Source organism: Arthrobacter sp. P4_F10 (assembly GCF_056401435.1).
The window spans coordinates 1-57,671 of the sequence record NZ_JBFUJJ010000021.1 but is presented as its reverse complement, the minus strand read 5'-3'; the positions used below and the strand labels follow the sequence as shown (position 1 = coordinate 57,671).

43 protein-coding genes (1 of these 43 running past the window's edge) are annotated in these 57,671 nt (G+C 66.5%); 15 read left to right on the top strand and 28 right to left on the bottom strand.

Annotation, left to right across the window (positions count from 1 at the left end):
* From sucB to AC1DR1_RS17410, 3 genes are all read right to left on the bottom strand, one after another.
* On the bottom strand, positions 1–499 hold the 5' end (the start) of the coding sequence (gene sucB, locus AC1DR1_RS17420) for a 2-oxoglutarate dehydrogenase, E2 component, dihydrolipoamide succinyltransferase (protein WP_476992978.1). It extends 1,226 nt beyond the left edge of the window; the window shows 499 of its 1,725 coding nt (coding positions 1–499); it begins with the start codon at positions 497–499; its stop codon lies off the left edge, out of view.
* A gap of 115 nt (positions 500–614) precedes the next feature.
* Positions 615–2,000 carry a dihydrolipoyl dehydrogenase gene (lpdA, locus tag AC1DR1_RS17415; protein WP_018772391.1) on the bottom strand — a complete coding sequence of 462 codons (1,386 nt, stop codon included), beginning with the start codon at positions 1,998–2,000 and terminating at the stop codon, positions 615–617.
* Between the two features lie 267 nt (positions 2,001–2,267).
* On the bottom strand, positions 2,268–3,794 hold the full coding sequence (locus AC1DR1_RS17410) for a leucyl aminopeptidase (protein WP_229996051.1): 1,527 nt from the start codon (positions 3,792–3,794) through the stop codon (positions 2,268–2,270).
* 377 nt (positions 3,795–4,171) lie between these two features.
* Between AC1DR1_RS17410 and AC1DR1_RS17405 the strand changes: the two genes are divergently transcribed.
* The 4 genes from AC1DR1_RS17405 to AC1DR1_RS17390 all read left to right on the top strand — a co-directional run bounded on the left by AC1DR1_RS17405 (position 4,172) and on the right by AC1DR1_RS17390 (position 9,827).
* Positions 4,172–5,110, top strand: coding sequence for a proteasome assembly chaperone family protein (locus AC1DR1_RS17405; protein ID WP_229996050.1), 939 nt, complete (start codon positions 4,172–4,174; stop codon positions 5,108–5,110).
* 34 nt (positions 5,111–5,144) lie between these two features.
* Entirely contained in the window at positions 5,145–6,476 is a 1,332-nt protein-coding gene (locus AC1DR1_RS17400; protein ID WP_229996049.1) for an MFS transporter, read from the top strand.
* A gap of 146 nt (positions 6,477–6,622) precedes the next feature.
* On the top strand, positions 6,623–8,206 hold the full coding sequence (locus AC1DR1_RS17395; RefSeq protein WP_476992977.1) for a DUF4192 family protein: 1,584 nt from the start codon (positions 6,623–6,625) through the stop codon (positions 8,204–8,206).
* A 283-nt stretch (positions 8,207–8,489) separates the two neighbouring features.
* The gene (locus AC1DR1_RS17390) at positions 8,490–9,827 is read left to right on the top strand and encodes an RNA polymerase sigma factor (protein ID WP_229993244.1); all 1,338 of its coding nucleotides are present in this window, start codon (positions 8,490–8,492) and stop codon (positions 9,825–9,827) included.
* A gap of 272 nt (positions 9,828–10,099) precedes the next feature.
* On the opposite strand, the gene AC1DR1_RS17385 is transcribed toward AC1DR1_RS17390, so the two are convergent.
* Entirely contained in the window at positions 10,100–10,321 is a 222-nt protein-coding gene (locus AC1DR1_RS17385; protein ID WP_026266251.1) for a DUF7455 domain-containing protein, read from the bottom strand.
* 251 nt (positions 10,322–10,572) lie between these two features.
* Between AC1DR1_RS17385 and AC1DR1_RS17380 the strand changes: the two genes are divergently transcribed.
* Positions 10,573–12,681 carry a DNA gyrase/topoisomerase IV subunit B gene (locus tag AC1DR1_RS17380; RefSeq protein WP_229993245.1) on the top strand — a complete coding sequence of 703 codons (2,109 nt, stop codon included), beginning with the start codon at positions 10,573–10,575 and terminating at the stop codon, positions 12,679–12,681.
* Positions 12,682–12,852: 171 nt separating this feature from the next.
* Positions 12,853–14,379: a M20/M25/M40 family metallo-hydrolase gene (locus tag AC1DR1_RS17375; RefSeq protein WP_229993246.1), complete on the top strand. Its 1,527-nt coding sequence runs from the start codon at positions 12,853–12,855 to the stop codon at positions 14,377–14,379.
* A 117-nt stretch (positions 14,380–14,496) separates the two neighbouring features.
* Here AC1DR1_RS17375 and AC1DR1_RS17370 read toward each other — a convergent pair whose 3' ends face one another.
* Both AC1DR1_RS17370 and AC1DR1_RS17365 read right to left on the bottom strand, forming a co-directional pair.
* On the bottom strand, positions 14,497–15,486 hold the full coding sequence (locus tag AC1DR1_RS17370; protein ID WP_229993247.1) for a M56 family metallopeptidase: 990 nt from the start codon (positions 15,484–15,486) through the stop codon (positions 14,497–14,499).
* A 6-nt stretch (positions 15,487–15,492) separates the two neighbouring features.
* On the bottom strand, positions 15,493–15,879 hold the full coding sequence (locus AC1DR1_RS17365) for a BlaI/MecI/CopY family transcriptional regulator (RefSeq protein ID WP_229993248.1): 387 nt from the start codon (positions 15,877–15,879) through the stop codon (positions 15,493–15,495).
* A gap of 320 nt (positions 15,880–16,199) precedes the next feature.
* Here AC1DR1_RS17365 and AC1DR1_RS17360 point away from each other — a divergent pair, with 320 nt between their 5' ends.
* The 4 genes from AC1DR1_RS17360 to AC1DR1_RS17345 all read left to right on the top strand — a co-directional run bounded on the left by AC1DR1_RS17360 (position 16,200) and on the right by AC1DR1_RS17345 (position 23,654).
* A complete protein-coding gene (locus tag AC1DR1_RS17360) occupies positions 16,200–17,795 on the top strand; it encodes a cytochrome ubiquinol oxidase subunit I (RefSeq protein ID WP_229993249.1) in 1,596 nt (531 codons plus the stop codon).
* 62 nt (positions 17,796–17,857) lie between these two features.
* Positions 17,858–18,907: a cytochrome d ubiquinol oxidase subunit II gene (gene cydB, locus AC1DR1_RS17355; protein ID WP_364744459.1), complete on the top strand. Its 1,050-nt coding sequence runs from the start codon at positions 17,858–17,860 to the stop codon at positions 18,905–18,907.
* A 7-nt stretch (positions 18,908–18,914) separates the two neighbouring features.
* Positions 18,915–22,583 (top strand): thiol reductant ABC exporter subunit CydD, encoded by a 3,669-nt coding sequence (gene cydD, locus AC1DR1_RS17350; protein WP_476992976.1) that lies wholly within the window; start codon positions 18,915–18,917, stop codon positions 22,581–22,583.
* A 21-nt stretch (positions 22,584–22,604) separates the two neighbouring features.
* Positions 22,605–23,654 carry a GNAT family N-acetyltransferase gene (locus AC1DR1_RS17345; RefSeq protein ID WP_476992975.1) on the top strand — a complete coding sequence of 350 codons (1,050 nt, stop codon included), beginning with the start codon at positions 22,605–22,607 and terminating at the stop codon, positions 23,652–23,654.
* 130 nt (positions 23,655–23,784) lie between these two features.
* On the opposite strand, the gene AC1DR1_RS17340 is transcribed toward AC1DR1_RS17345, so the two are convergent.
* Positions 23,785–24,303 carry a DinB family protein gene (locus AC1DR1_RS17340; RefSeq protein ID WP_476992974.1) on the bottom strand — a complete coding sequence of 173 codons (519 nt, stop codon included), beginning with the start codon at positions 24,301–24,303 and terminating at the stop codon, positions 23,785–23,787.
* A 312-nt stretch (positions 24,304–24,615) separates the two neighbouring features.
* Here AC1DR1_RS17340 and AC1DR1_RS17335 point away from each other — a divergent pair, with 312 nt between their 5' ends.
* Positions 24,616–26,544, top strand: coding sequence for an HNH endonuclease signature motif containing protein (locus tag AC1DR1_RS17335; RefSeq protein WP_476992973.1), 1,929 nt, complete (start codon positions 24,616–24,618; stop codon positions 26,542–26,544).
* A gap of 400 nt (positions 26,545–26,944) precedes the next feature.
* Here the strand turns inward: AC1DR1_RS17335 and AC1DR1_RS17330 are convergent, their stop codons facing one another.
* Both AC1DR1_RS17330 and AC1DR1_RS17325 read right to left on the bottom strand, forming a co-directional pair.
* Positions 26,945–27,640, bottom strand: coding sequence for an MAE_28990/MAE_18760 family HEPN-like nuclease (locus AC1DR1_RS17330; protein ID WP_476992972.1), 696 nt, complete (start codon positions 27,638–27,640; stop codon positions 26,945–26,947).
* 2 nt (positions 27,641–27,642) lie between these two features.
* Positions 27,643–28,791, bottom strand: a complete 1,149-nt coding sequence (locus AC1DR1_RS17325) for a DUF262 domain-containing protein (protein WP_476992971.1) — start codon at positions 28,789–28,791, stop codon at positions 27,643–27,645.
* A gap of 721 nt (positions 28,792–29,512) precedes the next feature.
* Between AC1DR1_RS17325 and AC1DR1_RS17320 the strand changes: the two genes are divergently transcribed.
* The gene (locus tag AC1DR1_RS17320; RefSeq protein WP_476992970.1) at positions 29,513–30,292 is read left to right on the top strand and encodes a rolling circle replication-associated protein; all 780 of its coding nucleotides are present in this window, start codon (positions 29,513–29,515) and stop codon (positions 30,290–30,292) included.
* Between the two features lie 164 nt (positions 30,293–30,456).
* Here AC1DR1_RS17320 and AC1DR1_RS17315 read toward each other — a convergent pair whose 3' ends face one another.
* On the bottom strand, positions 30,457–31,857 hold the full coding sequence (locus tag AC1DR1_RS17315) for a recombinase family protein (protein WP_476992969.1): 1,401 nt from the start codon (positions 31,855–31,857) through the stop codon (positions 30,457–30,459).
* A gap of 16 nt (positions 31,858–31,873) precedes the next feature.
* Between AC1DR1_RS17315 and AC1DR1_RS17310 the strand changes: the two genes are divergently transcribed.
* The gene (locus AC1DR1_RS17310) at positions 31,874–32,053 is read left to right on the top strand and encodes a hypothetical protein (RefSeq protein ID WP_476992981.1); all 180 of its coding nucleotides are present in this window, start codon (positions 31,874–31,876) and stop codon (positions 32,051–32,053) included.
* Between the two features lie 422 nt (positions 32,054–32,475).
* On the opposite strand, the gene AC1DR1_RS17305 is transcribed toward AC1DR1_RS17310, so the two are convergent.
* The 5 genes from AC1DR1_RS17305 to AC1DR1_RS17285 form a co-directional block, all read right to left on the bottom strand.
* Positions 32,476–34,230: a gamma-glutamyltransferase family protein gene (locus AC1DR1_RS17305; RefSeq protein WP_476992980.1), complete on the bottom strand. Its 1,755-nt coding sequence runs from the start codon at positions 34,228–34,230 to the stop codon at positions 32,476–32,478.
* Positions 34,231–34,336: 106 nt separating this feature from the next.
* Positions 34,337–34,465, bottom strand: a complete 129-nt coding sequence (locus AC1DR1_RS17300; RefSeq protein ID WP_476992968.1) for an MFS transporter small subunit — start codon at positions 34,463–34,465, stop codon at positions 34,337–34,339.
* A gap of 1 nt (position 34,466) precedes the next feature.
* Positions 34,467–35,861, bottom strand: coding sequence for an OFA family MFS transporter (locus AC1DR1_RS17295; protein ID WP_476992967.1), 1,395 nt, complete (start codon positions 35,859–35,861; stop codon positions 34,467–34,469).
* 228 nt (positions 35,862–36,089) lie between these two features.
* Positions 36,090–38,636, bottom strand: a complete 2,547-nt coding sequence (locus AC1DR1_RS17290; protein WP_476992966.1) for a Tex family protein — start codon at positions 38,634–38,636, stop codon at positions 36,090–36,092.
* A gap of 15 nt (positions 38,637–38,651) precedes the next feature.
* Positions 38,652–39,257, bottom strand: a complete 606-nt coding sequence (locus AC1DR1_RS17285; RefSeq protein WP_476992965.1) for an SOUL family heme-binding protein — start codon at positions 39,255–39,257, stop codon at positions 38,652–38,654.
* Between the two features lie 140 nt (positions 39,258–39,397).
* Here AC1DR1_RS17285 and AC1DR1_RS17280 point away from each other — a divergent pair, with 140 nt between their 5' ends.
* Both AC1DR1_RS17280 and AC1DR1_RS17275 read left to right on the top strand, forming a co-directional pair.
* Positions 39,398–43,027, top strand: coding sequence for a TM0106 family RecB-like putative nuclease (locus AC1DR1_RS17280; protein ID WP_476992964.1), 3,630 nt, complete (start codon positions 39,398–39,400; stop codon positions 43,025–43,027).
* Between the two features lie 307 nt (positions 43,028–43,334).
* Positions 43,335–43,775: a hypothetical protein gene (locus AC1DR1_RS17275; RefSeq protein WP_229994540.1), complete on the top strand. Its 441-nt coding sequence runs from the start codon at positions 43,335–43,337 to the stop codon at positions 43,773–43,775.
* 295 nt (positions 43,776–44,070) lie between these two features.
* On the opposite strand, the gene AC1DR1_RS17270 is transcribed toward AC1DR1_RS17275, so the two are convergent.
* The 13 genes from AC1DR1_RS17270 to AC1DR1_RS17210 form a co-directional block, all read right to left on the bottom strand.
* A complete protein-coding gene (locus AC1DR1_RS17270; RefSeq protein WP_476992963.1) occupies positions 44,071–44,904 on the bottom strand; it encodes a triose-phosphate isomerase family protein in 834 nt (277 codons plus the stop codon).
* Positions 44,905–44,964: 60 nt separating this feature from the next.
* The gene (locus tag AC1DR1_RS17265) at positions 44,965–46,314 is read right to left on the bottom strand and encodes an MFS transporter (protein WP_476992962.1); all 1,350 of its coding nucleotides are present in this window, start codon (positions 46,312–46,314) and stop codon (positions 44,965–44,967) included.
* 166 nt (positions 46,315–46,480) lie between these two features.
* The gene (locus AC1DR1_RS17260; RefSeq protein ID WP_290369378.1) at positions 46,481–46,609 is read right to left on the bottom strand and encodes a hypothetical protein; all 129 of its coding nucleotides are present in this window, start codon (positions 46,607–46,609) and stop codon (positions 46,481–46,483) included.
* A gap of 12 nt (positions 46,610–46,621) precedes the next feature.
* Complete coding sequence (locus tag AC1DR1_RS17255; protein ID WP_476992961.1) at positions 46,622–47,389, bottom strand: SDR family NAD(P)-dependent oxidoreductase; 768 nt, start codon at positions 47,387–47,389, stop codon at positions 46,622–46,624.
* A 36-nt stretch (positions 47,390–47,425) separates the two neighbouring features.
* Entirely contained in the window at positions 47,426–48,412 is a 987-nt protein-coding gene (locus tag AC1DR1_RS17250) for a 3-hydroxyacyl-CoA dehydrogenase family protein (RefSeq protein ID WP_476992960.1), read from the bottom strand.
* A gap of 2 nt (positions 48,413–48,414) precedes the next feature.
* Positions 48,415–48,897 carry a ribose-5-phosphate isomerase gene (locus tag AC1DR1_RS17245; RefSeq protein WP_229994545.1) on the bottom strand — a complete coding sequence of 161 codons (483 nt, stop codon included), beginning with the start codon at positions 48,895–48,897 and terminating at the stop codon, positions 48,415–48,417.
* Complete coding sequence (dhaL, locus tag AC1DR1_RS17240) at positions 48,894–50,666, bottom strand: dihydroxyacetone kinase subunit DhaL (protein WP_476992959.1); 1,773 nt, start codon at positions 50,664–50,666, stop codon at positions 48,894–48,896. The genes AC1DR1_RS17245 and dhaL overlap by 4 nt, the downstream gene beginning before the upstream one ends.
* 137 nt (positions 50,667–50,803) lie before the next feature.
* Positions 50,804–51,808, bottom strand: coding sequence for a sugar phosphate isomerase/epimerase family protein (locus AC1DR1_RS17235; protein ID WP_476992958.1), 1,005 nt, complete (start codon positions 51,806–51,808; stop codon positions 50,804–50,806).
* A gap of 79 nt (positions 51,809–51,887) precedes the next feature.
* Positions 51,888–53,012: a 2-hydroxyacid dehydrogenase gene (locus AC1DR1_RS17230; protein ID WP_476992957.1), complete on the bottom strand. Its 1,125-nt coding sequence runs from the start codon at positions 53,010–53,012 to the stop codon at positions 51,888–51,890.
* Entirely contained in the window at positions 53,009–54,349 is a 1,341-nt protein-coding gene (locus tag AC1DR1_RS17225; protein WP_476992956.1) for an MFS transporter, read from the bottom strand. Before AC1DR1_RS17225 ends, AC1DR1_RS17230 begins: the two co-directional genes overlap by 4 nt.
* Before the next feature lie 197 nt (positions 54,350–54,546).
* Positions 54,547–55,257 (bottom strand): GntR family transcriptional regulator, encoded by a 711-nt coding sequence (locus AC1DR1_RS17220; RefSeq protein ID WP_364747663.1) that lies wholly within the window; start codon positions 55,255–55,257, stop codon positions 54,547–54,549.
* 127 nt (positions 55,258–55,384) lie between these two features.
* Positions 55,385–56,455, bottom strand: coding sequence for an alkene reductase (locus tag AC1DR1_RS17215; RefSeq protein WP_476992955.1), 1,071 nt, complete (start codon positions 56,453–56,455; stop codon positions 55,385–55,387).
* Between the two features lie 78 nt (positions 56,456–56,533).
* A complete protein-coding gene (locus AC1DR1_RS17210) occupies positions 56,534–57,592 on the bottom strand; it encodes a 2,3-butanediol dehydrogenase (RefSeq protein WP_476992954.1) in 1,059 nt (352 codons plus the stop codon).
* Between the last annotated feature and the right edge of the window lie 79 nt (positions 57,593–57,671).

Genomic DNA, 57,671 nt, shown 5'->3' with positions numbered 1-57,671 from the left:
TGTCAACCTTGTCGGTGGAAACCTCGAGCAGCGGCTCGTCGACCTCTACGGTATCGCCGACGCTCTTCAGCCAGCGGGTAACAGTGCCTTCGGTGACGCTTTCACCCAGGGCCGGCAGCGTGACGTCGTGTCCTTCACCCGCGGGAGCAGAAACCGGAGCTGCAGCCGGTTCCTCTGCGGCGGGGGCTGCGGGAGCCTCAGCCGCGGGGGCCTCTTCGGCGGGTGCGGCGGCCGGAGCCTCTGCGGCGGCCGGGGCGGCGTCGCCCGAGCCGATGCGGACCAGCGGGGCGCCAACTTCAGCGGTCTCGTCTTCGGCGACGAGGATTTCCTCGATCACGCCGGCGATCGGAGAGGGGATCTCGGTGTCTACTTTGTCGGTGGAGACTTCGAGCAGCGGCTCGTCCACCTCTACCCGGTCACCGACCTGCTTGAGCCAGCGGGTGACGGTTCCTTCGGTGACGCTCTCACCGAGGGCGGGCAAGTTAACGGATTCAGACATGTCGTCCCCGTTCTCCTTATTGATCTTTAGTGCGGATGATTGCTGCCTTGTTCGAGCTTAGTGCACCCGGCATTTCCGGCCGGGTGCACCAAGCTCTGTTGTCTTGCGGAGATGCTTAGCCGTGGAGGGGCTTGCCCGCCAGCGCCAGGTGCGCCTCGCCCAGGGATTCGTTCTGGGTGGGGTGGGCGTGGACCAGCTGGGCCACGTCCTCCGGGTAGGCTTCCCAGTTCACGATCAGCTGGGCTTCACCGATCTGCTCGCCCATGCGGGCGCCGATCATGTGGACGCCCACCACGGGGCCGTCCTTCTGGCGGACCAGCTTGACCAGGCCGCTGGTGCCCAGAATGGAGCTCTTGCCGTTGCCGGCCAGGTTGTATTCCTGGGTCTGGATCTGGTCCTCGCCGAACTTCTCCTTGGCGGCCTTCTCGCTGTAGCCGACGGTGGCGATTTCGGGTTCGGAGTAGGTGACCTTGGGGATGTTGACGTCCTCGACGATGACCGGCTTCAGGCCGGCGATCTCTTCGGCGACGAAGATGCCCTGCTGGTAGCCGCGGTGCGCGAGCTGCACGCCGGGGACGATGTCGCCGACGGCGAAGATGTTGCCGACGCCGGTGTGGAGGCGCTCGTTGGTGATGACGAAGCCGCGGTCGATGGTGATTCCGGCCTCTTCGTAGCCGAGGTTCGCCGTGACAGGGCCGCGGCCCACAGCTACGAGCAGGAGGTCGGCTTCGAAGGTCTTGCCGTCTACGAGGGTGACCTTGACGCCGTCGTCGTTCTGCTCGACCCCCTGGAAGAAGACACCGGTGGAGAACTTGATGCCGCGCTTCTTGAAGGCGCGCTCAAAAGCCTTGACGATCGTGGCGTCCTCATTCGGAACCAGCGACGGGAGGCCCTCGACGATCGTGACGTCGACGCCGAAGGACTTCCAGACAGAAGCGAACTCGACGCCGATCACGCCGCCGCCCAGGATGATCGCGCTCTTGGGGATGTAATCCATGGTGAGGGCTTCGTCGGAAGTGATGACCTTGCCGCCGATTTCCAGGCCCGGCAGCGTGCGGGAGTAGGAGCCGGTCGCGAGGACAATGTTCTTGCCCTTGTACGCGGTGCCGTTCACGACGACGGTGTCGGTGCCCTGAAGCTTGCCTTCACCCTCAATGACGGTGATGCCCTTCTTGCCCTTGATCAGACCCTGCAGGCCCTTGAACTTGCCGGCAATGATGCCGTCTTTGTACGCATTGACAGCGGTGATGTCGATGCTGTCAAGAGTCACGTTGACGCCGTACTTGGCCGAGTCGCGGGCGTGGTCGGCCAGCTCTGCCGAGTGCAGCAGGGCCTTGGTGGGGATACAGCCGTTGTGGAGGCACGTACCGCCGAGCTTGCCCTTTTCGATGAGGCCGACGGTGAGGCCGAGCTGGACAGCACGCAGCGCGGTGGCGTAGCCGCCGCTGCCGCCGCCGAGTACCAGGATGTCGAATTCTTGCGCAGTTGCCTGATCGGCCACTAAAACGCTCCCTCGCGTGAACGATGACACGAGAGTACGCATCATCTGGTCTTGGAACCTGCCTGCTGTGATTGTGCCAGCTGGCAGGTTCCCTTTCATTTGTGACTACTACATTGGGGTCTGCTTCTGGGAAACAAGGTTTACCTTAGCGAACCACTAATACATGCTCCACCTTGCCATGGCGTTTGTGGAGCGCTTGTGTCCAGTGTCACGCGGCTTTGTGGCCGGGGAAGCACCGCCGCCCCGGCCACAAAGCCGCAATGCCGACTAGACGGCCTTGGCGAGGATGTCCTCGACGTAGGCCACCAGGGTCCGGACGGTGCAGCCCGTGCCCTGCTTGTGGTTGTAGCCGTAGGGGCTGCCGCTGTTGAACGACGGGCCGGCGATGTCGATGTGTGCCCACGGGATCTGTTCGCCGTCCTTGCCCTTGCCCACGAATTCGCGCAGGAAGACGGCCGCGGTCATCATGCCGCCGTGGCGTTCGCCGATGTTGGCGATGTCCGCGACCTGCGAGTCCAGGCTGGCCCGGAGCTCTTCCGGCAACGGCATGGGCCAGACGAGCTCGCCCGCCCGGTCGGCGGCGGTCTTGATGGCGCCGGTGAGTGAGTCGGCGCCCATCACGCCGGCGGTGCGGTCGCCCAGGGCGATCAGCTGGGCGCCGGTGAGCGTTGCGACGTCGATGATGGCGTCCGGGAATTCCTGGCTGGCGGCGACGATGCCGTCGGCCATGACCAGGCGGCCCTCGGCGTCGGTGTTGAGAACCTCGACGGTCTTGCCGCCGAACATCGTCAGGACGTCGGCCGGGCGCTGGGCAGCGCCGGAGGGCATGTTTTCGGCGATGCAGAGCCACGCGGTCGCCTTGACGGGCAGCCCGAGGCCCGCCAGGGCCAGGACCGTGTTGAGGACGACGGCGGCGCCCGCCATGTCGGACTTCATGTCACCCATGCCCAGGGCCGGCTTGATGGAGATGCCGCCCGTGTCAAAGGTGATGCCCTTGCCCACGAGGGCGATCTTGGCCGTGGCCTTCGCCGGGGCGTACTCGACCTTTACCAGGCGCGGCTGCCGGGTGGAGCCCTTGCCGACCCCGAGGATGCCGCCGAAGCCCTCCTTCTCAAGGCGCTTCTCGTCCCAGACCGTCACCTTGACCGGCAGGCCCTTGGCCAGTTCCTTGGCGGCGTCGGCGAAGGACTCGGGGTAGAGGTGGCTCGGCGGCTGGTTCACCAGGGTGCGGGTCGCGTTCACGGCCGTGCCGATCAGGGACGCCCGGTGCAGGACCGGCTGGAGCGCCTTGTCGGTAGCGAAGTCGGTGCGGATGACGACGTTCTTCACCGGATCCTTGAGCCCGTCCTTGGAGGTCCGGAACTCGGTGTAGGAATACGCGCCCATCGCGGCGCCCTCGGCGACCGCCGCGACCTCGGCCAGGGTCGTCGTCGGAAGTGCCAGGGTGACGGTGGTGACGCCGGCCAGCTGGCGGACGGCCGAGCCGGCGGCGCGGCGCAGCGCCTCCTCGGAGACCGGCTGCTTCGCGGACAGTTTGCCGACGCCGGCAAGGAGCAGAACGGTGGCCCCGGCCTCGGGCAGGCCGGGCAGCCGGTGAGCCTGGTCCGCCGCGCCGGTGATGCCAAGAACGCTCAGTGATTCCGCCAGGGCCTCCGCGGCCTTGGCCGTCAGCGGATTGTCGAGCAAAACGGGGCCGTCGGGACCCTGTCCGACGCCGATGACGAGGGCATCGCTGGGGGACTTCTTCAAATCCCCTGCGACTGCACTAAGTTTGACTTCACTATTCTTGACCACGAGGACAGTCCTCAATTCTCTGTGATGGTTCTCGGTGATATTCGGCAGGAACTGCATGTTTGGCGCCCTGCCACGGATCCCAGGGGCGCCGTCGGTCTGGGGCGCAACCCGGTGTCTGCAAAACAAGCCCTAGGGCCATGTCCGATCGTAGTCTCTCGGCAGTGCGGAAATTCAATCGAATGAGAGCTGGAGCACACCCCAGGCAGGAATTAGCCCGGGCCCTGGGGCGTTGTATTGATAGCGGCGCTGCCGTGCGGTGAGTGCCTCATGGGACTGGCCGACAGGATCTGCCTGACTGGCGGGTTCTGCCTGGCACCGTCCGGACGACGGACCGCACCCCGCTTCTCCCACCGCCGCCATCGTGAAAGGAACACGCCGTGATTGAACGGATTTCCGGCTCTTTGCTGGATCCCCAGTCGCTCTACATCCGTGATGACGCGCTGTTCTCCAGCACCGAACTGCGCGGACTCAACCTCGTCATGGGGTTCACCGGCTTCGCCGACGCCGGCCACGTGGTCCGGCAGATCACCGCTGAACTGCTGGACACGCTCGACGCCCAGATGATCGCCGAGTTCGACGCCGACCAGCTGATCGATTACCGGTCCCGGCGCCCGCAGATCAGCTTTGTCGAGGACCACCTGCAGGACTACCAGGCGCCGAGCCTGGCGCTCTACCGGCTGGTCGACGGGCTGGGCAGCCCGTTCCTGCTCCTTGCCGGGTTCGAGCCGGACCTGCAATGGGAACGCTTCGCGCGCGCCGTCGTCGGCCTCGTCGAAGAGCTCGACGTTAACCTCGTCACCTGGATCCATTCGATCCCGATGCCGGTGCCCCACACCCGGCCGGTCGGTGTGACCGTGCACGGCAACCGGCCGGAGCTGATCGAGGGGATCTCGGTATGGAAGCCCACAGTGGAGGTCCCGGCTGCGGTGGGACACATCCTGGAGCTGCGGCTGACAGAAGCCGGCCGGAACATCGCCGGTTATGTGATCCATGTGCCGCACTACCTGGCCGAAGCCGAGTACCCCACGGCCGCCGTGGCCGGGCTGGAGTACCTGGGCGCGGCCACGTCCCTCATGCTGCCGACCGACCGTCTGCGCGAGGCGGGACGCGAGGTGGGCCGGCAGATCGCCGAGCAGATCGAGGCGTCCGAGGAGGTCCAGCAGGTGGTCTCGCGGCTGGAGACCCGGTACGACGAAAAGGCGGAGGGGACGGTCCGGAGGTCGCTGCTGGCCGATGAGAACGACCAAATCCCCAACGCCGATGCCCTTGGTGCTGCCGTCGAGGCGTATCTGGCCCGTAAAGAACCCGGCGAATAAATACTATTTATCATGAACCGGGCATAATGGGGGAGTGACCTCTCCCCGCGCCTGGCTGATCTGGATCATCGGGATCTTTGCCTATCTCGTGGCGGTCAGCCAGCGCACCTCTTTCGGGGTGGTCGGCCTGGAAGCAACGGAACGCTTCCACGCCAGCGCGGCCGAGATCTCCTTTTTCACCGTGCTCCAGCTGCTGGTCTATGCCGCGCTGCAGATTCCCGTAGGCATCCTCGTGGACCGCTTCGGCTCCCGCGCCATGCTGGCCGGCGGCGGTGTCCTGATGGGGCTCGGCCAGCTTCAGCTGGCGTTTGCCGACAACATCCCCGGCGGAGTTCTGGGACGCGTCCTGGTGGGCGCCGGTGACGCCATGACGTTTATCTCCGTGATCCGGCTTATCCCGCTCTGGTTCGCGCCGGGGCGTGTGCCGCTGCTGACCCAGCTGACCGGCATGTCCGGGCAGCTGGGCCAGCTCTTCAGCGTGGTGCCGTTCGCGATGATCCTGCACTCTGCGGGGTGGACTCCTGCTTTCCTGACACTCGCCGCGATGTCGGGCCTCGCCGTCGTGCTGGTCCTGCTCCTGCTTCAGGACCTACCGCCGGGGCACCCCGCTCCGACGCCATCCCAGGGGCTGCGCGCTACCGGGATTTCGCTGGCGCACGCCTGGCGGCAACCGGGGACGCGGCTGGGGCTGTGGAGCCACTTCACTGTCCAGTTCAGCGGCACGGTTTTTGCCATGACGTGGGGTTACCCCTTCCTGATTTCCGCCCAGGGGCTGGACCGCGGTACCGTCTCGGCCCTCATGGCGCTGTACGTGGCCGGTGCCATTGCCGCCGGACCGCTGATGGGAAGATTCGTTGCCCGCCATCCGCTCCGGCGCTCCACCATGGTGCTCCTGATTTCCGGTTGCACCGCCGCCGCCTGGGCAGCGGTTCTGCTTCTGCCGGGGCGCGCACCGCTCTGGCTCCTGGCTGCCCTCGTGGTGACCCTGGCCGTCGGCGGTCCCGGCTCCATGATTGGCTTCGACTTCGCCCGGACTTTCAATCCGGCCCACCGGCTGGGCACCGCCACCGGCATTGTCAACGTGGGCGGCTTCATTGCTGCGCTGGTGTCCATCTACCTGATTGGGCTGGTGCTCGACCTCCTGAACGCCAGCGGGTTCTCCCAAGGGAAGCTCTACGGCCTGGATCCGTTCCGCGTGGCCCTCAGCGTGCAGTTCCTGCTGCTTGCCGGGGGAGCGGGCGCCATCATCGCGACCCGGCGGAAGGTCCGGCGCCAGATGGCGGCCCAAGGGGTCATGGTTCCGCCGCTGCTCAAGACCATCGCCGAGCAGCGCAGGCTGGTCGCGGAGCGCCGCCGCACGCCCTGATCCGTTGTTGGGCCCTGGCTGCTGGCCGGCGCGGCCCGCACGTTTCCGCACTGGGTTGTCCACATAGCTGTTTATCCACCACGCGTTTATCCACATAGCGCTGTCTGGTACTGCCGCGAGGACGCGGCCGCCGCGAAGCTGGGCTTATGACAGCTCCCGATCACTTGAGAATCACCGGCCCCGAAGACATCCTGGGCTTCATCCCGCATTCCCTCGGCTACTGGCCGGAAAACAGCCTCGTGGCCATGACCCTGCAAGGCAAACGGCTCGGAGCCACCTTGCGGGTCGACCTCCCCGAGCCCGGAGGCGGCACCGGCCGCGGGGCCGGTGGGGGCCGGAGCGGCGGGGGAGGCGGTGGCTCCGCGGCTGGCGGGCGCGGGAGCGCCGTCCCCAAACGACGCTCCGGCTCGGGCCGGAGGGATATGTTGGCAGAATTCGCACGAAATGTCGTGGCCTACCTGCAGGCGGATGACGCAGCTGATGGTTCGCTGCTGGCCTTTTTCACTGACACCGATGCGAACACTCCCGGCAAAAGCAGTGCGTGGGCGGGCCTGCTCAAGGAACTCGAGCTAGCCCTCGAGGCAGCCGGCCTGCCTTTGCGGGACGCCTGGATTATCGGTGCTGAGTTCTGGCGCAACGCGTACTGCGATGATCCGGAGGGCTGCGGGACGCCCGGCCGGCCGGTCGAGCAGATCAAGAACAGCCGGCTCAACGCCGAGATGGTTTACCGCGGCAGCAGCGTCGGCGCCGTCCCCGGCGCGCAAGGGACTCACCCGGCGCCGCTGCCTGTGGACCCCGCGGTGCGCGCGGCCGAGTGCGGCTGGGCGGAACAATTCTCCCCGCGACGGCGGGACCGGACACAATTTGACCAGGTGCTCGATGTTTGGACGATGGCCATGCAGGCTGGCACTGTCCGCGAGAATCCCCCCGGCCCGGCGCAGAGCGCCCTGGCCCCTGGGGCCGCCATCCCCGACGCCGGGCCGCCCGACGCCGGGAATCACCCCGCCGGGAATCTTGATCCCACTAACTTCGATCCCAGGACCGCGGCTCAGCCACTTCAGCTCTCACCCGAACTGGCGGGCTACCTGCGGGCCAGCCTGTGCATTCCGTCATGGCGGGACGCCGTGCTCGTCATGGCGGCGGCCGGACGGTCCGCAGCCGAATGCGGCGCTGAGGACTTCGGCATGTTCGACGCGGAGGCCGGGTCCGACGCCTTCCCCCGATCCACGTTCGGCTCACGGCTCGGACCGACGCCTAGTCCTCTGTCAGGGCCCATGTCGGACCGCATGCCCGATCGCACTTCCGACCCCGCCTCCCGTTCCATGTCCGTTCCGGGGTCGCCGCTGCCGGAGGCGTCTGCCACCGGCGGGCCCGCTACTGGCACGGTTCCGGTTGCCGAAGCGGTCCCCGGTTACGGGGAAGTCCTGCTCGGACTGGCGCCATCAGTCCCGGATTGGACCCTGATGGTCGGGCTCGAGCGCGTCCTGGAGCGGCTCAGCGGTTTGGGTGACGGGGAGTCAACTGCAGCTGCCGTGACGGCACGGGGCTGGATCGAATGGTGCCGTGGCCGCGGCTCCTACGCCGACGCCTTGTACCGGCAGGCCCTGCAGGAGCACCCGGGATACAGGCTCGCGGAACTGCTGGCGGAGCTTGGCCGGCGCGGCGCCCTGTGCGGCTGGGCGGCCAGGCGCGAGGCCGCCTGGCAGAAGTTTGCGCCTGACGCGGCATGAGCAACTGACGCGGCCGGGAAGCCGCCGCAATATTGTGGACCCGGTGTCCCGAAGGCACTCAGCGTGAAAACCGTGAGACAATGGTTGCCGAGACCCGGTTGGGTCCGTGTATCAAGTGCCCTAAATGTTCCTTGGAAACAGGGAACATTTAGGCCATCCCAGCAGTTCTACTAAGTGGCTCTGCTGGTCGTGGTTTGCACCTGGTGTTGAACACGGACTTGACAGGGTCATAGTGGTGTTGCCCGTATGGTGATTCCGCAGACCGCAGCTAGAAAGGTTTTCAGTGACCCCGTCTTCCGCGAAGAAGGAACCCGCCGACCAGGCCGAATTGTCCCCTGAGGAGAAGAAGGCGGCGACCAACGCCAAGCGCGCCGCCACCCGTGCAGCCAACAAGGCTGTCAAGGACGCCGCTTCCGCAGAGGGTGGCGACACCGTTACCGGGGTCGCCAAGCCTGAGCCCAAGAAGCGCGGGCCCAAGCCCGGCGCTAAAGCCGCGGCAGAAGCCGCCGGCAACTCAGCCAGTGCGTCCGACGACGACGTCGACGCCGAAGAGGATCTCGACGACATCACGCCCGACGCCGCCGAGCTCGGCGAAGAAGTAGAAGGCGAAGAAGTCGCCGGCAAGGCCGCGGCCGCCACCGGCTCCGGCTTCGTGTACTCCGACGCCGACGACGATGACGCCCCCGTGCAGCAGGTCATGTCGGCCGGCGCCACCGCCGACCCCGTCAAGGACTACCTGAAGCAGATCGGCAAGGTCGCCCTGCTGAACGCCGAGCAGGAAGTGGACCTGGCCCTGCGGATCGAGGCCGGACTCTTCGCCGAGGAGAAGATCGCCGCCGACGACGGCACCATGGATCCGAAGCTCAAGCGTGAGCTTGAGTTCGTCATCCACGACGGCAAGCGTGCCAAGAACCACCTGCTTGAGGCCAACCTCCGGCTCGTCGTCTCCCTGGCCAAGCGTTACACCGGCCGCGGCATGCTGTTCCTGGACCTGATCCAGGAAGGCAACCTGGGCCTGATCCGTGCGGTCGAGAAGTTCGACTACACCAAGGGCTTCAAGTTCTCCACGTACGCCACCTGGTGGATCCGCCAGGCCATCACCCGCGCCATGGCCGACCAGGCCCGCACCATCCGCATCCCGGTGCACATGGTGGAAGTCATCAACAAGCTGGCCCGCGTACAGCGGCAGATGCTGCAGGACCTCGGCCGCGAACCCACACCGGAGGAGCTGGCCCTCGAGCTGGACATGACTCCGGAAAAGGTCGTGGAGGTCCAGAAGTACGGCCGCGAGCCCATCTCGCTGCACACCCCCCTGGGCGAGGACGGCGACTCCGAGTTCGGCGACCTCATCGAGGATTCCGAAGCCGTGGTTCCCGCGGATGCCGTGAGCTTTACCCTGCTGCAGGAACAGCTGCACTCGGTGCTGGACACGTTGTCCGAGCGTGAAGCCGGTGTGGTCGCGATGCGCTTCGGCCTCACCGACGGTCAGCCGAAGACTTTAGACGAAATCGGCAAGGTCTACGGCGTGACGCGCGAGCGCATCCGCCAGATCGAATCCAAGACCATGTCCAAGCTGCGGCACCCGTCGCGCTCACAGGTCCTGCGCGACTACCTGGACTAAGCGCCCACTGGCCACAGGCCAGGCGAAGTTCACACCAACGCGGGGTCACATCCCGCCCGTCCTCATCGGAGGAACGGGCCGGACGTGGCCCCGCGTTGCTGTTGATGCAGCCAAGTAGGTCGCTGTTGATGCCGCCACGTTGCTTGGTGAGCGTAGCCCACGGGAAAACGTCACTTAACGAATCAGGGCCCCTCCGGTATGGAGGGGCCCTGATTCAGTGTCTCAGGTCGCCCGGAACCCTGTGGGGCGCCGAAACGAAACCGGTGTGCGGTCTAGTCGACCGGAACCGGGGCCTTCTGGTGAAGGCGGTCAGTCTCGTCATGCCAGTCTGAGCTGAGCGGCTTGAGTGTCGGCTCTACGGCGCGTGCGTGGTGGCCGCAGAAAAGAAGCTCACCGCCGGAGGCACCGAGAACAACTCGGACATATGCCTGTGCTCCGCAACGATCGCACCGGTCTGCGGCGGTCAGTGTGCGGTCCGCAACTGCTGTTGTCATGTTCGGCCTCCTTAGTAGATCGGTATACCTATATAACCAGCATTCGTGGCCAAACCATGGCACGGATGGCCTTCTTTCGCTGTCCGCGTATCACGTCTCAGTAACGGCGAGTGGGCGGAGAGCGCCTGCGGGGAGTGGCAAACCGTCGATGACCCGGAGTCCGACTAATCTAGGAAGAGCGTCAAATTCTGTGACTGCCCACCTTTGCACGCTGCAGGGGCGGTCCCGATCCTGTAAGGAGTTCACGACCCGTGGCACCCAGTTCTGATTACACCGCCCGGCACCTCTCCGTGCTGGAGGGCCTCGAGGCCGTCCGTAAGCGCCCGGGTATGTACATCGGCTCCACGGACTCCCGCGGACTCATGCACTGCCTCTGGGAAATCATCGACAACTCCGTCGACGAGGCCTTGGCCGGCTTCGGCCACGACATCAAGATCATCCTCCATGCGGATAACTCGGTGGAGATCCACGACGACGGCCGTGGCGTTCCGGTGGACGTCGAACCGAAAACCGGGCTGACCGGCGTCGAGGTGGTATTCACCAAACTGCACGCCGGCGGAAAGTTTGGCGGCGGCTCCTACACCGCTTCCGGCGGTCTGCACGGCGTTGGCGCTTCCGTGGTCAACGCGCTCTCGGCCCGCCTCGACGTCGAAGTGGACCGCGGCGGCAAGACGTACAAGATGTCCTTCCGCCGCGGGGAGCCTGGCCGGTTCAAGGATCCGGGCACGAAGCCGGACCCCGCGACCCTCTTCGAACCCTTCATTGACGGCTCCGTGCTGGATGTCGTGGGGAAGGCCAAGCGCGGTGTGACCGGAACCCGGATCCGCTACTGGGCGGACCGCCAGATCTTCACGCCCGACGCCAAATTCTCCTACGATGACCTCGCCGCACGTGCCCGCCAGACCTCGTTCCTGGTCCCCGGACTGAAGCTCACGGTCCGGGATGAACGCCGGGTTGCCGGCACGCCCGGCGAATCCGGCCCGCACGAGGAGGTCTTCCACCACGACGGCGGCATCTCCGAGTTTGTCGACTTCCTCGCCGCCGACCCGGCCGTCACGGACATCTGGCGCCTCCACGGTGCCGGGAAATTCAAGGAAACCGTCCCCGTCCTCGACGAAAAGGGCCACAGCCAGCTCGCGGAGGTCGAACGCGACTGCGAGGTCGACGTCGCGCTGCGCTGGGGCATCGGCTACGACAGCACGGTCCGCACCTTCGTCAACATCATTTCCACGCCGAAGGGCGGTACCCACCAGTCCGGCTTCGAGCAGGCCCTGCTCAAGACGTTCCGCAAGGCCGTGGAGACCAATGCCCGCAAGCTCAAGGCCGGCAACGACAAGATCGAAAAAGACGACATCTTCGCCGGCCTGACCGCAGTCCTGACCGTCCGGCTGGCCGAACCTCAGTTCGAGGGCCAGACCAAGGAAATCCTGGGCACGTCCGCCGTGCGGGCCATCGTGGCCAAGGTGGTGGAACAGGAGATCAGCGCCAAGCTGACGTCCGCGAACCGCAACGACAAGGCCCAGTCCGCGCTGCTGCTGGAAAAGATCGTCAGCGAGATGAAGTCCCGCATCTCCGCGCGGGTCCACAAGGAAACCCAGCGCCGGAAGAATGCACTGGAAACCTCATCCATGCCCACCAAGCTCGCCGACTGCCGCACGGACGACGTCGGACGCTCCGAACTGTTCATCGTCGAAGGTGACTCCGCACTCGGCACCGCCAAGCTGGCGAGGTCCTCCGACTTCCAGGCGCTCCTGCCGATCCGCGGCAAAATCCTCAACGTCCAGAAGGCCTCTGTGGGGGACATGCTCTCCAATGCAGAGTGCGCGGCCCTGATCCAGGTGGTGGGAGCCGGCTCGGGCCGGACGTTCGACATCAGCGCCGCCCGGTACGGCAAGGTGATCCTGATGACCGACGCCGACGTCGACGGCGCCCACATCCGGACCCTGCTCCTGACGCTCTTCTTCCGCTACATGCGCCCGATGATCGACGAGGGCCGAGTCTTCGCCGCCGTCCCGCCGCTGCACCGGGTGGAGGTGGTCAACGCCGGCCAGAAGGCCAACGAGATGATCTACACCTACTCCGAGGCCGAGCTCCATGTCCTGCTGGCGCGGCTCGCAAAAGAGGGCAAGCGCTACAAGGAGCCGATCCAGCGCTACAAGGGTCTGGGTGAGATGGACGCCGAGCAGCTGGCCGAAACCACCATGGACCCCCGTCACCGGACTCTCCGCAAGGTCGGGATCGAGAACGCCAAGCAGGCCGAAGAGACGTTCGACCTCCTTATGGGCTCGGACGTGGCGCCCCGCAAGGACTTCATCATTGCAGGCGCCGCAAACCTGGACCGGGAGCGCATCGACGCCTGATGTCCCGCCGGCGGGTACGGGCCGTGCGACAGAGATCCCTCCCGTCGCGGCTGCCCCGCCGGCACCTGGCTCGCCCAACCTTTGCCCAAGGTGCTTCCGATAGCTTCATCTCACCGATGCGGGCAAAGGACGCCCGGATTCGGATTCCGCAGCCGAATCCAGGAGACCCCTATGAAGCAACGCCGGAATATCCGCCGCGCGGCCATCGCCGCCTCGATCGGATTGGCGGCCAGCCTTGCGCCGCCCGCACTCGCTGACAACGGAACAAACACGGCATCCCTGCGTGCGGCCGTGTCGGCGAAGAACATCATGAAGCATCTCGCATCGCTCCAGGCGGTCGCGGACGCCAACGGCGGCACCCGCGCTGCCAGCACTCCCGGCTATGAAGCCTCCGCCCGGTACATCGAGCGGAAGTTGCGGGCCGCCGGCTACACCCCGGTCCGCCAAACATTCCCCTACGACCGCTATGACACGGTCTCGGCCTCCATGGAGCGGCTATCGCCATCCCCAAGAAGCTACACCTATGACGCCCCGGACGGCTTCCTCGATATGGTCTACTCCGGTTCCGGCGACGTCACTGCCCCGCTGGCCGCCGTCGACATCAACCTGGCCGGTGACCGGGCCTCCACCAGCGGCTGCGAGGCAGCTGACTTCGGCGCGTTCACACCGGGCAGCATCGCCCTGATCCAGCGCGGCACGTGCACCTTCCGGATCAAAGCGGACAACGCCGCCGCGGCCGGAGCAGCCGGCGTCATCATCTTCAACCAGGGCAATGACGACCCGGGCGACGAGCGCTTTGCCTTGTTCGGCGGCACGCTGGACGCGCCTCAGGCCAGTCTCCCTGTGGTCAGCACCAGCTTCGCGACCGGCGCCGAACTCGCCGGGCTGACAGGCGTCAGCATGCACCTCTCCGTGAACGCCACCGTCACCGCACTGACGTCCTTCAACATCCTGGCCGACACCGGCGGACGTGCGGACCGCACCGTCCTGGTGGGGGCGCATCTCGATTCCGTGCCTGAGGGGCCCGGCATCAACGACAACGGCACCGGGACCGCCTCCATCCTGGAGACGGCGATCCAGTTGAAGGCGTCCCGCCAGACCCCGGTCAACAGGGTCCGCTTCGCCTTCTGGGGAGGAGAGGAGCCCGGACTCATCGGCTCGGACTACTACGCTTCCCAGCTGACGGCGAGCCAGATAAAGACTCACGCGGTCAACCTCAACTTCGATATGGTCGGCTCGCCGAACTTTGTCCGGTACGTCTACGACGGCGACGGTTCCTCCTTCGGCACGAAGGGCCCCAACGGCTCCGGGCTCGTCGAGAAGGTCTTCGTGGACTACTTCAAGTCCCAGAACCTGCCCACCGCGCCGACGGAGTTTGACGGGCGCTCGGACTACTCCGGGTTCATCAACAACGGGATTCCTGCGGGCGGCCTGTTCACGGGCGCGGAAGGCATCAAGACCGTGGAGGAGGCGGCGGTGTTCGGCGGGACAGCGAATGTTGCGCATGACTCCTGCTACCACCAGGCCTGCGACACGATCGGCAACGTCAACACCACCGTGCTGGAGCAAATGGCCGACGCGATCGCCCACTCCACACTGACCTTCGCCATGACCACCTCGGCGGTCAATGGATCCGCCAAGGGCAACGGCTCCGGGAACGTCGACCTCCAGTTCAAGGCCAGCAAGCTGCTGAAATAACAGCGCAGGCCGCCAAGCCGGGCCGCTTCGCCGGCCGCTAAGCCGGGCCGCTTCGCCGTTCTTCTGGCGGGGCGGCCCGGCGTTTGAGCGCGATGATCAGATTGGCTGGGGCCGGCCCTAGCCGAGCAGGCCGGGGACCAGCAGCAGGGCCGTCGGCACGGCCAGCAGCAGCACACAGCAGGCCAGGACGACGGCGCGCAGCGGTTCCGACAGCGGCGGCCGGGGCGAGAGCAGGCGGCTGACCCGGGACGCCGTCGTACCGGCCGAGCCAGTGCCTCCAGTGGCGCCGGGCTGGCTGGAGTCGACGTCGGACAGGCCGGGCTCGCCGAACGCCAAGCGTGCCGCGGGGGTGGCCGGTGAACCGCTGGCCACAATGGCAATCGCCTTGATGAGGGTCGCCTTGCTCTCTGTCTTGAGCGCGACGTCGTCGGCCAGCATTTCGATCAGGGAGTTGACCGATTCCTGCGCCAGCCGGGTGGTGGGGAGCCATGGCAGGGCCTGGCGCCACGCGGCGAAGGCCCACAGCAGGAGGTGGTGGCGCTGGCTCAGGTGCGCGTTCTCGTGAATCAGCACGGCACGCAGCTCATCGGGCTCCAGGGCGGCCATGAGCCCGTCGGAGAGAACAGTCACGGACCGTGCGCCGCCGGGCAGGCAGTACGCCACGGGGGAGTCCACGTTCAGGACCATGGTCCCCGGGCCGTCAGAGGACGGTGAGGCCAGAAGGTCCAGCAGTTCGCGGTGGCGCCGGCGCTGTCGCTGGATCTTGTAGTAGGTCAGCAGCAGGGTGAAAACAAGGTGCGCCGTCAGTAGGGCCGCGGCCGAGAGCGCAAAAATGTGCCAGAAGCCCAGATCGGTAGTGGGGGCATTGTTGAAGACCATCCCCGCCAGGGCCCGCAGGCCGGAGAGCAGGCTATCCCCGATCGGCTCGAGCCCGTAGACCAGCATGGCACCGATCATGGACAGGCCACCGGCCAGGGCGATCGCCTGCCACAGCAGCATCGCCGTGAAAGGGGAGCGGGCCGGCCACTGGGCACGGGAGAGGAGGATAGGCACCGGCCACGCCAATGCTATCGCCAGGACCGCCAGAAAATATGAGGTCCAGAACATCGGGCGCTAGTTGCGGCCCAATAGCTTGCGCAGGGTTTCTGCTTCGTTGTCCGTGACGGAACCAATGAACCGGGCAAGGACGGCCTCGCGGTCCGGGGCCGAGCCGAGGACCTCGTGCATGAGCTCCGCGGTGTGGTCCGCGCGGCTCGAGACAGCCTGGTAGCGGTGCGGGCGGGTGCCGCGTTCGCGTTCAACAAGGCCCTTGCGCTCGAGGCGGGAGAGCACGGTCAGCACCGTGGTGACCGCGAGGTCCTTGCCCACGTGTCCGGCCGTGCCGTCCTGGGGGTGAGTGCTCTGCGCGAGGAGGTCCCGCAACGTGTTGGCCGTCGCAGCTTCTTGGCCTGCCCAGAGCAGGTCCATCACTGCCCGTTCCAGTTCACCGAGACTTGCCATTGCGTACATCCTTCTATGACTGCAGCACCGGCGTCGTGCTGGGAAAATGCTGGTGCCTGCCGGTGCGCTATATGTGAATACTTCAGTTACAAATTTAGCGTGTTTTGCGCATTCTTTCTACATGAAGTAGAACACGGCCGTTCGGCGTGTCGGACGGCCGGTCTGGAGCGCCGGGACGGCGCCAGTCCGACCATTGCAGGCCGTGACGCGCCGTGGGAGTCTGAGTTACGGGGAAGCGCCGTTGTGTTCTACACTCTGTAGAAGACTTACTTCTACGCCGCGTAGAAGTTGCTCGGACCTAGCCAAAAGTAGGGACTGCCTTGGACGCCTTGGAAATCGCACGCTGGCAATTCGGAATCACCACGGTCTACCACTTCATGATGGTGCCGCTCACGATCGGCCTCGGGCTGGTGGTGGCTGTGATCCAGACGCTCTGGTACCGCACCGGCAAGCCGGAATATCTGCGCATGACGAAGTTCTGGGGCAAGCTCTTCCTGATCAACTTCATCATGGGCGTCGCCACCGGAATCGTGCAGGAATTCCAGTTCGGCATGGCCTGGAGCGAGTACAGCCGCTTTGTCGGTGACGTGTTCGGCGCCCCGCTGGCCATGGAAGCGCTCCTGGCCTTCTTCGTCGAGTCAACGTTCCTGGGCCTGTGGATCTTCGGCTGGAAACAACTCAAACCCGGCGTCCACCTGGCCTGCCTCTGGGTTGCCGTGATTGGCTCCGTGTTCTCGGCCTACTTCATCATCGTGGCCAACAGCTGGATGCAGCACCCCGTCGGCGTCGAAATGGTCAACGGCCGGCCCGTCATGACCGACGCGTGGGCCGTCTTCACCAACAACACCGCCCTCGTGGCCGTGCCGCACACCCTGTTCGGCGCCCTCGCCGTCGCCGGAGGCTTCCTCCTCGGGATCGCCTGGTACCACCTGTGGCGCCGCCGCCACGACGGCATCGACACGATCGGGGCCGATGGCAAGGTGATTCCCGGCGAGGCCGCCGGCATCCTCGGTCGGGACCGCGCAGACCACACCGTCTGGATCCGCTCGCTGCGGATCGGCGCCGTCGTCGCCATGATTTCCTTCGCTGGCACCGCCGTCACCGGGGACCTCCAGGGCAAGCTCATGTTCGAGCAGCAGCCCATGAAGATGGCCGCCGCCGAGGCAGCCTGCCACGACGGCACCGGCTTCTCGGTCCTCAGCGTCGGCAACGTCGGCGCCAAGAACTGCGACGACATCGTGGCCGTGATCGAGGTCCCCGGCATCCTGTCCTTCCTGGCCAAGGGCGACTTCACCACGGAGGTCAAGGGCGTCAACAGCCTCCTGGATGAGTACCAGGCCAAGTACGGCACCACTTTGCCGGACAACCCCATCTACGGGGACCGCGCCGGCCAGCAAATCCAGTACGTGCCCGTCATGGAGGTCACCTACTGGGGCTTCCGGATGATGATCGGCTTCGGTGGCGTGGCCGCCCTCGCCGCCCTGGTGGCCCTGTGGGCCACGCGCAAGGGAACCGTGCCGGCCTCCCGCGGACTCATGCGCCTGGCGGTGTTCGGCATCCTCGCACCCTTCGGTGCCAACGCCGCGGGCTGGATCTTCACCGAGATGGGCCGCCAGCCGTTCGTCGTCGCCCCGAACCCGGACCCCAGCGGAATCGATCAGGTCTTCATGTTCACCGCCGCGGCCGTCTCACCGGGAGTCTCGGCCGGCGAGATCCTGACCTCCCTCGTGGTGCTGACCAGCATTTATGCAGTGCTACTGGTGGTGGAGGTCAAGCTCCTGGTCAAGTACATCCGCGGCGGCGTGGCCTCGGCCATGCCGGAACTCGCACATGCCCCCGTTGACGAAAACGAGGACGGCACCCCCCGGGGCGGTCCAGGCAAGCCCGACGACGACGTCCTGGCTTTCGCCTACTAGGCGCCCGCCCAGCAACCCACCTACCCAGCAACCCCACACAAAAAGCGCAGAGGATTCTCAGCATGGAACTGCTACCCACCATCTGGTTCGTCGCCATCGCGGTGCTGTGGACGGGCTATCTCTTTCTCGAGGGCTTCGACCTTGGCGTCGGGATGCTGATGAAGGTATTCGCCCGGAACAACACGGAGCGCCGCGTCCTGATCAACACGATCGGCCCGGTCTGGGACGGCAACGAGGTCTGGCTCCTGACCGCCGGCGGTGCCACCTTCGCGGCCTTCCCGCTGTGGTACGCCTCGCTGTTCTCCGCACTGTACCTGCCGCTGCTGCTGGTCCTCGTGGCGCTCATCTTCCGTGCAGTCGCTTTCGAATACCGCGGCAAAGTGGACAACCCCCGGTGGCGCGCCCGCTGGGACTGGGCCATCGCGGCAGGATCGTTCGTCGCTGCCTTCGGCGTCGGCGCCGCACTGGCCCTGACCACCACGGGACTGCCGCTGGATGCCAACGGTGACCGCGAGGGCGGCCCGTTCGCCTGGTTCAGCGGCTACGCCGTGCTCGGCGGGTTCGCCGTCGTCGGGTTCTCCCTCCTGCACGGGCTCGGGTTCCTGGCGCTGAAGACCGACGGCGAGGTCCGCCACCGGGCGCGGGCATGGTTCGTCCGGTTGCTGCCCGTGCTGCTGCTGCCTATCGCCGGCTGGGCCGTGAGCCTCCAACTTCTCAGCGGCGAGGCCTGGACCATCGCTGCCGTCGTCGCCGCCGTGGTCGCGGCAGTCCTGGCGTGGAATTTTGCCCGGAAGGATGCCGAAGGCCGTGCCTTCTTGTCGCTGGGGGCATTCCTCCTGCTTGGCAGCGCATCCATCTTCGGTGCCGCCTTCCCCGTGGTGCTCCCGTCCACCCTGGATCCCGCGTTCAACCTGACAGTCTCCAACGCCTCGTCCTCGGACTACACCCTGGGCCTGATGAGCATTGTGGCCTGCATCGGGCTGCCGCTGGTCCTGGCGTACCAGGCCTGGACGTACTGGGTGTTCCGGCGCCGGGTCAGCGCGGCGCACATCCCCGAGGCCCACAGCTTCCTTCCCGCGATCGCCGCCAAAGCCCTGGCACCGAAGGACTAACTCGCTGATGAGACCGTTCCCCGCCGGCCCTGCGACCCGTTCCGCCCTCTACCTGCTGGGACTGCTGGCCGCCCTGAAGGCGCTGTCCCTTGTGCTGATGGCCCAGGCCGTGGCATCGATGCTCGCCGGGCTCGCGGCGCATGACCCCGCCTGGGCCGACCAGCTGGTTCTGGGGGCCGCCGGAGCCGTGCTGCGCTCACTGACCGTGTGGGCGCAGTCGGTGGCCTCGCGCCGGGCGGCACTCGGGGTAAAGGAGGAGCTGCGCTCTCAGCTGCTGGAGCAGGCGCTCAGGAACGGAACGCGGGCGTCCGGGCCCGCCGACGGCGGCCTCGCCGTGCTGGCCACCCGTGGGCTGGATGCCCTGGATAACTACTACACCCAGTTCCTGCCCGCGTTGGTCAACTGCGCGGCCATCCCGCTGCTGCTGGGGGCCCGCATCCTGTTCGCCGACTGGATCAGCGCCGTGGTGATCGTGCTGACGGTGCCGCTGGTGCCGCTGTTCATGGTGCTGATCGGGCGGTACACAGAGGAACGCGTCAGGGAAGCCCAGTCCGCACTGGCGCGGCTCTCCGGCCACATGCTCGAACTCGCCAAAGGCCTGCCCGTCCTGGTGGGCCTGGGCCGGGCCGCCGCCCAGCGCCAGGCACTGGAGGACATGTCCGAGGAATACCGCTCCCGGACCATGGGGACTTTGCGCACGGCCTTTCTTTCCGCCCTGGCCCTTGAGCTCATATCAACCATTTCCGTGGCGGTGGTCGCTGTGTTCATCGGCGTCCGCCTGGTTCACGGCGACATGGCGCTGGAGGCAGGGCTGCTTGCCCTCATCCTGGCCCCCGACTGCTACCTGCCGCTCCGGGAGCTTGGCACCGCACACCACGCCAGCGACGAAGGCCGGGCAGCGCTCGCCGAAACCACTGCGGTCCTTTCAGTGCCGGAAACCGCGCCACTGGTTCCGGCGCCCGACGCCGGATTTGCCGCTGGACCGCCCGCCATCACCGTGGACGGGCTGAGCGTTCGGTTCGGCGGCCGCAGGGATGCCGCCGTCGGTCCGCTGAGCTTCACCGCCCCTGCCGGCCGGATTACGGCACTCGACGGGGCCAGCGGTGCGGGCAAGAGCACCGTGCTCGGAGTCCTCGCGGGGACCGTCGGGACGGGCTCGGGGACCGTCGTATCGGGACGCCTCGGAGGATTCACGACGGCGGATCTCGCCTGGGTGCCCCAGCACCCCGTCATGGTGGCCTCCACGGTGCTGGACGAGATCCGCCTGTATCTCGGTGTTCCCGCCAACGGACCCGACGCCGCCGCGGCCAGCGCTGCCACCGGCGGTTCGGCCAGCGCGGAAAACGATGCGGCAGCGCAGCGGTGCCTCGCGGCCGTGGGCGCGGAACACCTGGCCGCCAAGCACCCGGCCGAGCTGAGCCCGGGGGAGCTGCGGCGGGTGGCGCTGGCCCGCGGGCTGGCAAGGATCGAGGCCGGCGCCAGCGTACTGCTCCTGGATGAACCCACCGCCCATCTGGACCGGGAATCGGCCACAAAGGTCAATCGGACCCTCGCCGGGCTCCGGGGACAGGTCACTGTGCTGCTCGTCGCGCACGACCGGCAGACCCGGGAGCTTGCCGACATGCTCGTCGCGGTGGCTCCGCACGGCTCCGGGCGCCACGGAGTCGAATATCCGTCCATCGCCACGCCTTTGCCGGCATCAATCGATGCGGACGTCCAGGCCGCTGACGTCCAGGCCGCGGCCATCCGGCCGCCTTCCGCCGCGGCTGCCGCGACGCCGAGTCCGAGCCGGGGCGCAACGCCGAGCGCAACGCCTGGCGGCCCTGAAGCTGGCGCCGCGCCTGCCGTGGCCGTCGGCTCTGCCGGCTCATTCGGCTCGGTCGGCCCGGCCGGCTCAGTCACCTCCCAGTTGCGTCGCCTGCTGGCCCCGGTAACGGGCCGGTTTRCCGCCGCCGGAGCCGTAGGCACTCTGGCGGCCTTGTTCGCGGTCGCCCTCGCCGGGCTCTCCGGCTGGCTCATCATCCGCGCCAGCGAGCAGCCCCCCATCCTGTACCTGCTCACCGCGATCGTCGGCGTGCGGTTCTTCGGCGTCGGCCGGGCGGGCCTGCGGTACGCCGAACGGCTGCTGCTGCATGACGCCGTGTTCGCCGCCCTGACCCGGCTCCGGGGCCGGCTGTGGGAGTCGCTGAGCCGGCGGGCACTGTCCCTGCGCCGGTTGCTGCAGGGTGGCAACGTCCTGGGCACGGTGGTGGACGACGTCGACACTGTCCGCGAGCTCCTGCCGCGCGTCGTGCTGCCGCCCGTGACTGCCATGGCTGTTGCCGTGGCCGCAGTGTGCGGGATCGGGTTGCTGCTTCCCGCGGCGCTGCCCGCCGTGGTTGTGGCAGCGCTGCTGAGCATCGTCGTTGCCCCGGCACTGGCGTTGGCCGCCGACCGCATGTCTGCCGGCACCGAACAAAAACTCCGCTCCGGCGTGCTCCGTCACGTGGCAGCCGCCCTGGACGCCCGCGCAGAACTGAATGCGAACGGCGTGAGCGCCCCCGTGCTTGGTGCGATAGGCCGGGCGGACCGGGCCGCGACGGCTGCTTCACAGCGGTCGGCGTGGGCGGAAGGGCTCGGCCAGGCCCTGACCGTCCTGGCCTGCGCCGGAGCCGCCCTGGCCAGTGCCGTGCTGGCCGCCCCGCTCGCTCTGAGCGGCGCGGTCGAAGCGGAGACGGTCGCCGTCGTGGTCCTGGTGCAGCTTGCCCTGGTGGACCCCTACGCGGCCATCACCACGGCCGTGCGGCAATACCCGGCGCTGCGCGCCGTAATGCGGCGGATCAGCGAGGCAGGTGTCCTGGAGCCGGGGGCCAATGGTGAACCGGAGGGCGACGACGCCGCAACGGGCGGCCTGGTGCACGTGCCTTCGCGACCCGGCGGCGGGCCCGGGATCGAACTTGTGGACCTCGCAGCCGCGTGGCCTGGCAGCGGCAACGTCTTTACCGGACTCACTGCCGAGGCCGGCCCAGGGCGCTGGCTGGCCGTCACCGGCGCCTCCGGCTCCGGCAAATCGACCCTGCTGGCAGCGATCCTGGGTTTCCTGCCGGCGGCCGGCGGCCACCTGTACCTGAGCGGGCGCGCCGCCTGGTGCCCGCAGGAGGCGCACCTTTTCGACTCGACCATCCGGGGCAACCTTCAACTCGCGCGGCCTGAGCCCGCTCGCGCCGGCACGGACAGCGCCACGGGTGCGGCCGGGGATGCCGCGCGAGCCGGGGATGCCGCGGCGGGCGGAACGTCCGCGGCCGCCGGAGGCGACGAGCAGATGCGCGCTGCCCTCGACGCCGTCGGACTTGGTCCGGTGCTGGCCCGGCTTGAGGACGGACTGGACACCCGGATCGGCCCGGGCGGGGCGTTCCTCAGCGGCGGGGAGCGTACCCGTCTGGCCGTTGCGCGCACGCTCATGACCGGGGCCGATATCATCTTGCTCGATGAACCGACCGCACACCTCGATGCGGAATCAGGCAGGCTCATGCTCGCCGAATTGCGGAACGGGCTGCGCGACCGGACCGTTGTCCTTGTCACCCACAACCCGAACGATATCGACCCCGCTGACACCAGACTCGACCTCGACGCCGCGGCTGCCGCGGCGGCCGCGGGCGACGGTCCGGTGCCGGCGGCTGTGCTGGCGCGGGGGTAGCCGGCCGATTAGCCTGTTGCCATGAACCAAAACGGCGAGCTCCTGCCCCGGCCCGCACTCGATCCCCGGCTGTCCTGGCGGGCGGCGGAGCACGGCGACCTCGACTCGTGGGCCAGGCTGATCGCCCGGACCGCCGCCGTCGAGCAGCCCGTCTGGTTTGAACGCCGGGCGGATCTGGAACAGATCCTGGAGTCGAAGAACAACCCGGTGGCGGCAAACACCCTCCTCGGCTTCGATCCGGACGGTGTTGCCCGGGCATATGGCCGGATCACCAAGAACCGCGACGGTGACAAGGCGAACGGCTCCGGCTGCGTTGACCCTGAGTGGCAGGGGAGCGGGATCGGCACCGGACTGCTGGGCTGGATGGAACAGCGGACCAGGGACCGCTTCGCCGAGGACGCGCGCGCGGCGGGGACTGCCGACGAGGACGGGGACGCACGGTCCGCGGTCCCGCGCCCGAGGCTGCGGCTCTACATGGAGCAGCAGCACCAACACCAGGCCGCCTTGTTCGCCGGTTCCGGCTACGGCATTGTCCGCTATTACAACGAGATGCACCGGCCGCTGACCCAGACTGTGCCTGAGGCCATCCTGGACCCGGCACTGGAGCTCGTGACGTTTGGACCGGCGCTGCATGAGCCGGTGCGGCTGGCGCACAACGCGGCATTTCGGGACCACTGGGGCAGCGAGCCCCGCGACGAGGAGGCCTGGGGCTTTGTGGTGAACGATCCGCAGGCCCGGCCGGACTTGAGTGGCGTCGTACTGGACCGTTCCACCGGGATTGTGGCCGGCTACCAGCTGGCCACCCACGACGCCGAGGCCGCCCTGACCCGGGGGTTCCGCGAGGGATACACCGAGTTCCTCGGAGTCCGGCGGGAATTCCGGGGCCGGGGCATCGCGCAGGTGCTCCTGGCCGATGCCATGCGCCGCTTCGCCGCCGCGGGGATGGACGTGGCTTCGCTGGACGTCGATTCGGAGAACCCCACCGGAGCCCTCGCGCTCTACGTCAAGATGGGCTATGTGGCGGTCAACCGAAGCATGGCTTGGGACAAGGATCTCCAGCCGGCGCCTTAGGGAATGCTTTAGGGGACAGCTTTATCTGGGGACCGCAGACTTGCCGTGTGAGTGCCGGCCGTCTGGGTGCCAGCCGTCTGGGTGCCAGCCGCCGGCGTGCTGGCCGTGTTTCGCGCTAGCCGTCCACACGCTAGCCATCCACATCGTGGAGGTGATGGACGACGTCGTGCAGGAAGTACTGCGCGAAAGTCAGGACACTGAACACCGAGCCGTTGCTCCGGGTCCCTTTGCGCCCCCAATCCTCCTCCGGGACCCGCGCGAAGGACGCAGCAATCTGCTCGCCCTCGGCGGTCAATTCAACACCGACTTCAGCTGGGTCGGCGTTGGCGTAGTCCTTCTCGATTGCCGTTTTGTCCTGGTCCCAGTCATCGAACCGGGCATCGTCCTCGGTCAGCATGAGGGACAGACGGTGATCGAAAAGCGCGAAGACGTCCCGGACGTGGCATCCGTACTCGAGGACGGACCACGTGGCCTCATTGGGGCGTTCCGCCGCGTCCGGCCGTCGAAGGGCCGCCCGCCAGCGTGGGAGCATGCTGCTGACCATCCCCGGGGCCGTGGCAGGGGTCGCAGCGGAGGCATCGAAACCGCACTCGGGGCAGGGCCGTGACAGGACCCAGGTCCAGTCCTTGGAATCGGGAATGATAGGCATTCCAGCAGTGTAGGTGCATTTGTTCCGCCGGGCATGCCGACTCGGTGCAACAGCCGGTGGGGGCCGCGACCCGCAAGGTCATGCCCACCTGGCCGCCGCGTTCACTGCAGAGTTGTCGCGGAGGATCTTCCTGACGACAAACCGGCCATGGCGATGTCGCCTTTGTTGCCAGAGTGCACACTCGGGGTCCTGCCTAAAAATGTCACACCCCTTTGGCAGACTCTGGTTATGGAAGCCGTCAGGGATTTCATTGCTTGCCAGGAAGAGGGGCAGGACACGGACCGGGGCCCAGCCCCGGTCCAGCAACCCAGTGTGGACGGGATTGACGGCTTGGACGGCGCGCTGACCGCGTTGCAGGCGTTGACTGCGACGGCGGAACAGGACGCGGGGTCGTGGGGATTCCGAGCCGCGTCGGACTTCGCCGGACGGGTGGAGGAGTTCTCGCGCACGGTGGAGTTTCTGCAGCTGGTGGCGGCTTCGGCTGTGGACCGGACCCGGAAGCAGTCCGCGGCCGATGCCGGGGCCGCGGGGGCTGTCACCTCGTGGACCACGGGCTGGCGGGAGAGCCCGGCCGGCTGGGAGACCGGCGGATCCGGAGCCGCGGCGCCTGCCGGCACCGCCGCGGCAGGCGCGTCCGCAGGCGGCGCGTCCGGGGCGGCGTCCCTGACGGCTGCCGTATCCGGATCGGCGGCCGTGACGGCGGCGCCTCCTGCCTCTGCGACGGCGGCCGCGGCTGACGTGGCTGACGGGTCAGCCGCGCCGGCGTCGGTCCTGGATGACGGGTACCGGAACACCATGGAGTTCCTGCGGGCCCGGCTGCGGATCGGCGCCGCGGAGGCCCGGCGGAGGCTCTCCCTCGCCGAGGCTCTGCTGCCCGGGCAGGGACTCGCCGGCCGGCCGGTGCCGCCCCTGCACCGGGAGCTCGGGGCCGCGGTCGCGGCCGGYGARGTCGCGTCCCGGGCCGCGAGCGTCATCACCGCCGCGCTCGAGCGGGTCCGGCCCCTGTGCGAGGCGGACGCCGCGGCCCGGATGGAACACGCCCTGACCCGCACGGCCGCCGAGAACGACGCCGACTTCCTCGTCCGCGTCACCCGCAGCTGGGCCGACGCGCTGGACCAGGACGGCGCCGAGCCCTCCGAGGAACTGCTGCGCCAGCTCCAGGGCGCCTTCATCCGCCGCCGGCGCCACGGCCTGCACCACCTCGAGATCTTCGCGACCACCGAACAGTTCGAACACCTCCTGACCGTCATGAACACCGCCACCAACCCCCGCACCGGCAACACCGGAACCTCCCCGGCCACGGACACCGCCGAGAGGTCCGCCGCCGGCGACGGCTGGACTGCCGGCACGGCCTCCGGTGACGCTGCCGCCCGCGGCGGCTGGACCGCCGGCGCGGCCTCCGGTGACGCTGCCGCCCGCGGCGGCTGGACCGGCGSCACTGCCTCCGGTGACGCTTCGGGCGGCGGCGGCTGGACCGGCGCCACTGCCTCCGGTGACGCTTCGGGCGGCGGCGGCTGGACCGCCGGCGCGGCCTCCGGTGAGGCTTCGGTCGGTGCTGCTGCCGCCGGGGCATCGGCCTGCGTATCCCGTGCCGACTACGACCCGTCCGGTGCRGGCGCTTYTACTCCCGACGTTTCGAMCGGTGCAGGCGCTTCGGCCGCCGCGACCAGCCCGGAGCACCAGCCCGGCCCCGGCGATGAGCCCGCCGCGGATGMGGACCCCGCGCTGCCGGCCCTGGACCTCCGCTCCCGGGCCCAGAGGCTGCTCGACGGACTGGTCGGCGCGTGCAAGGTCGCCCTCGCCGCCGGAACGCTGCCCGCCGCCGGCGGGCTCCGSCCCCAGGTCATGGYGACCATCGACTACCGGGACCTGCTCACCCGGCTGCAGAACACCCCYGGCGCCACAGCAAACACCGGACAGCCCGGGACGGCGAACGGGACAGGCAACGGGACGGGYACCGGGGYGCTGCTGTTCACCGGGCCCGTCACCGCCTCCACGATCCGGAAGATYGCCTGCGACGCGGACATCATCCCGGTCGTCCTCGGCGGCGAGGGCCGGGTCCTGGACATCGGCCGCGCCTCCCGGGTCTTCCCGCCGCACMTCCGCAAAGCCATCACGGCCCGGGACCGGGGCTGCGCCTTTCCMGGCTGCACCATCCCCGCACCCTGGTGCGAGGCCCACCACATCACCTACTGGTCCCGCGGCGGGACCACCGGGACGGACAACGGGACAAGTTGCTAATATGACCCCTCCGAGGCGACTCTTCGCGGCTGCACGGTGCCAGGTCAGGCACGAGCACCGTTGACTGCGGGGTGCGGTTGTTGGATGCTTCACTGCATGGTCATAGGTGATGAAGAGCCAGCTTGGCTAACGCGGATGCGTGAGGCTTCGAAGCAGCGCCCGCGTACACAGTTTCGGAAGATTGCATGGTCGGATCTGCAGAAGCTCCTGAGGGAACGAGACATCCTTTGGCACGAGGCGTCGCCGAAATCACGAGGCTTGATCGATGCCGTCAGGGACGCTGAATCTGAAGACATACGACCGGCGTGACCGATTGGTCGGCATGATTCCACCAACGGCACAACTTGTGAACCTACCCCTCCCGGGGAGTCGGTAGACGTGTGGGATGGAGAGTGCGGAGTCAGCGCCGCACGTTTTCCGCTAGAAGTGTCGCCCTCGCTTCGAGCCGTCGCGCAAAGGCCTCTAGCTGGCGAATGTAACGGTCAACGTCCTCGCTGGTCGGAATCCGCGTGACGTCGCCATGAGCGATATCATTCCTGCACTCCACGACGGTTCTTAGCATCAGCCGGATATTGACGGGGGCGGGAGCACCCTGATCGGCCAACTCGACGTCAATATCGCCGTCGCAAACTGGCGTAGAAGCGCCCATGAGTGTGTACAGCGTGTCGATGATCTGGCTGCCGGGATTGGTGACCACGCGCCGCAGAATTTCAGACTTAAGTAGTCGAGGAGGTGGCTTTGCATCTGCGACCCAGAGGCAGTTGTACTCAGCAATTTTCCCGAAGAGCACTACTCGCTGATTGGTATTGTTGGTGGCAAGGATCTCTTCCATACGCGGTATGGAGTGCAGTTCCTTTACCCCAACGGGGATGGCGCGCGAGGTGACGTCCCCAGTCGCGATTGCGTCTATGAACTCTTCTGCCGTTGTCTTCAGGAAGCTCTCAAAATGACTCACTAGGAGAACCGTGGCCGCCCGGCATATTGCGTTGCTGCGGGCGTCACCGAGGACGTCTTCGTGTTTGGCTTCGCCTGTGCACAATGAGAGTAAGGTTCTTACCTCTGCTATCCCAGAGGAGAAATCGTTGAACGCTGTCATTCTCAGGCGCCCGTGGCGCTACCGGTGGTGGCATCTAGACCAAGACCTTCAGGTAGATCAACGGTCACACCCATCGAGCGGATGCCGTCAGCGACTCTACCCACTCGGTAAAGCATTCGTTGCTTGTCGGCTGTTGCCCGCCCGATTGCAGTTGTGAACTTCTCTTCCTGGGGAAGCCCTTCGATGAGTTTCTTAAACTCGTCGGCGTGTTGCCGTAGCGCCTTCTGATCGGCTCGCGCGACTGGAACCATGACTGCATCAAACATTGCTTTGTTCAAGACGTTTTTGGAACCCAAAACCCTGAATGGCGCGGAGCCGAGAACTTCGAATACAGTTTCGCAAGACTCTCTGAACAATTCCACTAATTGCGGGTCTGCGGGCGTCTGACGATTCTTGCGCATGTGAGTGTTGAGGAATTGCCGCAACGGCGGCTTGTAACCTTCGAGATCGGCCATGAGTGCGAAGAATCGTAGTAGCAGCTCCTCAAGTTCCATCCGCTTGTTGCTTGAAGTTCCGAGCAAGCCAGTGAAGTACTCCTCTCCCGCGATTTTCTTGAGCGAGTCATTGAAAGCGCCCCGATACACCGAATTCCGAAGCTCCTGTGCTGTCAGCATCGCGGCTCCGGTGTTAAGCCGTTCGAAAACATCGAATTTGATATCCGGGTGGCTGTCCTCAGTTATCACGATGCAGCGAATAGTTCGGTTCTCGAGTCGCCGACGATCGCGGGGGGCAAGGTCTTCGTGCTTCTTACCGTCCAGCTCCTTGAGAACGGGCAAACCAGTAAGGGCAAACTCCCCCCGCAGAAAGTCTGCGATAGTTGTTAGTCGCTGCAAACCGTCAATGACTTCGTAGACGCCTGCCTCGTCCTCCGCAAAGTAGCAGACTGGGATCGGGACGTTCAGCAAGAGCGACTCAATCAGCCGACTTGCTTTGCCACGGTCCCAAATGTACTGGCGCTGGTACTCAATATTGAGGCTTATTCTTCCTTGATCAATGTCGTCCACAATTCCTTTGACCCCGAGGTCATAGGGCTGTGTGACTAACCGTCGCTCACCTGACGAGAGATCGAGCGCCTCGGATTGTTCGCTCGAGGGTTCGCTACCTGGCGAATATTCGTCCGCCTCGTCAACTTCGAGCCAATTGTCTGTCATGTTTTTCCATTCGCTGTGATTCCATATCGCTGTCTGACCCCTAGGCTACTTGAGACGGCAGGGTAGGCCGCGCGAAGCGCGGCCCTTCACTTGAAATAGCAACATAACTCGGGGACTAGATCAGGCACATATCGCCGTCTACATCGGTGATCGCTGCAATCCCCTTTTTCCGCGCTGACTTGGCGCAACGCTTGCATCCGGTCAGAGCGAACCAGGTCCGTGAGGGCCACGAAGTCTCCACTCCGCAAAAGGTGAGGTGCGGGTCATCCAGCAGGGCCAGGTGAGGCTGGTTGCCGCCCAAGGTATCGACGACCAGAATGTCAGGGCCATGCTCGCCTGAGGTGCGGTGACTCGTATTCATGCAGCTCAGATTACTGGCTTCAACGTGGCAAGTGACGCAGCGCCCGCAGGACGCTCCGCGTCCGAGGACGAACGGTTACGCGGCAGTTAATGACAGCCATGTAATTCGTATGGCAGGATGGGCGCATTGCAGTACCCGGCAGAACCAACTCAGGGCCGGAATAATTAATTTGCAGGGTGGCCGTCCTGAGGGCCGAGCGACGTGGTAGGCCCGCGTTCCAGATAATGCTCACGGTTAAAACAGAGAGGGCCCATCCGGAGCGAGACCGGATGCTGAAGCCCCTGTCTTAGCCCGGTTCTTTCTTTCGACTTTGCGGTGGACTTCAGCGATTCCTTGTCGGTTTCGTTCTCTTGGGGTCCCATGTCCACTTCTGCTGTCAGCACTTCACTTGGCCGGCTTATCGCTCCGGACGCCGGCTGGTTCTTCTCTCTCTACCCGGATGCCGGCGAGGGCGGAGGCGGGTTCCGCTCGTCGTATAAGCCCAACCGCGCGTTCGTCGCCAAAGGCTCAGCCGCCAATCCGGAACGTGCTGCTGCCGAAGCCGGTAGGCGCGCGGGGTCAAAGCTGCGCCGCTACTGCGCTGCCAACCGTCTCAACCGTCTCGGGACGCTGACGTATGCCGGTACCGGCTGCCATGACCCACAGGAATTACGCTCACACCTGGGCGCATTTTTTCGGGATCTCCGCTCGGGCCTTGGCGGCTCTCCACTTCCTTACGCCTGGGTTCCGGAGTGGCACAAGACCGATCACGGGCTGCACGCCCATTTCGCCGTTGGACGGTACATTCACCGTGGACTGATCAAAGAGGCCTGGGGCCGCGGGCACGTCCATATCAAGCTGCTCGGCGACTTGCCGGTCGGCTCGGGGGCTTTGTCTGAGGCACGCAAGGCTGCCGGGTATCTGTCGAAGTACGTGTCGAAGACCTTCACGGAACCGGGGTCGCGGGTTTTCGGGCTTCACCGTTATGACGTCGCTCAAGGATTCCAGCCGGTCAAGCTCGCTCTCAGCGGCCACTCCCCGGCTGATGTTCTGGCTCAGGCATCCGAGTATCTGAACGGGCCTCCGGTGACTGAGTGGTCATCGGCCTCTGTCGAGGACTGGGCCGGTGCTCCTGCGATCTGGGCGCAGTGGGGTGCATGATGCTCGATCAGAGAGTGCTTGCTGCGTGGGTGGAGGCCAGTTGCGCAGCCCAGGGCGTTCCGGTCCGTGTGACCGATCCCGGTGTTCTCGCCCGGGTTGGCGTGCTCATGGGTGCCGCGCCCGGAACGGACGGACGCGGTAGCGGCCGGAGTACCGCCGCGGCGTCATAGCTGCCAAACGGGCTGTATCCGTGCCGGGTCCAGCGATCGCGCCCCCGGTGTCCCCGGCAGAATGGTCACGTAGTCGAGGACGGCCTTGATGATCGCGGCCTGCCGGTCGAGGTTCAGCGTCTCCCATGTGTCCTTCAACTGGCCACCAGTACCAATCAACCCGTCTAAGGCTGTGGAGTTCGATGCCTGCGCAAGCTGCCGCTCGGTCACCTTGATTCTGGCCTCGATGGGGCCGCGGGCCGCTTTCCACTCCGCGGATGAGATTTCCTTGGCCGCCCATAGCTCGGACAGTTCCGTCATCTGGCTCCGGTCCGTCTCCAACGCTCCCAGCAAACTGCTTTGCCGCTCGTCCGCTGCCCGGCGCCCGGCCAACGCATCCGACATCTCGGCAGTGTCGAGGCGCATCAGTACCGCAGCGGACAGAAACTCTTCCAGCGGCGGGGCCACGATCGTGATACCTCCGCAGCCTCCGTGGTCCGGGCCTGACAGGCAGACGTATCGGCGGGTGTCGACGCGGACGGCGGAAAACAGCTTGTTTCCGCATTTGCCACAGCGCAACAGGCCGGACAGCACGTATCGGCGCGGTGCGCGGGTGTTCGTCCGTTTCTTGGTTTCGAAGTGGCCAAGAATCTGCTGCCGCTGCTCCGGGCTGATGATCCCTGGCCATTGAGCGTCCGCGACGACGACTCCTTTGTGTTCCCGCAGCCCCGCGATGCGCGCGGACTTGAGCATCACGTTCAGTGTCATCGTCTGCCATGTGCCGCCAGCCGTGGTAGGCACTCCTTCGTTATTGAGCCAGACGCAGATTGAACGTGAGGATTCCCCGGCAAGGAACCGGGCCACGGCCTGACGCAGAATCTCAGCCTCGGCTTCGTTCACCGTCATGCGGTCCTGTTCGTATCCGAACGGGCGGTGATGGCCGCCGTTGGGTAGTCCCTGCTCCGCCAGTTGTCGCGCCTTCCGTTGGAGACGCTGGGACTTCCTCCCGGACTCCTTGGAGGCGATGGCAGCCAGGATACGGGCCATAAAGAGTCCGTCATCGTTACCGAGGTCAATGTCAGCCGTCACCGACTTCACCTGGGTCACCCCGGCCTGCTCACACAATCGGGTGAACTGCTCTAACTCCATCGGCTGCCGGGTCAGCCGGTCCATATTGTAAACAATCACCGCGTCCCGGTACCCTTCCGCAAGATCGGAAAGCATCCGCTGGTACTGGGGTCTGGGCTTCCCCTTGTAGGCGCTGACGTCGTTGTCGACGTACTCGTCTCCGACGGACCAGCCGTGGTCGGCGGCAAGCTTGCGGCAGTCCTCCAACTGGCGCGTCACGCCTAAAGCCTCCCCTGACTGGTCCGAGGAAATGCGGGCGTAGATCGCGGCCGAACGAGGTGGCTTCATGGGGTCAGACTAACAAATGGTCAGCAACGGGGTCCTGCTTTGCTCCCATCACCATCACGTGATCCACAAGGAACACTGGACCATCCGGCTCAAAACCGGGATTCCCTGGTTCATCCCGCCACCCCACCTCGACCCGCGCCAGCAACCCAGTCGGAACCACTACTTCCGTCCAGACGACCTCGTGACGGCCGCATGACCACGGCCCAGGCGACCCCGCCGGGCCGTGCGGTTCCCACGTTCAAGCCAAAGTCTTGGCCGCGCGGGGGCAACGCCGCCGGGCTGCGTGATGCGGGATGGAACAGGGATTAGTGATGACCTCAAAAATTGGCTCGACGGTGACTCTGATATTTCTCTGACGGAGCGCCCTCGCCCTGGTGTGGAGATTGTCACCGTAGTCGTTGCTGGCCTTGTGGGGGGACGGGCATCCCTTTGCGAGCGGCCTCACCGAACATCACTCCAATGGCATTGGCTGGTCTAAGCCCGACCACAAAGTGGACCAACTTTGAGAAAGTTGAGAAAGAAGCGCACTCCTATCGCTCCGCTTCATGGACCGGCTCCACTTCCGGCTAAGAAGCGAGAATTGCTCAGCTCCTCCGCTGAGCGCAGCTACCGCTACCGCTACCGGCCCGCAGCATAGCCCTGCGCACCCCGCGGATTCGCCGCGGCCTGCAGGACCCCGGTCTCGGGATCCCGCACGACGGCGGACAGCCGCCCCAGCGCCCAGTCACCAGCCCGGGTGACAACATGTCCGCGGCGCTCAAGGCATTCGATGACGTCCTCCCCGAGCCGGTCCTCGACGACGGCGCCGCCGGGCTCCCAGGTGCGCGGCCAGAAGGACCCGGGCATCGAGGTCGTGTGGAACGTCGGCGCGTCGATGGCCTGCTGCGGCGAGTACCCGCCCACGATGGTCCGGAGCAGGTACGGCAACTGCCACTGGTCCTGCTGGTCGCCGCCGGGCGAACCCAGCGCGGCCACGGCGTGGCCGTCCCGCAGCACGAGAGTCGGCGTCAAAGTGGTGCGCGGGCGTTTGCCGGGTGTCAGCGTGGAAGGCGTCCCGGGCTCCAGCCAGGTCATCTGCAGCCGCGTGCCCAGGCAGAAGCCCAGCTCCGGGATCGCGGGCGAGGACTGCAGCCAGCCGCCCGACGGTGTGGCCGAAACCATGTTGCCCCACCTATCCACGACGTCGATATGACAGGTATCGCCCCGGGTCTCCCCCGCGGGTGTCACGGTGGGCTCGCCGACGCCGAGTCCGGCCGCGAAGGCATTGCCCGCGAGCGCCGGCGGCGTGTAATCGGTGCGCAGCGGTGGGATGTACGGCTCCCGGCCCGGCACGGTGCCGGGCCGGAACTCGTGGGAGGCCCGGTCCGTGATCAAGGCCCGGCGGCCGGCGCAGTATTCCTCCGACAATAGGTAGTCCAGCGGCACGTCCGTGTCGCCGTAGTACGCCTCCCGGTCCGCGAGCGCGAGCTTCTGCGCCTCCAGGATGGTGTGCGCCCCCAGCTCGGTGGACGGATCAAGGCATCTGTCTTCGAACCCGGACAGGATGGCCAGGGTCTGCAGCAGCGCCGGTCCTTGACCCCAGGGCCCGGTCTTGGCGATCGTGTGGCCCCGGAACTCCACGGTGGCGGCCGACTCATACCCGGCCTCGAACCCCGCCAGGTCGTCCAGGGCGAGCACCCCGCGGTGGTCCGTGCCCGAGGAATGCCGGTGCGGGGACTGAACCGAATCCACCATGGCGCGGGCCACGAAGCCCTCCCGCCACTCGCGCCGGGCCGCATCAATTCCTGCCTCGCGGGTAGGCGCTTTAACTCCGGCCTTCACGAGCCGTTCCAGTGTGCGGGCATAGGCCGGGTTCCACACCAGCTCACTTTCGGCAGGGATCCTTCCGCCGGGCATCCACAGCTCAGCCGACGTGGGCCAGTGCGTCTCGAACAGCGCGGCCACGGCGGCGATGGTGGTTCCAACCCGGCCGAGCATCGGGTGGCCGTCCCGCGCGTAGCCGATCGCGAAATCCAGCACCGCGTCCAGCTCCCACGTTCCGTGGTCACGCAGCAGCAGGAGCCAGGCGTCGACGGCGGCAGGCACCGCGGCGGCCAAGGCACCTGAGCCCGGAACGAGGTCCAGGCCTTCGGCCACGTAATGCTCCACGGTGGCCCCGGCCGGCGCCGGCCCCTGCCCCATTAGGACTATCGGCTGATCCGGCCGGTCCGCGGTGACAAAGATCCCGGTCATGTCCCCGCCGGGCCCGTTGAGATGCGGCTCCGCCACATGGAGCACGAAGGCTCCCGCCACCGCGGCGTCGAAGGCGTTGCCGCCGCGCTCAAGCACCGCCTGGGCAGCCGCCGTCGAGAGCCAGTGCGTGGACGCGCTCATCCCGAAGGTGCCTTGCAGTGTGGGGCGGGTGGTGAAGGGCTCCGGCCTGGTGAACGGCACCCGAGCCACGCGCGGGTGGTCACCGGAGACTTCCGCAACCACGGTGTCAGCCAAACAGGGCCGCCACGCGGGTGAGGGTCTCGTATACGCCATACCCAAGGGGCACGCCGACCAGCGCCCACGCGATGACCAATTTTCCGGTGGACGGTGTCACCGGTGTCTGTGCAGTACTCATTTCAGGCCTCCAGGGCAGGTTCTTCGGACCGGACACGGCCGGCACGGGGTTCGTGGAATCGCGCCTCGACCGGCGTGACCAGCAGGTTCGCCACGAACCCGATCACCAGCAGCCCCACCATGGTCAGCAAGGCCGGCTGGTAGGACGCGGCGTTGAGCGCGCCGGGCTTGCCCTGCGCGTCCAGGAACGCGTTGACGATCAGCGGGCCGGCGACGCCGGCCGCGGACCAGGCAGTCAGGAGACGGCCGTGGATGGCACCGACCTGGAAGGTACCGAATAGGTCGCGGAGGTAGGCGGGGGCGGTCGCGAACCCGCCGCCGTAGAAGGAGATGATGACGAATGCGAGGGCGACGTACAGGACGGTCGTCGTCGAGCCGGCCAGCGCCAGCACGGTGTAAAGCAACGCGCCGACGCCGAGGAAGACCATGTAGATGCGCTTGCGGCCGGTGACATCGGAGATCGCCGACCAGGCAAAACGGCCCGACATGTTGCCGATGGACAGGAGCCCCACGAAGCCGGCGGCCACAGCGGCGCTGGCCAGGGAGGTGCCGTCGGTCTGGCGGAAGAAGTCCTGGATCATCGGAGCGGCCTGTTCAAGGATGCCGATGCCTGCCGTGACATTGCAGAACAAGGCGATCCACACGAGCCAGAACTGTCTGGTCTTGACCGCGTTCCTGGCGGAGACATTCTCCGTGGTGACCAGGGAGGCGGCTTTGACCTTGGCCGGGTCGAAGCCTGCCGGCTTCCATCCCTCGGCCGGGACCTTGATGGTGAAGGCGCCGAACATCATGTAGGCCAGATAGACCACGGCGAGGGTCAGGAAGAGCTTGCCCACGGATTCGCCGCTGGCCACCCAGCCCTTGGCGCCGGAGTTGGGATCGTACATCTTGAGCAGTGCCGTGGAGACTGGGCTGGCAATCAGGGCGCCGCCGCCGAATCCCATGATGGCCATGCCGGTGGCGAGTCCGGGACGGTCGGGGAACCATTTGATCAGGGTGGAGACCGKGGAGATGTAGCCGATCCCCAGGCCAATGCCGCCGACGACGCCGTAGCCGAGGTAGACGAGCGAGAGCTGGTGGCTGAAGATGCCCAGCGAGCCGATCAGGAAGCCGCTGGCCCAGAACGCGGCGGAGGTGAACATCGCCTTCCGGGGCCCGTTCTTGTCCACCCACGTGCCCATGATGGCGGCCGAGAGGCCCAGCATCACGATCGCGATGGAGAAGATCACGCCGACCTCGGTCAGGCTGGCGCCGAAGTGCTTCACCAACGCGGTCTTGTAGACGCTGGTCGCGTAGGCCTGTCCGATGCACAGGTGCACGGCAAGGGCTGCTGGGGGTACGAGCCACCGGTTGAATCCCGGCGGGGCAATGGTTCGTTCGCGGTCCAGCCAGCCCATGTATGCTCCCCTGCTCGTCAACGACATCGGTGTCCAGCACATTGCAGCGACGGTCCTCTGCCAGGGCCTCTGACCGAGCTTCCGGCAGAGCTTCCGGCAGAGGGCCGTTGCCTCCGGCAATCATGGTGCAAGATCGTCAGTAAACGTACTAGTTATGCGCCAAGCGGTAGGGAATCCGCGACGAACGGTAGGTCCGGGGGCGGCGGGGGCAGCCGCACCCTGGGAGCGCTACTTGCCCAGACCGGCCCTCCGGAGTGCCTCGGCCATCGCTGTGTTGACGGGCGACGGCGGCGGCGTCGACTTCTGCGGTTGTCGGGCGGGCGTCCGCCGGTCGGGCGCCGGTTTCCCGGACGGCTGCTTCGACGGCGTCTGCGGCGCCGACTGCCGCGGACGTTCCGCCCGCGAGTCTGCACGTCCGCCGGCCGCACGATCGCCGGAGGCACGTCCGCCCGCCGCACGATCGCCGGAGGCTGCCGGTTCGTCGTCGAGCCTTAATGTCAGCGAGATGCGCTTCCGCTCCGGATCCGCTTCCAGGACTTTGACCCGGACCACCTGCCCGGATTTGACCACCTCGCGGGGGTCGGAGACGAACCGGTTGGCCAGCGCGGACACGTGCACGAGCCCGTCCTGGTGCACGCCGACGTCGACGAACGCACCGAACGCCGCCACGTTGGTCACGGTGCCCTCCAGCACCATGCCGGGCCTCAGGTCCGAGATCTTCTCGATGCCTTCAGAGAAAGCTGCCGCCGCGAAGGCCGGACGCGGGTCACGGCCGGGCTTCTCGAGTTCGGCGATGATGTCCTGCACGGTGGGCAGGCCGAAGGAGCCGTCCACGAAGTCCTGCGGGTTCAGTGCCGCATAGCTTCCAGAGGCCGGTGCCTTCCCGGCGGCCGCCTTGATTTTCCGGGCCACCGGGTAAGCCTCGGGGTGCACGCTGGAGGCATCCAGCGGCTCCGCTCCCCCAGTGATCCGCAGGAAGCCCGCACACTGCTCAAACGCCTTGGCGCCCAGCCGCGGGACCTTCTTCAGCTCGCTGCGCTTGTTGAATGGCCCATGCTCGTTCCGGTACGCCACGATGTTCTCGCTCAGCAGCGGCCCCACGCCGGCCACCCGGCTCAGCAGTGCCGGCGAGGCGGTGTTGACGTCCACGCCCACCGCGTTCACGCAGTCCTCGACGACGGCGTCCAGGCTGCGGTCCAGCTTCGCGGCCGTGACGTCGTGCTGGTACTGCCCGACGCCGATCGACTTCGGCTCGATCTTCACGAGCTCCGCGAGCGGGTCCTGCAGCCGCCGCGCGATCGAAACGGCGCCGCGCAAGGATACGTCCATGCCGGGAAGCTCGGCCGCGGCGAGCGCCGACGCCGAATACACGGACGCTCCGGCCTCGGACACCACGATCTTCTGCGGTTTGGCGTGCAGGTTGGCAGAGTCCGAGGCGGGCGCTAGCTGTTTCAGCAGTTCGGCGGCGAGCTTGTCCGTCTCCCGTGACGCCGTACCGTTCCCGATCGCGACGAGTTCGACGCCGTGCCTCTTCGCCAGGCCCACGAGGGTCCGCAGCGCCTCGTCCCATTTCCGGGCCGGGGCGTGCGGGTAAACGGTGTCCGTCGCAACCACCTTGCCGGTACCATCCACCACCGCGACCTTCACGCCGGTCCGGAGTCCCGGGTCCAGGCCCAGGGTGGCACGGTTCCCGGCCGGCGCGGCGAGCAGCACGTCGCGCAGGTTGGCGGCGAAGACGCGCACGGCCTCGTCCTCGGCGGCGGCGAACATCCGGCTCCGCAGATCAGCCGTCAGCCGGGCCAGCACCCGTGAGCGCCAGGCCAGCTGCGCGGTCTGCAGCAGCCAGGCGTCGGCGGGCCGGCCACGGTCGGCAACCCCGAGGAACCTGGCCACAGCGGCCTCGTACCGGCCGCGCGCGGCGGTGAGGGCGGCGCCGTCGTTCGGTTCAGCCTCGGCGAGCTCCAGCTCCAGCGCCCCGTCCTTCTCGCCCCGCAACAGCGCCAGGACGCGGTGCGATGGCATGCCGGCCGGCTGCTGGGAGAACTCGAAGTAGTCCTTGAACTTCTGGCCCTCGGCTTCCTTGCCCTTCTTCACGCGGGACACCATCCGGCCCTGTGTCCAGAGCCGTTCCCGGAGTGTGGCGGCCAGGTCGGCATCTTGGGCAACGCGTTCCACCAGGATGGAGCGGGCACCGGCGAGGGCCGCCGCGGAGTCCCCGATCGAGTGTTCGGCGTTGAGGTATTTGGCGGCTTCGCGGTCCGGGTCCAGTTCCGGGCGCTTGAGCAGGGCGTCGGCGAGCGGCTCCAGCCCGGCTTCGCGGGCGATCTGAGCCTTCGTGCGCCGCTTGGTTTTGAACGGGAGGTAGATGTCCTCCAGCCGCGACTTGGTGTCGGCGCCGACGACGGCGGCCTGCAGTTCCGGGGTCAGCGCACCCTGGGCGGCGATCGCTTCGAGGATGCTCCGGCGGCGGTCCTCGAGCTCGCGCAAGTAGCGCAGCCGCTCCTCCAACTCGCGGAGCTGGGTGTCGTCCAGGGTTCCGGTCGCTTCCTTGCGGTAGCGGGCGATGAACGGCACGGTGGAGCCGGCGTCGAGCAGGTCCACGGCAGCCTTGACCTGCCAGGGAAGGACGCCGAGTTCGCCGGCGATCTGGGCGGCGATGCCGGACTCCTGCGTGTGCGGCGTGCCGGGCTGTGGTGAGCCGGTCTTCGGCGAGGGGCCGGAGGCGGGCGAGACGGGTGAGGCGGGGCGCTGCGGGTGTTGGGTCACCCAAACCATTTTGCCTTACCCCGGTCAGCGGCCGGGCTCGCCCGGAGGAGTAAAGGGCTCCTGCACGTCCTGAACAACTTCGTTGCGGCGCAGGAACCACGGCTTGAACGGCGGATCAAAACGGGCGAATCGTGGCGGCCCCACAGCCTTCAGCCCGGCTAGCTTCAGTGCCTCCTGGAGGCCATCGTTTCGCCGTACAAAGGCCGCCTCCGACCCGCTGCCTGAGAACCGAAGGGCACCTGCCAGGGAACCTGGCTGGGCCCGGACTCTAACGTCGGGGTTCGCCGGGACCGGCGCCGTCTCCGCCGTCACCCCAGCGGGGAGCACAAAGGCCACGATGAAATCAGCGGGCTCTGCACTTCCCGGCAGCGGGCCGCTTTGCAATACCGGCGCGGTCATCGCCAGCTTTTGCGACGGCCCGGGCCCCTGGATCACCGGGGCCGTCATCGCCAGCTTCCGTTGCGCCGTGTTGCTGCCGCTGATGTAGTTGAACAGGTGCCGGAAGGCAGCATTCCCGGCGCGGTCGAAGGTCGCTTTGACCTCTATTTCCGCCACGGCGTACGCGGGATAGCGGCGCAGCTCGAAGTGCGCGTAGCGCTGGACCAGCTCATACGGTTGCTGTTCGGTCATAGTCCTCAGACCCTACGCCGGTCCTGCGACAGGAACCAGAGGGGCATTGCCTGGTTCCTGTCCCGTGTTTGACTGTCAGAGGGCTTTGATAGCTTGAATAGCGGAGGCACCAACAACGGGGCACCAGCAACGGGGGCACAGTGTTTTTTCTTGAACCTGAGGTACCGGGCTCATCACCGGATCTGGTCTACTCCGCGAGCGACCTCGTGGTGGCAGCGAGTTGCGAGTATCAGCTGCTGCGCAAACTCGACGAGAAGCTGGGCCGGTCCCCCAGGGCTACGTTCGAAGACGACGAGATGCTCAAGCATGCAGCGGTGTTGGGTGAGCTCCACGAGCGCAAGGTCCTCGGCGGTTTCGTGGCGGAGTTTGGCGACTGGGATCCGGCCACCGGGCACGGCGTGTACGACGTCGTCCCGGCCGAGGCCATGGACCGCGCCACGCTGGCGGCCAAGCACGCCGAGTCCATTGGGGCGCTGCGCGCGGGAGCCGACGTCGTCTTCCAGGCCGCCTTCTTCGACGGCCAGTTCCACGGCCGCTCCGACTTCCTCGTGCGGCAGTCCGACGGTAGCTACGCCGTGTTCGACACCAAGCTCGCCCGCCACGCAAAGGTGACGGCTCTGCTCCAGCTGGCCGCCTACGGCGACCAGCTGCTGAAGGCCGGGATCCCGGTGGACCCGGCGGTGACACTCGTCCTTGGCTCGACGGTGCAGCTGCCCGGCGGCGGATTCGACTACGTGCGAAGCCACCACAAACTCTCCGAGATCCTGCCGGTTTTCCGCGAGCGCCGCGAGCGTTTCCTCGCGCTGACCGCCGCGCACATCGCACAGCCGGGAACAGTGGGCTGGGGCGCGCCCGGGCTCACCGCCTGTGGCCGCTGCGATTACTGCCAGGAGCAAGTCAAAGCCACCGACGATCTCCTCCTCGTGGCCCGGATGAACTCCGTGCAGCGCAAGAACCTCCACGAACGTGGGATTAGTTCAGTCACTGACCTGGCGCAAGCGACCCTCACCAAGCCCACCCCTACGCTCCTGCGCCTGCAGGAACAGGCGCGGATGCAGAGCGGCGTTGGCCCTGCCGACGGCGAAGTCTGCTACCGCAAGGACGGCGAAGAGCACACCATCCGCTACGGCGTCCTGCCCGGGAACACCTTGGCCGAGCTGCCCCCACCGAGCCGGGGCGATATTTTCTTCGACTTCGAAGGCGATCCGCTGTGGCAGGACCGCGCCACGGGAGTGTGGGGGCTCGAGTACCTGTTCGGCGTGATTGAGGCGCCCACCGAGCCCGGCAGTCCGGGGATTTTCCGGCCATTCTGGGCCCACAGCCGGGAGGCGGAGAAGCAGGCGTTCCTCGATTTCCTTGACTACGTCGAGAAACGCCGGCGGGACCACCCGGACATGCACGTCTACCACTACGCACCGTATGAAAAAACGGCGCTTCGAAAACTCTCGGTGATGCACGTTGCCGGGGAGGACATCGTGGACGAGTGGCTCCGCGAAGGCCTGCTGGTGGACCTGTACCAAACGGTCCGGAACAGCATCAGGATCTCCGAGAACTCTTACAGCATCAAGAAGCTCGAGCCGCTCTACATGCGGGCGAACCTTCGAACTGGCGAAGTGAAGGATGCCGGCGCCTCCGTGATTGCCTATGCACGGTTCTGCGACGCGAGGGACAATGAGCGGCCCGACGAAGCGACCACAATCCTCGCCGGGATCTCCGACTACAACGAATACGACTGCCTCTCCACGCTGGAGCTCCGGAACTGGCTGCTCGGGCTGGCCAAGGAACGCCGGCCGGAGCCGCACGGCGCGGAGGCGGGCGCGGCGTCCGGCGCGGAGGACGGCGCGGAGGCGGGCTTAGAGGACGGCCCCGACGACGACGGCTCGGCACGAGCCGATGCCGCGCTGGCCCCGGCTGAGCTGGCACTGATGGAATTTGCTGAGCCGGGCAGCGGCCTGTCCGAGGACGACCGTAAGGCCGTCGCCATGCTGGCCGCGGCCGTGAGCTATCACCGCCGGGAGCGCAAGTCGTTCTGGTGGGCGCACTTCGACCGGTGTGAGCACGGTCCGGACACGCACGAACGGGACCGGAACGTTTTCCTCGTCGAATCCGCGGAACTCCTCGACGACTGGCAACAGACGGGGACCAAACTTCCGGAGCGGCGGGTCAAGCTGACCGGCTCCGTGAGTCCCGGGTCGGACCTCCGCGAGGGCAGCAAGTGGTTCCGCATGTACGAGCTGCCTCTTCCCGCCGGGCTGGAGGGTACCGGCAAGAACGGAACCGGGCGGAGCGGATGGTTCGGCACGGAGGTCCTGGAGCTGGGGCATGAGGACGGCAAGGACACCGTCATCATCCGGGACCGGCTGCACCGGAAGATACCGCCCTACAATGACCTCCCCATTGCGCTGACGGAAGACCAACCCCTCGCCACCAAGAGCCTCGAGCAAGCACTGGCAGCCCTCGCTGACACGGTGGTCGCCGGCCTGGGGTCCGGCTCCCTCCCCCGCCATCCTGCGCTTGACCTCGTCCGGCGTCAGCCGCCGAGGCTGGCCGCCGGAGCTTCACTGCCGCAGCCTGGTGCCGGACCGGACCGCTTCATTGAAGCCATCACGGCGGCCGTGCTGGCCCTTGACCACTCCTACCTGGCGGTGCAGGGTCCGCCCGGAACGGGCAAGACCCATGTGGGGTCCCACGTCATCGCCCGGCTCGTGGCCCGCGGCTGGAAAATCGGCGTCGTCGGCCAGTCGCACGCGGTGGTGGAGAACCTGCTGAAGACCGCTGTCACGAAGGCCGGGGTCGACCCGGCGCGCGTGGCCAAAGACGTGAAGCACAACGACGCCCTGCCGTGGGCCCGGCGCACCGGCAAGGACGTTGCGGAGCTGCTGGGTGCGCCTGGAGGCGCCCTCGTCGGTGGCACGGCGTGGACCATGACCGGCACCACCGTCCCGGCCGGCTCCCTGGACCTCCTGGTGATTGACGAGGCCGGCCAGTTCTCGCTGGCCAACACCCTTGCCGTGGCCCAGGCCAGCAGCCGGCTGCTCTTGCTCGGCGACCCGCAGCAGCTGCCGCAGGTCAGCCAGGGCAGGCACCCCGAGCCGGTCGACGAGTCTGCCCTGGGCTGGATTTCCGCAGGCCACGCCACGTTGCCGCCCGAGCTTGGCTACTTCTTGGCCGACTCGTGGCGGATGAACTCAGAGCTGTGCCTGGCCGTCTCGGAGTTGTCCTACGAAGGCCGGTTACGTTCCGCCCCGCCCGCGGATCTGCGCCGTCTGGAGGGTGTGCCCGCGGGGATTGAGACGGTGATGGTGCCGCACAGCGGGAACACGACGTCGTCGGCCGAGGAGGCTGCCGAGGTCGTCGGGCAGGTGCGCCGCCATTTGGGCCTTTCCTGGCACACCGCAGACGGAGCCCGGCCATTGGAGGCGGCCGACATCCTGGTGGTGGCTGCCTACAACGCACAGGTCAACGTCATTCGCGATGCCCTGGACGCCGCGAATCTCTCCGGCGTGCGGGTGGGGACCGTGGATAAGTTCCAGGGCCAGGAGGCCGCGGTCGTGATTGTGTCCATGGCATGTTCTGCGGTGGCCGAGGCTCCGCGGGGCATGGAGTTCCTGCTCTCGCGGAACCGGATCAATGTGGCGGTGTCCCGCGGCCAATGGCGTGCCGTGATCGTCCGCGCGCCCGAACTGACCAACTACCTCCCCGCCCACCCCGAGGGTCTGGAGCAGCTGGGCGGCTTCATCGGCCTGTGCCAGAGGTCAGTGGCCTCCTGAGTTTCGGAGTGCTATCGAGGACGGGCTCACTCCCACCGGGGTTCCGGCCAAATACGACGCCAAGATCAGCCCGAATTCCTGGAGCCCGGAATGAAAAAATGGAGTGCTGCACTTGTTGCTGCAAACACGGTAACTCCCGGTTCCCCGGATCCGACCAGGTCGGGAAACTTCGGCAGATAGCAATCATGAAAAATCATCGTTTGGAGTAATGACAGGAAGCACTCCTTGCTGTGATGATAGTCGTGGCTCGGCCCACTGGCTGGAGTTCAATGGGGCTGGCACTTCGCTAGCCTGGGGGGAGATTTGCATGTTTAGAGTCGAAAAAACCGAGGACAATCTGGTGCCTCGAGTCGCAGATGCCGACGCCGGTGTATATCTCGAGTGGTTAGTAACAGGAAGCCCCTACACCACCGAAGTTTTCGAGCTGCTAAATGCAAGCGGCGGAATCCCTTTTACCACGTCGCGAGAACACGTCGTTGACCCTGAAAGTGGACTTAAGTTCACACTGTTCAAATTTATCACCTTTGGCAGTGCCCCCCGAGCTCAAAGTAGGGCTAAGCATCTAGTCAATCGCACATTCGACGACGACAACGAAAAGCAATATTGGATGAAAATTGCCGTGGAGGCGCTGCTAGTCTTTGGAACTGCTTTCAATGGCTTAGAGGCACCCTATAAGGGGTTCACGCGTGTTGAATTTAATAATCGCATCTACACTCTTGAGCATTTTGGATACACGTTGGGCAAATAATAAAGCTGCAGAGGCCGAGAGTGCGGTTAAGTAACTTATATAAAGCTTGCGGATGCCCTCATGGCGTTTGGCAACCTTGGTGAAAACATTACATCTGCCGCTTTTGAGAATTTAGTCCGCCAGCCCAACCTTTAACGCCAACAGTCGGCACAAGGGTGTCCTGCCCAATCCTCAGGGCCAAGGCTGGACATGTCCCTCGGTGATTCACAACCTGTCCGCGGTTATTCATGGCAATCCTTTGGACATGCCCATTCTTAGCCGCCAGCAGTGAGCACAATGGCATCCTGCCCACTCTTCAGGACCAAGGCTGAACATGTCCCACGGTGGTTGGTGCCGGCGCGTGGAGACCTTCGGCCAGCAGGAGTGCCTCATCCAGCACCGCGCCAAAATTCGCGGGATCGTGCGCAAACCGGCCCAGGAACAGGCCCGAGACGCCTTCAAGGGTTGGCAGCAGTCCCGGCTTGGCCGAGCCCCCGTAGATGACCGGCGATCCTGGCACGCCAGCCACGGCGAGCTGAGCCCGGAGCCGCTGGACGACGGCGGACACGTAGGAAGCGTCCGCCGGCTCCGCCGCACCAATAGCCCAGACCGGTTCGTAGGCCACCACCAGCCGGCCGGCCAGGTCCCAGTCGCCGTCGACGGCCGACTCGATCTGGCGGTGCACAAAGTCCGCGGCGGCGGCGGGCTCCCCGCGCTCAGTCTCCCCCACGCACAGCAGCGGCGTCAGCCCGGCGTCGTCCGCGGCCCGGACCTTGAGGGCCACCATGGCGTCGTCCTCGTTGAAATGCCGCCGGCGTTCGGCGTGACCGATCTCCACGAGCCGCACGCCGAGTTCCACGAGCATGGACGGCGCCACTTCCCCAGTCCAGGGCCCGTCCGCCCAGCCGCAGTTCTGGGCTCCGAGCAAGAGTGGCGAACCGGTCAGGAGCCGGGCCGCCGCGGGCAGGACGGGGAAAGACGGAATGACAAACGGGACAACCCGCCCGGCCGCGAGGGCCGGACGGGCGTCCACTTCGTGCCGCAGCCGCTCCAGCCAGGCCAAGCTGTCCCGGTAGCCGAGATACATCTTGGTGCTGACCCCCACCAGGATCTGGTTGCTGGAGGTCTGGCTACTGGGGTTCTGCTGCATGTGTTGGTGCTTTCTGCTGGATCCAGTTGATGGGCGCTGGAAGGCGGGGGCTGGGAGGCCTTACTGCTCCAGCAGTTCGTCGGCTTTGTTCTTGAAGCGGCGGGTCGCGAACATCATGGCCGCTGCCAGGAACGGGAGCACGCCGAGGGCGTAGACGCCCATGGTGCCCGTGTCCGAGGCGGTGATCTGGTTGACCGAGGTCCGCAGGATCGGCGCCACGAAGCCGCCGAGGTTTCCGAGCGAGTTGATCAGGCCGATGCCCGCGGCCGCGGCCGTTCCGGTGAGGAACGCCGTCGGGTAGGACCAGGCGATGGGGCCGATGGAAAGGAAGGAGCACACGGCCAGGGTGATGAAGATGATGCCGAGTGCCGGAATGTGGTTTGCGCCGGCCCACGCGGAGCCGAAGATGCAGAGACCGGTGGAGATGAACAGCCCAGTGCCCCAGACCCGGCGGCGGACTACCGTGTTGGCGGCCTTGCCGATGAAGTAACAGGCAAAGATGCCGAAGAACCACGGGATGGCTGCCATCAGTCCGACGGCGATGCCCACCTTCTGCCCGGTCAGCTGGGCCACCTGCTGCGGCAGGTAGAACGTGACGCCATAGACGGCGATCTGCAGGCAGAAGTAGATGATGGTGAAGTACCAGACCTTGCCATTCTTCATGGCGGCCAGGACGCCGCGCGGCCCGGACTCTTCCTTGACGGTGTCCTCGAGCGCCATGACTTCCAGGAGCGCGCGCTTCTCGCCCTTGTCCAGGAATTTGGCATCCTGCGGGCTGTTGATCAGGAAGAAGTACGCGGCGATGCCGGCGATGACCGCCAGCATGCCTTCGACGAAGAACATGACCTGCCAGCCCTGGACCCCGGGGACCTGGTCGCCGATGTTGATCAGCCAGCCGGAGAGCGGGGCGCCCAGCATCTGGGAGAACGGCTGGGCCAGGTAGAAGATGGCGAACATCTTGACGCGGACCTTGTTGGGGAACCACGCGGCCAGGAACATGATGACGCCGGGGAACAGCCCGGCCTCGGTGACACCCAGCAGGAACCGCAGGATGATGAAGGACGTCTCGCCCTGGACGAACGCGAAGCAGGCAGAGACGATGCCCCAGGTAATGGCGATGCGGGCCAGCCACACCTTCGCCCCGAACTTGGTCAGGAGCAGGTTGCTCGGGATTTCAAACAGGGCGTAGCCGATGAAGAAGATCCCGGCGCCCAGGGCGTAGGCCCCGGCGGTGATGCCCTTGTCCACGCCGAGAGCGGCCTCGGCGAAGCCCACGTTGGTGCGGTCCAGGAAGGCGACCACATAGAGGATCACCAGCATGGGCATGAGCCGGCGGGAGGCCTTGGAGATAGCCGATTTAAGGACTGGCGTCTCCAGTAGGTCCCGGGTGGACGTTGTTGTTACGGTCATCAAAAAACTCCTCGTCGAGCAATCAGTGGTGTAACTCAGTGGGGTAAATCAGTTGCGTGGAGAGCGGCCGGATCCGGCCAGGTCAAGTGAGGCCAGCCCAACTGAGGCCAGGCCAAAATCCGGCCTGGCCAAATGAGGCCAGGCCGGATCCGGCCGGGAACAACTTCTAGCGTGAAAAAGCCATCATCAGGACGCCCGCCAGGCAGGCCAGGATCCCGACGGCGAGGTAGATCTTCCGTCCCTTGCTCCAGGCCGCGAATCCGGAGGCAGCGGGGGTTTGGCTGTGTTGTGCCACGATGCTTCTTCCTTAGTGCATGTAGAGTCCGCCATCCACATTCAGCGTCTGGCCGGAGATGTAACCGGCGTCCTCGCTGATGAGGAAGGCGATGGCTGCTGCGATGTCCCGGGTGGAGCCAACGCGGTTGACCACGAGGTCTTTGGTGAGTTCGTCCTTGCGTTCATCGCTGAGGGTGCCGCCCATGATGTCGGTGTCGATGGGGCCCGGTGAGATGGCGTTGACCGTAATGTCGTATTCGCCCAGTTCGCGGGCCGTGGCCCGGGTCAGGCCGATCACGCCGGCCTTCGCCACCGAGTACGGCGTCTTGGAGAACGTGCCGCCGCCGCGCTGCGCGGAGACAGAGGAGATGTTCACGATGCGCCCGATCCTGTTCTTCACCATGGATTCTGCGACGCGGCGCGTGGCGTAGTGGACGCCGTTGAGGTTGATGTTGAGCACGCGGTCCCACTCGGCGGCATCGAGCTCCAGATAGGGAACCGGCGAGCTGACACCTGCCACGTTGGCGAGCGCAACGATCTGCGGCAGCTCCGCCTCGATGGCGTCGATTGCCGCGCGGACCGAGCTTTCGTCGGAAACGTTGGCGCCGGCGCCGAAGGCCTTGACGCCGTGCTCGGCGGCCAGTTCCTTGGCCGCGGCCTTGCAGAGTGCGTCATCGAGATCGATGATGCCGATGTTCCAGCCCTGGGCCGCCAGGTAGCTGGCGGTGGCGCGGCCGATGCCTCGCTCGGACACTGCGCCGGTGATGATGGCAGTGCGTTCTGCGGGGAAAGTGCTCATTGGAAGGCTCCTGAAGTGAAAGTGGAAGGTGCGGACTCAGTTGATGGGAGCGGGGCCGAGCTCGTCGATGAGCTTCTGCATGGCCACGTACGCCTTGTTCCGGTACGCGATCAGTTCCGGCGTGCGCTCCGCCGGGACGTTCAGGAAGCCAGCTCCGGTTTTGGTGCCCAGCTTTCCGGCCTCCACCAGCTCGGTGAGGATCTTCGGGGTGGCGAACCGTTCCGGGAAGTCGGTCTGGAGCGACTTGTAGCAGAAGTTGTAGACGTCCAGTCCGGCCATGTCGGCGATCGCGAAGGGCCCGAAGAACGGCAGACGGAAGCCGAAGGTGGTCCGGACCAGGGTGTCGACGTCTTCCGCGGTCGCGATTTCCTGCTCCACCAGCTGGGCGGCCTCGTGGAACAGCGCGTACTGGAGCCGGTTGAGCACGAATCCGGTCACGTCCTTGACGACGGCGGTCTGCTTGTTGGCCGCATGCACGAGGTCGCGGACGGCGCCGACAGTGGCTGCCGAGGTACCGGCGTGAGGGATGATTTCCACACCTGGGATGAAGGGCGACGGGTTGGAGAAGTGCACGCCCAGGAAGCGTTCCGGATTGGTGACCGGCTCGGACAGGTCCGCGATGGAGATCGTGGACGTGTTGGAGCCGATGATGGCATCCGGGCGGGCAGCCGCACTGATGCGGGCGAGGGTCTGGTGCTTGATCTCGATGACCTCGGGGACAGCTTCTTCGATGAAGTCCGCGTCCGCCACGGCTTCCTCGATGTCCTTGGCGGCCCAGAGGTTTTCCTTCAGGATGGCGGTGGAGCCTTCCGGGAAAAGCCCCGCGGCAACGAATTCGTCAGATTCGGCCAGGAGCCGCTCGTAGTTCTTCAGGGCGACTTCGGCGGACACGTCCGCCAGTGCAACCCGGCCGCCGCCGAGAGCCAGGACCTGCGCGATCCCGCCGCCCATGTAGCCGGAGCCGACGACGGCGATCTTGCGGGCGGCGTTGATGGCCGCTGCGGTAGCTGTTGATTCGGTCATGTTCAGACTGCCTTCGTGTATTCGGGCTCGTACGAGCAGATGGCGTCCACCTTCGCGGCGGAAGAGGAGTTTTCGTCGAAGCGGTGGCTCAGCCATTCGCCCACGAGCTTCTTGGCGAGTTCCAGCCCGATGACGCGCTGCCCCATGGTGAGCACCTGGGCGTTGTTGCTCAGGACCGACCGTTCCACGGAGTAGCTGTCGTGGGCGGTGACAGCGCGGATGCCGGGGACCTTGTTGGCCGCGATGGCCACACCCAGGCCGGTGCCGCAGATCAGCAGCGCCCGGTCGGCTTCGCCCTCGGCGATTTTGCGGGCCGCGTCGACAGCCACGTGCGGGTAGGCGGTGGAGTCGTCGGGTCCGACGCCGATATCCAGCACGGAGGCGACGCGGGGGTCGGCTTCGAGCAGCGCCTTCAGGGCGTTCTTGTATTCGACGCCGGCCTCATCGTTGCCGACGACGATGCGCCAGCCTGCTGTTGTGCTCATGCTTGTGCTCCTTGTTCCGCCGGCTCGGAAGTAGCGAGCCGGGTTCCTGTGCTGGAAGTGTCGGTGTGTGCAGAAATCCGGGTGGCGATGAGTGCGAAAGACACCGCACCGGGGTCGGGGTGGCCGAGGCTCTTTTCCGCGAGGGGGCGGGCCCGGCCCTTGAGCGGACGCAACCCGGAGGTCGCCTCCGCGGCGGCCGTGGCGGCTTCCGCTGCCGCGGCGAGGGAGGCAGCCACTGGGGTGCCGGCGTCGAACGCGGTGAGGAAGGCGTTCCGGAACGGCACGAGGGCGTCCACCATGGTCTTGTCGCCCAGTTCGGCCTTGCCGAGCTCGGTGATCGCGTCAACGAAGGCCGTGACCGCGGCAGCCGCGTCCTCGCCGCTGTAGCTGTCCTGGTTGCCCAGGGCCTGTCCGGCCGCGATGATCGCCGAGCCCCAGAGTGCGCCCGAGGTGCCGCCGGCGCGTTCGCTCCAGGCCTCCCCTGCAGCGGTCAGGATGCGCGACGGCGAGGCGCCGCCGTCGTTCGCCGCAGCCTGCTCAGCCGCAGTGACTGCCGCGTCCACGCCGCGGCGCATGCCGATGCCGTGGTCGCCGTCGCCGGCGATCGCATCCAGCCGGCCGAGTTCTTCCTCATGCTCAATGATCACGTTCTGCGTCTGGCCGAGCAGGTCGGCAGCCAGCCGGCCAAGGGCTGCCGCCGCTGCGGTGGGGCGCTCGACGTCGGCGGTCTCGGCGGCTTCGGGACCGGCGAGCTCGCGGCGGGCACGGGGCGCCAGGTTTCCCTTGCGGAACGCCGGGGTGTCCGCCGGGGCGGCCCAGTACTGCTCGAGTTCCTCGTCCAGCCACAGCAGGGTCAGGGACAGGCCGGACATGTCCAGGCTGGTGACGAGCTCGCCGCATTCGGGCTCCACCACGGTGAGCCCGGCTGCGGTGAGGAGCTTCTCGATCTTGCCGAACAGCAGGAAGAGCTCGTCGTACTTGACCGTGCCGAGGCCGTTGACGATTGCGACCACGCGGGTGCCGGCGTCGTCTGGCTTGTCGGCCAGGAGCCGGCCGACCAGGAGTTCGGCCAGTTCTGAGGCGGTGGGCATGGGGTGATCGGAGATGCCCGGTTCGCCGTGGATGCCCAGGCCGAGGGACATATGCCCCGCCGGGACAGTGAACAGCGGCGCGTCCGCCCCGGGCAGGGTGCAGCCGTCGAAGGCCACGCCGAGGGAGCGGGTGCGGTAGTTGGTCCGGATGGCCAGCCGTTCGACGTCGTCCAGGCTCAGTCCGGCCTCGGCGGCGGCGCCGGCGATCTTGAAGACTGTCAGGTCCCCGGCGATGCCGCGGCGCTTCTCGATCTGGTCCAGCGGGGCGCTGGCGATGTCGTCGGTGACCAGGACTGTGCGGGTTTCAATGCCTTCGGCGTTGAGCCGCAGTTGGGCCTGCCCGAAGTGCAGGACGTCGCCGGCGTAGTTGCCGTAGCTCAGCAGCACGCCGCCGCCGGCGTTGGCGGCCTTGGCCACGCGGTAGACCTGGCCGGCCGCGGGCGAGGCGAACATGTTGCCGCAGGCCGAGGCGGTGGCCAGGCCCGGCCCGACGAGGCCGGCGAAGGCCGGGTAGTGCCCGGAGCCGCCGCCGACCACCAGGGCGACCTGCCCGGCCGGGACCTCGGTGGAGCGGACGACGCCGCCGTCGACACGGGCAACGTAGCCGCGGTTGGCCGCAACGAAGCCGTCCAGTGCCTCATCCGCGAAATCAGCGGGATTGTCGAAGATCTGGGTCATGGTTCCTCATTGAATCCGTGTTGGAGAAGTATTGCTGGGGGTAGATCTGGGGTGGTGCGGCCGCCCCCAAATGGCTTGACGGCCGCACCAGGCGCCAGCTTCAGGCGCCAGGGTTAGGCACCGGGTCAGACGCCGGGTCAGACGCTGGCAAGTGCCGTGGCTGCGGGCTGCTGCCGGCCCTGGGCCACCTGGCTCTGGCCGAGGGCGTAGCCGTCGGCCTTCGGCAGGACCTGGCGGCGGAGGTAGTCCTGGTTGCTGGCCGTAACGCTGAGCCCGTCGCCGCCGTAGTGCTCGGTGCACAGGATGCCCTGGAAGCCGACGGAAAGCGCCACCTTGAACGCCTCGCGGTAGTTGATGAGGCCGCTTTCCATCGGTGCCGGCATCGCGACGTAGGTGTCCCGGGCCACGTCCTCGTCGCGGATGTAGTTCTTCATGTGCCAGTAGTTGGAGTACGGGAGGGTCTTGGCCACCATCTCGCGCCAGTCCTCGATCGGGCGGTGGAGCCGGATGAGGTTTCCGATGTCAGGGTTGATGCCGACGTTGGCCAGGCCGATGTCGTGGACCAGCTGGACCGAAGAATCCGCGGTGCCGAGGTACGTGTCCTCGTACATTTCGAGCGAGAGCAGGACGCCGACCTCGGCCGCGTGCTGGCCGAGTTCCCGCAGGCGGGTCACAGCCTTGCCCCAGGTTTCCTTATCCCCCACCGGGTCCTTGTAGCCTTCGACGGTCCAGAACCAGAGCTGTTTCTGCTGCTCGGCGGTGATGGCCTGGTGCAGTCCGAAGGAGACGACCTCGCAGCCAAGCTCGGCCGCGGCGTCGATGGTGCGGTGGCTGTACGCCAGGTTGGCTTCCCAGTTGGCTGCCTCGATGACGCTGCGGCGGATGGCCGAGATGACGGGGATGCCGATGCCCACGTTGTCCGCAGTCTGCTTGAACTCGGCAAGGCGGGCGGAGCTCAGGTCGCCGGGGCGTACCCAGCTGTCCGTGAGGTCGGCGTTGGCAAAGCCGGCGTCCTTGACCTCGGTGAGGACCTCGGCCCAGGCGGAGGCGTCGGCGTCGTTGATGTGGTTACCCTGCGCGTCGGTTCCCGGGAACTGCAGGAGCGCTGCGGTGATGGGCCAGTTTTCGGCTGTATAAGCCATGGGGGTTCACTCCTTCGTGGAATCCTGTTTCCTATAGGATTTACTATCTGGGGGGATGTTGTCAAGGTCACATCCCGGGTTACGCGCGCTTTGCGGCGAATGCCGCGGTTGCGAAGACCTCCGGATTCAGGACGTTGGCAGGGCGCTCCCCCGCCGCGACGGCCAGGATCGATCCAATGGCGCTGGCCGCGACGTCCCGGGTGAAATCCTCGGTCCAGCACAGGGAATGCGGCGACAGCACCACGTTGTCCAAGGTCAGTAGCTCGTCATTGGGAAGCAGGGGTTCCGGCTCAAAGACGTCCAGGCCGGCGCCGGCGATCCGGCCGTCCCGCAGGGCGTCCCGGAGGGCATCCGTGTCCACGAGCTTTCCGCGGCCGATATTGATCAGGTAGGCGCTGGGCTTCATCCGGGCCAACGCGGCGGCGTCTATCAGCTTTTCGGTCGCTGGGGTCAGTGCGGCACAGAGGACAACGTAGTCCGAGCGCTCCAGGAGCTCGTTCAGGCCAAGCAGCTCGACGCCGAGCCCGGCGGCCTCCGCATGGCGGCCGCTGCGGTTGTTGCCCACCACGTTCATCCCGAGCGGGGCCAGCAGGCGGGCAAGCTCAGCGCCCACGCTGCCGAAGCCCACGATGCCGACCGTCTGGCCCACGAGCGGCGCGCCGCGGTAGTGCTCGCGCTGCGCCCAGTCAGAGGTCCGGGTCAGCCTGTCCTTGGCCAGGAGCTTGTGCGAGAGCGCCAGGAGCAGCGTCAGCCCCGCCACCGCCAACGGCCGCCGGATCGCATCCGGGGTGTTGGTGACAACGACGCCGGCGCGGATGCAGGCGTCCAAATCGATGGTTTCGTAGCCGGCCCCGAACCGGGCGATCAGCCTCAGGTCCGGAGCGTGGTCCACGGTGCGTGAATCGAAAGCGATGTGTCCCAGTGACAGAACGGCCTGGACCCCGGCGAGGTCGGGCAGCGGAACCGGGTCTGTGTAGCTGGGCAGGACGTTCCAGCTGATGCCATTCTCAGTGAGTCGTTGCAGCCCCAGGTCGCCGTGGATGGAGCTGCCGTCCGTCCGGGCGGCGTCGGCCGTGACGGCCACGGTGAACGGCGGGCGGGCGGTTCCCGCTGTGATGGTTTCCGCCGTGGTGGTTCCCGCCGCCGGGGCGGTCGCCGAGTTGGCGACCGCCGTCGTGGTCAATGCATTTGTTGCTGCGCTCATGCGTCGGTTCGGCTTTCTGCCTGCGTTGCTGCGGTCTTGTCCTTGATGGGTTCGCGGACCAGCACCGTGTAAGCCACGGCGGCCAGGGCCGCGATGATGCCGCCGATAACGAACGACGGCGCGTAGGAGCCGGTGGCATCGGCGATCACGCCGGTGAGCAGCGGGGCAAAGGCGCCGCCGAAGTAGCCGCCGAAGTTCTGGATGGCACCGACCGAGGCAACCTGGGAGTTATCCACGATGTCGCCGGGCATGGCCCAGGCGGCCGCCTGCATGGTGGCGACGAAGCCCAGCGCCACCGTCATGACAGCGATGGCGAGCGGAAGGGAATCCACGAACGGGATGAGGCAGATCAGGATGCCGGCCGCGACGGCGGCTACGGACATCACGTGGCGCTTGGCCAGCAGCGGATCGCGGCCTGCCTTCTTCGAGTAACGTGTCATGACCCAGCCGCCGGTGATGCCGAGGATGGCTGCGCCGAGGTACGGGACGGCGGCGAGCCAGCCGGAGCTGGCGATGCTGGCACCGCGTTCTTCCTGCAGGTAGAGCGGCAGGAAGACGATGAAGATGTTCCAGATCCAGATGACGCAGAAGAAGCCGGCCATCATGCCCCAGATTTGGCGGTGCTTGAAAAGTCCGAGCCACGAGACTTTCTTGGCAGTCAGGAGCTGGGTGGTGCGCTGGCTTTCGATGTAGTCCAGTTCCTTGGAGCTGATGCGTTTGTGCTCTTCGGGAGCGCGGTAGTAAAGGAAGAAGGCCAGCGCCAGCACGAGGCCTGCGACGCCGAGGAATACGAAGATGGCCTGCCAGCCGAAGGCGAGCATGATGGCGGTCAGGACGGGCGGCGCGATGGCGGGTCCCCATTTGGACCCGCTATCCCAGATGGCGGTGGCCTGTCCGCGCTCGGCCCGGGGGAACCAGTCAGCGGTGAGCTTGGCCGACGCCGGCCCGTTCGGGGCTTCGGTGATGCCGAGCAGGAAGCGGAAGGTGATGAACTGCCACATCTTGGTGCCGACGGCCATCAGCGCTGTCGCGATGCTCCAGCCCGCGATCGCCAGGAAGTACATCCGGCGGGCGCCCAGCTTGTCCACGAGCCAGCCCGCGGGCAGCTGGGCAAAAGCGTAGGTCCAGGAGAACACCGTGCCCAGGAGGCCAATGTCCGTGCGGGTCATTCCGAAGTCTTTGATCAGTTGCGGCGCGGCGATAGAGATCGCGCTGCGGTCCATGTAGTTGATGATGCCGGCGGCCAGCGCCCAGCCGAGGATCCACCACCGCAGATTCTTGATGGTGCGGCGTGTCGCTGACTCCTTGGGCCCTGCGGCCAAAGTTTCTGTTTGCACTCTTCACTCCCTCGTGACTCCCCATGCCGGCACCGTAGCCGTCACAATCGAAGATCCTATAGGGTCTTCTATCTACTGTGAAGGGGGTCACAAAAAAGCTTTTACAGGAGTCTGCAGCGGCCGTCCGCGGGGCCGTCCGCGGGGCCGTCCGCGGGGCTGTCTGCGGTGCCGCCTGCGGACCGACTGCGGAACGGAGTTTATTCGGCGGGAGCGTCCGCGATGGCGCGGCCGCGCACCTTCCGCACGTGCTCGGCCATGGCAGCTGCGGCCTTCTCCGGGTCGCCCGTGGAAAGCGCGTCCAGGACCGCCTGGTGCTCGGCGATGGCCTGCTCCGCGTCGGTGATGCCCACGCCGCCGAACAGGCGGAAGCGCTGGACCTGCCCGCCGAGGGCCGCATAGGCAGCCACCATGAACTGGTTGCCGGTCTGCTCCGCGATCAACCGGTGGAACCGCTCATCGGCTTCCAGATAGTCGCGGTATTCGGCAAACGACGGGCCGCGCGGCGCCTTCTTGAGGTCGGCGACAGCCCTGGCCAGCTCGGCTTGGTGCGCCGGTGTCTGCCGGGCGCACGCCAGGCGGGCATTGACGGGCTCGATGGCCAGCCGCGCTTCCATGAGTTCGGCGAAGTCCTCCCGGGTGAACATCGGCGCCACCCGGTAGCCCTTGAGCGCGACACGGCGGACCATTCCGGTGTGTTCGAGCCGGGCAAGCGCCTCGCGCACCGGCGTCGGGGAAACATCGAGCTCCCTGGCGGTGCCATCGATGCTCACAGCGGCCCCGGGTTCGAGCCGCCCGTCCATCAGTGATGCCAAAAGCTCCTCGTAGACGTGGTCGGCGAGGACCTGGCGGCTGACGGGACGGCCCGCGTAGTGGCCCTCAGGGCGACTCCCGGAGGAAGCTGGTTGCATCTTCAGATCCTATAGGACGCCGGACATGCCCATTCTTTAACGCGAAGAAGAGTGGGCAGAACGGTGTTCTGCCCACTCTTCGTTGCCACGGCTGGACATGTCCAGCGGTGGCGGTGCTGGCGCTGCCTTAGTTCTGGTAGGCCGGGTAGTCGGTGTAGCCCTCGGGGCCGTCGGTGTAGAACGTGGCCGGATTCGCCTCGTTGACCGGCAGGCCTTCGCGCCAGCGGCGGACCAGGTCCGGGTTGGCGATGGCGGGGCGTCCGACGACGACGGCGTCAGCGTGGCCGTCTGCGACCAGCGCGGTCGCCTCGTCGCGTGTGGTGACGATGCCGAAGCCGGTGTTGATCAGGAACGTTCCGTTGAACCGTGCGCGCAGGTCCTGGACCAGCTCGCTGGTGGGGTCCTTGTGCAGGATGCTGAGGTAGGCCAGCTTCAGCGGAGCCAGAGCGTCCACGAGGTGGGCGTAGGTGGCCCGGACATCTGCTGCGTCGAGTTCGAGGGCACCTTGAACATTGTGCTCCGGCGAAATGCGGATGCCGACACGATCCGCGCCGATGGCGTCCACCACGGCCTGGGTCACTTCAATCACGAAGCGCGCCCGGTTCTCCGGGGAGCCGCCGTAGACGTCGTCGCGCTGGTTGGCGGCCGGAGTGAGGAACTCGTGCAGAAGGTAACCGTTGGCCGAGTGAAGCTCGACGCCGTCGAATCCTGCCTCCACTGCCTTGCGGGAGGCCGTCACGAATTCCTGGACGATGCCCGGCAGTTCCTCGGTGGCCAGGGCGCGCGGGACAGGGAACGCCTTCTTGCCTTCGTACGTGCGGGTCTCGCCGTCGATGGCAATGGCACTGGGGGCGACTACCTCGTAGCCACCGGTGGTGTCCTGGTGGGTAACCCGGCCGGCGTGCATGACCTGGGCGAAGATGCGGCCGCCCTCAGCGTGCACGGCGGCTGTGACGTTGGCCCAGCCCTTGAGCTGCTCGTCGGTCACGAGCCCGGGCTGGCCCGGGAAGCCTCGGCCTGCGTGGCTGGGGTACGTGCCCTCACTGACGATCAGGCCGAGCGAGGCGCGCTGGCGGTAGTGCTGGACCACCAGCGGGCCGGGGATTCCTTCTTTGCCGGAGCGGACGCGGGTAAGCGGCGCCATGACGAGTCGGTTGGGCAGCTCCAGCTCGCCGAGGGTCATCGGGGAAAACAGCATGCGCAGTTCCTTTCACAATGGATTGGTTCGTTGAACGTAACTGCACAGCGTTTGCAACTATTCCATCTGAGACTCGAATCACGACGGGTGGACGATAATCTTCACCGCAGTGTCGTTGTGGTTGATCAGCGTGTCGAACCCCTTATCCACCAAGTCGTCCAGGGCGATTCTCCCGGTGATGAAGGGCTTCAGGTCTACTTTTCCTTCCTGGACGAGCTTGATGGCCGCTTCATGGTCGCCGCAGTATGCAATGGTGCCGCGCAGATCAATTTCCTTCAGCACCACTTTCTGCATATCCACTGTGGCCGGGTGTCCCCAGATCGAGACGTTCACGACGACCCCCGCCGGCTTCACGACGTCGAGCATCGTGTCCAACACGGCATTCACGCCGGCACATTCAAACGCCGCATTGGCCCCCGCGCCGTTGGTCAGTTCCAGCACGCGCGCCTTGACGTCGTCGGCACTGGGGTCGAGAACGTGATCCGCGACCCCCGACGAAGCCGCCTTCTCCTTGCGGGCGGCCGACAGCTCAGTAACGATCGTGGTGATGCCGATGCCTTTGAGGACCGCGGCGGTCAGGAGCCCGATGGGTCCGGCACCCCCGACGACGGCGACGTCCCCGGCTGTGAGGCCGCTCCTGCCGACGGCGTGGTACGCCACCGCGAGGGGTTCGATAAGTGCGGCCTCGTCCAGGGGGATGTCGCCGACAGGGTGCACCCACCGAGTGTCGACAACGATTTTCTCGCTCAAGCCGCCACCACCGCCCGCCAAACCGATGAAGCCCAACTTGGTGCACAGGTTGTAGTGTCCGCTGAGGCAGGGACCGCATTCATTGCAGACGACGTACGGTTCAACGACGACGTTGTCTCCGACGGCCAGGCCGGTGACACCTTCCCCGAACTCCTCGATAGTGCCGGAGAACTCGTGTCCCAGGGTGACCGGGGCGGCCTCGTGGGTAAGCCCGTGGGGGTGGCCGGGCGGCGGGGTGAAAATTGGTCCTTCGAGGAATTCATGGAGGTCGGTGCCGCAGATACCGCACCAGGCCACGGCGATCTTCACCGTTCCCGGACGCAGCTCGGGCTCTTGAATTTCCTCGATCCGGAGATCCTCGCGGGCGTGGAATCGTGCTGCTTTCATGGGGTTTCACCTTCGGATTCCAGGCCGTGGATGCGCCCGATCAGACGCATCCACGGAATGTCGTTGGTTTTCAAAGAAG

Coding starts and splice junctions, on each gene's coding strand:
- AC1DR1_RS17290 (WP_476992966.1), bottom strand. CDS start 38,636: ATGGTTTGGGTGACCCAACACCCGCAGCGCCCCGCCTCACCCGTCTCG.
- AC1DR1_RS17235 (WP_476992958.1), bottom strand. CDS start 51,808: ATGGCTTATACAGCCGAAAACTGGCCCATCACCGCAGCGCTCCTGCAG.
- AC1DR1_RS17230 (WP_476992957.1), bottom strand. CDS start 53,012: ATGAGCGCAGCAACAAATGCATTGACCACGACGGCGGTCGCCAACTCG.
- AC1DR1_RS17300 (WP_476992968.1), bottom strand. CDS start 34,465: ATGAGTACTGCACAGACACCGGTGACACCGTCCACCGGAAAATTGGTC.
- AC1DR1_RS17220 (WP_364747663.1), bottom strand. CDS start 55,257: ATGCAACCAGCTTCCTCCGGGAGTCGCCCTGAGGGCCACTACGCGGGC.
- AC1DR1_RS17210 (WP_476992954.1), bottom strand. CDS start 57,592: ATGAAAGCAGCACGATTCCACGCCCGCGAGGATCTCCGGATCGAGGAA.
- AC1DR1_RS17365 (WP_229993248.1), bottom strand. CDS start 15,879: ATGGCAAGTCTCGGTGAACTGGAACGGGCAGTGATGGACCTGCTCTGG.
- AC1DR1_RS17325 (WP_476992971.1), bottom strand. CDS start 28,791: ATGACAGACAATTGGCTCGAAGTTGACGAGGCGGACGAATATTCGCCA.
- AC1DR1_RS17215 (WP_476992955.1), bottom strand. CDS start 56,455: ATGCTGTTTTCCCCGATGACCCTCGGCGAGCTGGAGCTGCCCAACCGA.
- AC1DR1_RS17275 (WP_229994540.1), top strand. CDS start 43,335: ATGTTTAGAGTCGAAAAAACCGAGGACAATCTGGTGCCTCGAGTCGCA.
- AC1DR1_RS17385 (WP_026266251.1), bottom strand. CDS start 10,321: ATGACAACAGCAGTTGCGGACCGCACACTGACCGCCGCAGACCGGTGC.
- AC1DR1_RS17320 (WP_476992970.1), top strand. CDS start 29,513: ATGTCCACTTCTGCTGTCAGCACTTCACTTGGCCGGCTTATCGCTCCG.
- AC1DR1_RS17255 (WP_476992961.1), bottom strand. CDS start 47,389: ATGAGCACTTTCCCCGCAGAACGCACTGCCATCATCACCGGCGCAGTG.
- cydB (WP_364744459.1), top strand. CDS start 17,858: ATGGAACTGCTACCCACCATCTGGTTCGTCGCCATCGCGGTGCTGTGG.
- AC1DR1_RS17265 (WP_476992962.1), bottom strand. CDS start 46,314: ATGACCGTAACAACAACGTCCACCCGGGACCTACTGGAGACGCCAGTC.
- AC1DR1_RS17375 (WP_229993246.1), top strand. CDS start 12,853: ATGAAGCAACGCCGGAATATCCGCCGCGCGGCCATCGCCGCCTCGATC.
- AC1DR1_RS17250 (WP_476992960.1), bottom strand. CDS start 48,412: ATGACCGAATCAACAGCTACCGCAGCGGCCATCAACGCCGCCCGCAAG.
- AC1DR1_RS17330 (WP_476992972.1), bottom strand. CDS start 27,640: ATGACAGCGTTCAACGATTTCTCCTCTGGGATAGCAGAGGTAAGAACC.
- AC1DR1_RS17245 (WP_229994545.1), bottom strand. CDS start 48,897: ATGAGCACAACAGCAGGCTGGCGCATCGTCGTCGGCAACGATGAGGCC.
- AC1DR1_RS17315 (WP_476992969.1), bottom strand. CDS start 31,857: ATGAAGCCACCTCGTTCGGCCGCGATCTACGCCCGCATTTCCTCGGAC.
- AC1DR1_RS17345 (WP_476992975.1), top strand. CDS start 22,605: ATGAACCAAAACGGCGAGCTCCTGCCCCGGCCCGCACTCGATCCCCGG.
- AC1DR1_RS17270 (WP_476992963.1), bottom strand. CDS start 44,904: ATGCAGCAGAACCCCAGTAGCCAGACCTCCAGCAACCAGATCCTGGTG.
- dhaL (WP_476992959.1), bottom strand. CDS start 50,666: ATGACCCAGATCTTCGACAATCCCGCTGATTTCGCGGATGAGGCACTG.
- AC1DR1_RS17285 (WP_476992965.1), bottom strand. CDS start 39,257: ATGACCGAACAGCAACCGTATGAGCTGGTCCAGCGCTACGCGCACTTC.
- AC1DR1_RS17305 (WP_476992980.1), bottom strand. CDS start 34,230: ATGAGCGCGTCCACGCACTGGCTCTCGACGGCGGCTGCCCAGGCGGTG.
- AC1DR1_RS17310 (WP_476992981.1), top strand. CDS start 31,874: ATGGTCAGCAACGGGGTCCTGCTTTGCTCCCATCACCATCACGTGATC.
- AC1DR1_RS17370 (WP_229993247.1), bottom strand. CDS start 15,486: ATGTTCTGGACCTCATATTTTCTGGCGGTCCTGGCGATAGCATTGGCG.
- AC1DR1_RS17395 (WP_476992977.1), top strand. CDS start 6,623: ATGACAGCTCCCGATCACTTGAGAATCACCGGCCCCGAAGACATCCTG.
- AC1DR1_RS17340 (WP_476992974.1), bottom strand. CDS start 24,303: ATGCCTATCATTCCCGATTCCAAGGACTGGACCTGGGTCCTGTCACGG.